Source organism: Achromobacter xylosoxidans, from assembly GCF_001457475.1.
Classification (GTDB): Bacteria; Pseudomonadota; Gammaproteobacteria; order Burkholderiales; family Burkholderiaceae_B; genus Achromobacter; species Achromobacter xylosoxidans.
Genome location: NZ_LN831029.1, coordinates 1,647,757 through 1,705,427, shown reverse-complemented (window position 1 = coordinate 1,705,427; position 57,671 = coordinate 1,647,757). Strand labels below are relative to the sequence as shown.

Genomic DNA, 57,671 nt, shown 5'->3' with positions numbered 1-57,671 from the left:
AAGTTCGTGAAGGATCCGCGCGACGTCGTGCGCGTCGGCCAGACGGTCAGCGTGAAGGTGCTGGAAGTGGACGTGGCGCGCAAGCGCGTGGCCCTGACCATGCGCCTGAACGACACCGCCGCCCCGGCGCGCCGAGGCGCTGATGCCCCCAAGGGCGGCGATCGTCCCGGACGCCGTCCCCAGGGCGACAATGGCCGCGGCAACGCCGGCGGCGCCGGCATGAACAGTGCCATGGCCGACGCATTCGCCAAGCTCAAGCGTTGAATCGCGCCTGGCCGGCTCCCCCTCCGGGAGCCGGCCAGGCGGCGTCGCAGCACCTTCCGACCGGCGCCCAGGCGCCGGTTGTCGTTCAACCTAGGACTTTCCCGCGGTTGCTACCTTTCCTTGCGTTCTCTCAAGCCGGATTCAACAAAAATAAGCGAAAATATCTAATTGTGTCCAAATAATAAAAGCCGGCGAAGTCGGGTCCGCACGGCCGTGGCACACCCATGATCAGGCGAGCTGCGGCGCAAGCGCCTATCGGGTAGAAGCACAAGAAAAATAGCGCCATACCTGAGAGACCGGAGATCCGCCCGCCATGCGCAATACCATTACGCTTGCCGCCAACGAAACGGCAACCATTACCGAAAAGGAAGCCAGCCTGAGCGGCGCCTACAACGAAGTCACCCTGGGCCAATACGCTCACCTGAAGGTGGACGGCGCCGAGGTCACCTTCAAGCACATCACGCTGGAACGCCTGGGCAGCCGCATCATCGAACTGACCAACGGCGCGCAATTGCATGTCGGCGCGCTCGGCTTTGCCAGCATGGGCGTAAGCATCATCTACCGTATCGGCGCCGGCTGTGTCCTGACCTTCGACGCCAGCCAGTGGGATCCGGAAGTCGTGGCCAACACCACCTTCGATTTCGCCAGCCAGGGCAGCGGAACGCTGAAGTACTTTCCGTTCATCAACCCGGAATGGCTTGATTGCCCGACGGTCACCGGCTATTCGGAAGGCGACATGCTCGAGATCGCCGGCCAGGGCAATGCGCAGCGCTTCCAGGTGCGCGACGGCCGCATCGTCTCCGCCGGCGCGCGTTAAGCGGTATCGGTTTCGGATTACAAACGACAAGGGCGGCGCAATCGCGCCGCCCTTGTCGTTGCGCTCGCGGCGTTATTCCTGCGCCATCGACAGCAACGCGTCGCGCGCTTTCGCCAACTGCGCCTGCGCATCACCGGCGGCGCCCGCGGGCGCCGCCGCCACGACCGCGCCGTCCAGTACCGCGGCCAGGCCATCGGCGGTGGCTTGCAACAGCGCTTCTGGCGATTCCGACTGCAGGCGTCGCATCAGCGCGCCGGCCTCCTTGGGGTCGGCAAAACGTTGCGACAGCAGCAGTTCCTCGCCATCCGCGGCCAGCAGGCGGAAGCGGAAGCCGCCGTCTTCATCGCGGAAGCTGACGAAGCGCGCGCCCTTGCCCTTTTCCTTCTTGGCCTGCGCCTGCTTGCCCGGCGCCTGCGCATTCAGGTTGCGCAGGCCCACGGCCTCGCGCAGCTCGCGCATCATCGGCACCGCCAGCTTGCGCGCCTTGGCGGCGCCCGCCTGCAACACGTCTTCGATGCGGCCGGGGTTGGCCATCAGGTCGAAGTAGCGCTCGCGCATGGGCGCCAGCAGGTTCTCCAGATGGTCGTAGAGCGCTTGCTTGGCCTCGCCCCAACCCAGGCCTTGCTCGAGCTGCTGGCGGAACGCCGTAGCCTGTTCATGCGTGGCGAAGGCGCGATAGATGGTGTACAGGTGCGAGCCTTCGGCGTCCTTGGGTTCGCCTGGTTCGCGCGAGTCGGTGACGATGCGCATGATCGAGGCGCGCAGGGCCTTGGCGCCGCCCTCGAACAACGGGATGGTGTTGTTGTAGCTCTTGGACATCTTGCGACCGTCCAGGCCCGGCAAGGTGGCCACGTCTTCTTCGATGGCAACCTCGGGCAGCGTGAAGTACTCGCGGCCGTACAGGTGGTTGAAGCGCTGGGCGATGTCGCGCGCCATTTCCAGGTGCTGGATCTGGTCGCGGCCCACCGGCACCTTGTTGGCGTTGAACATGACGATGTCCGCGGCCATCAGCACCGGATACGAGAACAGGCCCATGGTCACGCCATCGTCGGGGTCCACGCCCTTGGCCACGTTCTGGTCGACCGAGGCCTTGTAGGCATGCGCGCGGTTCATCAGGCCCTTGGCCGTGACGCAGGTCAGCAGCCAGCTCAGTTCGGGGATCTCGGGGATGTCCGACTGGCGATAGAAGGTCACGCGGTCCGGGTCGAGCCCCACCGCCAGCCAGGTGGCGGCGATCTCAAGCCGCGAGCGGGCCACGCGGGCCGGGTCGTCGCACTTGATCAGCGCGTGGTAGTCGGCCAGGAAGAAAAACGCGTCGACACCCGGTTGCGTGCTGGCCTGGACCGCCGGGCGGATCGCGCCAGCGTAGTTGCCGAGGTGAGGGGTTCCGGAGGTGGTGATGCCAGTGAGGACGCGGGTGTTCATGGACGATGAAGGCGTTTGCTTGGTGAAACGCCCAGTGTAACGTGCCGCGCGGGGCGCCTGAATGACCGGCGCCGCCCGGGCGCGACGCCGCCCCTGCGCGGCGGGTGCGCGCGCGGACGCGGACACCAGGCCGACGGTGCGCCTACAGGACGGCCAGCAAGGGCGCAGCCACCGCGCACAGCCCGCCGGCCGTCAACGCGGCGCGTGGCCGGAAGGTCAGGAACCAGATCAGCAGCAGGCCCGCGATGCTGAGGATGCCGATCCATTCGACGGTGCCGTAGCTCCAGCCCCAGACCGCGGCCGAGGCGCACAGGGACAGCGCCAGCGCCAGCCAGCCGAAGGTGCGCAGCGGCACGCGATGGCGGCGCGGCAAGGCGCGGTCGAACAGGTCTTCGTAGTGACGGTCCATGCCCAGGCACAGGGCGGAGAACCCCGCGTAGGCCAGGCAGAAGGCGGCGAGCGTCATGGCGTATCACCTCGGTTCATAGGCGGCTTCGGAAGGCGTGGCTTGCGCCATCGCGGACGCGACCGGCGCGCGCGGCCGGGCGACGGATTGGGCTTGCGTGTCGGGTTGGGGTCGGGCCTGGACTTGCGCCGGCGCCGCCGTCCGGGCCGCGGCCTTGCCGCCGGCCTTGGCCGGCGCCTTGCGCGCGCGGGCGGCCTTGCGCGCCATCCAGCCCAGCAGCAGCGCGCCCGCCAGGCAGGTCAGGTCGAAACCGGCCATCACCCAGTCACCGGTCGGCAGGGACACGCCCAGGTGGCGCGAGGTGGTCACGGCGTTGATCACCGGCACCAGCGCCAGCGACGCGGCGGCGGCCGAGAGCAGGTCCACCCATTTGCGCTTGTGGAACACAAAGGCGTACACCAGCGACAGGCCCCAGGCCGCGAAGAACGCCCGCACTTCCCATAGCGGACGGCCCGGCAGGTCGGCCGGCACCAGGCGGTTGGCCCAGAAGAACGCGGCGACCGCGATGAACAGGCCAGCGATGGTGCCGGCGTTCAAGCCATCGACCAGGCGCAGCGAGAAGGCCTCGCGCGCGCCGGGGCGCGCCTTCTGGCGCCGTTTGGCGATCCACAGCACCAGGCCGGAACCGACCATGCCGGTGCCCGCCAGACTGACCAGGAAATAGAACCAGCGCAACAGCGGTTCGGCAAACAGGCCCAGGTGCAGCCCGACGATCACGCCAGCGGTGCGCACGGTGGGACTGAGCTCGTCCTGCCCTTCCTGGAAGGCGCCGGTGACGCCATCAAAGCGCGCGTAGGGCGCGAGCCGGCCATAGGACACGCCATCGGCCGCATCGCGCGTCAAGGTGACGGTGGCGCCGGCGTCGCCGGGGTTGTTGACCGTGACGCGGCCGACCCGGCCCTGCCAACGCTGCTCGACCTGCTCCACCAGCGGCGCCAGCGCGACCAGCGGCGCAGGTTCGTTACGCGGTGGCGTGACCTTGAACCCGGGGAATACATCGTCGGAATACTGACGCGGGTTTTCGTAGACCGCCAGGATGCCTGCCGGCATCAGCATGGTCGCAAACAGCACCAGGCCGCTGAATGTGATCATCAGGTGGAATGGCAGCCCCAGCACCGACAACGCGTTGTGGCCGTCCATCCAGGCCCGCTGGCCGCCCTTCTTCGGGCGGAAAGTGAAGAAATCGGCAAAGATCTTCTTGTGGGTGATGATGCCGCTGATGATCGCCACCAGCATGAACATGCCGGCAATGCTGGCGAGCCAGCGCCCCCAAGGGAACGCCGTTTCGAGTTCGAAGTGGAAGCGGTAGAAGAAATCCCCGCCGCGCGTCTCGCGCCCTTGGACGGCCTGGCCGGTCCGCGGATCGAGCTTGACGCGCACGAAACCGCGCTCGCCCGGCTTGGGCTTGGGCACCTGGTACAGCAGCTGGATCAGTGGCTCGCGGTCGGTCGGCGGCGTGATGAACCAGCGCTTGGCGTCGGGCGCATGCTCGGTCAGGTAACGCTGCGCCATGGTCACGGATTCGAGCGTGGGCGCGGCCTGCGCCTGGATCTCCGGCTGCATCCAGCGGGTGATTTCGGGGCGGAAGAATGACAGCGTGCCGGTCAGGAACATGGCGAACAGCACCCAGCCGAAGATCAAGCCCGACCAGGTGTGCAGCCACGACATGGATTGGCGCAGGCCCTCTTCGCCTTGCGCTTTTCCGATACTGGGTTTCATGCGCCCCCCACCATGCGGCCGATCAGGAACAGGCCGCCGAACAGCGCCGCCGGCAACAGGATGCCGGCCCAGGCGCGCCAGGCGTTGCGGGTGGCGAACACCCAGATGACGCCACAGGTGTAGACCACGAAGGCCGACATCTGCGCCGTGACGACGGCGTCGGCGCGCTGCATGGGCAGCCAGACGGCCAGGCAGGCCGCGGCCGCCGAGGCCAGGCCGTAGCCGCCGAGGATGGCGGCCAGGGCCCGCGAGGCCACGGCCAGACGGTAGCGCATCATGCCTGCGCCGGCTGCGGGAGCTTTCACTTGGTCACGTTGAAGGTCAGGGTGGAAACGTAGCGGATCTTGGCGTAGGCCTTGCCGTCGGCCTCGCCGGCCTTGTCCTCGACGTGGGCGGCTTCCAGCACGTACTGGCCCGGCCACGGCGTGGTGATCTCGATGCGGCCGTTCTCGTCGCTGCGCAAGCGCTTTTCCCACTTGGGCGGGCCGAACACGGTGACTTCGGTCTTGGCCAGCGGCTTGCCCTTGAACTGCAGCACGAAGGTATTGCTGCCCGCCGCGGCCGGCACCAGTTCCAGGTCGAGCTTGCCCTGGGTATCTTCGCGGCCGGCCTTGGCGCCGTACTGCATCAGCGTGTCCTTGAACTGGATCGGCTGCGACAGGCGCACATCGCCCTTGCCGCTGGCGGCAAACTCGACGAAATCCGCCCCCTGGGCCGACGCCTTGAGCGCCTTGCCGTCGGCGCCGGTGACCACCGGCGCCACCAGGACCTTGCCCAGCAGGCCGTCGCGCTTTTCGCGCAGGTCGTCCGCCCATTCGCCGAAGTACGCCTTTGCCGGCCCCTGGTCGGCCCGCTCGAGCCAGACGAAGTGCGCCTGCGCCGCGCCGGCGCTGCCCAGCAGCGCCACGGCTGCCAAAGTCCTTGCGAATTTCATTGTCGATTTTCCTGTTGTGAATGCCGGCCTGGAACCGCCCCGCGACGGCCTCCTATCGGCAAGGATATGAATTATAACCATTCTCACTACCATACAAACCTCTGATGGAACGAGCGGGGCTCCGCCGCAGGCAGACCGACACCGCCTACCAGCGATAGCGCAGGCTCAGGTCGATCGATCTCTGATAGCCGTACCAGCACCAGGAAATACCGCTCAGGCACGAAGCGATGTACGTTCTATCGAACAGATTCTGCACGTTCAAGGCGACCTGCAAGCCCTTGAGCGAGGGAGTAGCCCGGCCCAGGTCATAGTCAAAGCGCAGGTCGAACAGCGTAGTCGCCGGCACCTTGAGCGTATTGGCCTCGTCAGCGTACGAGGTGCCCAGATAGCGCACGCCGCCGCCCACCCCGAGACCGGCCAGCGCGCCTTTCTGCAACAGATAGCGCGCCCACAGCGACGCCTGATGGGTCGGCGTGACCGTAGAGGATTTACCCTTCTGGTTGAAACCGCTGCTGTCGGGGTTGGCTTTCGAATAGATACTGTTCTCCAGCGAATATCCCGCCTGGAGCGTCAGTCCGCGCAACGGCTCGGTGTTCGCTTCGAACTCCAGGCCGCGGGTACGTATTTCACTGCTCTGAACCGAGCAAGCGCCCCGCCCGCACAGATGGGTCGGATCGAGATCGGTGGTCGGCATGTTCGCCAGCCGGATGTCGAACGCCGCCACTGACAGCATGGTATTGGCGCCCGCAGGCTGGTATTTGACGCCCACCTCGTACTGGTTGCCCCGCACGGGTTTGAAAGGCACATCGTTCCAACCAGCCATTCCGAGCGGTTCAAAAGACTCCGCATAGTTCAGGTAGGGCGCCAAGCCATTGTCAATGCGATATATCGCACCGACACGGCCGGTGAATGCCTGTGCCCGCAACGCCGAAGAAGAAATTCGACGGCCCGTGGCGACCGCGGCGCTTTGACTTTGATTCAATTCACGCGACCAATCGTAGCGACCGCTTAGCAACACCGAGAGTCGATTGAGCTTGACCTGATCCTGGAAGTACAAGCCGCTCTGGTATCGCGCCTGGACGGCATCTTTGGAAAATACCGGCACGGCGATATCCTGGCGGTTGTCCGGATGCAATACGTTCAGCAGCGGCGCGCTGCCGGAGCCCGAGCGGGTGTCTGTCCTGATGTGCTGATAATCCAAGCCTACCAACAGCGTGTGACTCAACGCCCCGGTCCTGAAGCGCGCTTGCAGATTGGTGTCGAGCGTGAGAGCGCCGACGCGCTCTTGCGACACGCTCGCGGTGCGACGCCTGTAGAGATAACTCGAATCGGTATACCCCCAGTCGCCCCCGAATGCGCTGGTGACACTGCGGGTAAAGTTGCGGGAGTCGGTCCAGCGCAAGCTCTGCGTGGCTTTCAAGGTATCGTTGAAGCGGTGATCAAACAGGTAGCCGAGCGAATAGCTTCTGCGGTCGCTTTTCTCGAAATTGGCGTCGCCATCATAGAAGTTGACGGGCAATCGGATGCCATCGGGCGCCGGCAACAGCGTGCGCATGGGCGACACGCTGCCGTTGGACCCCATCGCGGGGTCGTGCTGGAAATTGGTCAATAGCGTCAGCGATGTATCTTCCCCGGCCCAGGCGACGGCTGGCGACACATAGTAGCGGCGCTCGCGGGTATCCTTGACCTGGCCGTCGGAAATGTATCCCGAACCCACCAGCCGATATTGCCGTCTGCCATTCTGGTCGACCGGCCCGCCAAAATCGAAACTCGCGCGCCCGTAATCGTAATTGCCCCACTGCAATTCGATCTCGCGCCTGACCAGGACCGTCGGCCGTTTGCTGATCATGTTCACCAGCCCGCCCGGATCGCCTCGCCCATACATCACCGAGGCGGGCCCCTTCAAGACATCCACACGTTCCAGGCGCCAGGCGTCCACCTGCGGCCCGCCGTAAATCCGCAAGCCGTCCAGATAGGTCGACGACGAGAAGCTGCGCAGGTGCAGCGAATCCGTGCGCGTTCCAGTCGCGCCCCGCATTTCAGGCGCGACTCCGGGCGTGTAACGCAGGATCTGGTTCAACGTATGGGCGCCCTGTTCGGAGATCTGCCTGCGGGTGACGACGGAAACCGACTGAGGTATCTCGGTCAGCGGAGTGTCGGTCCTGGTGGCGCTAATGCTCGAACCTGCGACATATCCCGCCGTGGGCCCCGATCCGTCCAAGGTACTGCCGTGGACCTCTACAGGGCCCAGTGTCGGGAAGGCAGACGCTTGCACCAGCACCCAGCTGTTGTCACCGTGCGGCCGTGCCACCAATCCGCTGTCCGACAGCAATTGCACAAAGCCGGCTTCAACGGAATGCGTGCCCACCAGGCCAGCGGATCGCCGGCCGCGCACCTGAACCGGATCGAACGACAACACCACGCCAGCGCTGCGCGCAAACCGGGTCAGCACGTCTTCCAGCGAGCCGGGTGCGATCTGGTAGGAACGCAAGTCCGAGACCGCCTCGACGCGCTGTTGCGCCAAGACGTTGGCAGGCGTGGCCGTCAATGCTGTGCCGACCGCGGTGGCGGCGAATACAGCCACACGGCCAGCCGTGAACATGGCCCGGGAATGGAAAAGAGAGGAAACAGACACAAGAGCTCCTTTACGTAGGTCTCTCTGTCTTTCCGTACCACGATGAAAAACCTGCAGGGTCCTCTCGGCAATGTAGGACTCAGGCGCCGCGCGGGCCCACATGCAGCCAGAACTGCGTATGTCGCGTGACCACGACAGGCAATACCGGTTCCAGGGCCCGGAGCGCGCGTTCAGCGTCATCCAGCGGAAAAACGCCTGACAGCCGCAAGCCCGCCACAGCAGGATCAACCCGAATCAGCCCGCGCCGCTGCCGGCCCAGATACTCGGCGAAATCGTCCAGCCGCCAGTCCTTGGCCACCACCAGGCCATCTGCCCAGGCAAGATCGTCGGGATCCGTCCGCTGCCGTTCGACCTCGCCTCGCTCCCGGTAAATCAGACGTTCACCCGTATCGACCCGCAGCGATTCAAGCTCCCTCCATAGCACCACGCTGCCGTCGTACACACCGACCTGCGCGCCGCCGTGGCTCCGGCTTGCGTCGAAATGGGCGTTCTCGACCCGCAGCGTGCCGTAACCAGTATCGACCCGAAGCCCTCTGCATAAGGGACTGGACCGCATGAGCACCAGGATCTCGCCGCGCAGCAGCCGCACGTCATACATCCCGCTGCCACGGCGGACGCGCATAGCACTATCGCTGTTCAACGTGAGGTGCAGGCCATCCCCGACGGTCAATCTGCGCCGCTCCCCGAGGCTCGTACTCAGATCCGCAGCCAGGCGCTGCCAGGGCGCATACCGGTAGCCCGCCCATCCCGTCATGCAGGTGCTCGCCACGGCCAGCACGGCCCGCAGCGCAGCGCGACGGGTCGGACGACATGGATCGACCAGCGCGGCATGAGCCAGCCCGGCCGGTATGCGCCTCACATCCCGGCCGATCGATTCCATGCGTTCCCAGGCCTCGCGATGGGCAGGATCCCGTTCCACCCAGACACGCCAGGTCTCGCGCTCATGTGCAACGGCTACGCCCGACTGCAATCGGACCCACCAGGCGATAGCCTCACGCACAACCGGATCCGACGAGGGGATATGCATCTCCCTGCTAACCATAGAGCGCTGCATAGCAAGCCGACATGGCGCGCACCATGTATTGCTGCACGGAACTGGGAGAGACGCCCAGCCGCCGCGCGATTTCGGGATACGTCAGTCCGTCCAGTTGCGACAACAGGAAGGCAGAACGCGCCTTCGGCGGCAGGCTGTCGAGCAATCCGTCCAATTGCGTCAGGGCCTGCATCTGCTCGGCCTGAACCACGGGCGACGGCGCATAGGATTCGGGAATCGTGGCCAGATAGGCCTGATAGGCGTGTTCCAGCGCCGCGTGGCGTTGATGATCGATCACCAGCCCCTTGGCGATGACGGTCAACAAAGCCCGGGCATCGCCAACACGCACCGCCTTGCGGCGCTGGATGACACGAACAAACACATCCTGCGCGAGGTCTTCGGAATGATGCGCGCACCGCAGCTTGCGACGCAGCCAGCCAAGCAACCACGACCGATGTTCTCGATAAAGGCTCTCCGCCTGAGAGGTGGCGCCACCGTCACAATGACTTGAAGAAGAAAGAGGCGATGAAGACACGAGCGAGGATGCGGCATGAAACTTGTCACTTGCAGACCGTAGTCAACAACGACTTTCACCGGCATTAACTGTCGTGCGAATGCGCCGCCCTCTCTCCGGCGCTTGCGGCATAACTACAACGTTGCGGTCAGGCGGCGTTCCGACTCGAGGTATTCGCGCGACTGCATTTCCAGGATGCGCGATACCGTGCGATGGAACTCGTTGGCGAGCGCGCCCTCGGTGTAGATCTCTTCCGGCTCGCATTCGGCCGACATGATCAACTTGACGCGATGGTCGTAGAAGACGTCGATCAGCCAGGTGAAACGGCGCGCCTCGGAAGCCTGGCGCGGACCCATGCGCGGCACGCCGGACAGGATCACCGCATGGAAGCGGTTGGCCAGTTCCAGGTAGTCGTTCTGCGAACGCGGGCCGCCGCAAAGCGTGGCGAAGTCGAACCACACCACCGAACCGGCCAGCGCCAGCGCGCGGATTTCGCGATGCTCGATATGCAGCAGCGGCTCCTGCGGCGGCGTATCGGCCAGGCTGTCGAAGGCCTGCTGGAGCGCCTGCTGCGCATGCTCGTCCAGCGGCGTGTGGTAGCACTGCACCTGCTCCAGCGAGCGGCGGCGATAGTCGACGCCGGCATCCACGTTCATCACATCCATGCGCGCCTGGATCAGCTCGATCGCGGGCAGCACGCGGTCGCGGTGCAGGCCGTCGGGATACAGCGTGGACGGTTCGTAGTTGGACGTCATGACAAACGAGGTGCCGTATTCGAACAGCTTGAACAGCAGGCGGTGCAGGATCATCGCGTCCGCCACGTCCGACACGTGGAACTCGTCAAAGCAGATCAGGCGATAGCGCTTGGCGACGCGCTTGGCGACCTCGTCCAGCGGGTCCTGCATGCCCTTCACTTCTTCCAGTTCGCGATGCACGCCGCGCATGAACTCGTGGAAGTGCAGGCGCGTCTTGCGCACCACCGGCACGGTGGCGTAGAAGGCGTCCATCAGGAAGCTCTTGCCGCGCCCCACCCCGCCCCACAGATACACGCCACGCGGCACATCGGGGCGGTTCAGCAGCTTCTTCAGGGCGTTCGAGCGCATCGCCTTGAACTTGACCCACTCGTCGTAATAGCGCTGCAGCCGGTCGATCGCCTTCTTCTGGGCTTCGTCGGGCTTGTAGCCGCGTTCGGCCAGGGCGTGTTCGTAGTATTCGCGGACGTTCATGGAGATGGCACAGGCAAAAGAAAAAAAGGGCGGGTCCGAAAACCCGCCCCCTTTGGCAGAGCCGCAGCGTGGCGGATCAGAAGTTCAAGGCGCGCTTGTCGACGGCCAGGGCGGCTTCCTTCACGGCTTCCGACAGCGTCGGGTGCGCGTGGCAGATGCGGGCGATGTCTTCGGCGGCGCCGCGGAATTCCATGATGGTCACGGCTTCCGAGATCAGTTCCGAGGCCATCGGGCCCACGATGTGCACGCCCAGGACCTCGTCGGTCTTGGCGTCGGCGATCACCTTGGCAAAGCCGGTGGTGTCGCCCAGCGCGCGGGCGCGGCCGTTGGCCAGGAACGGGAAGCTGCCGGCCTTGTACTCGCGGCCTTCGGCCTTGAGCTGCTGCTCGGTCTTGCCGACCCAGGCGATTTCCGGCGAGGTGTAGATCACCCACGGCACGGTGTCGAAGTTGACGTGGCCGTGTTGGCCGGCGATGCGCTCGGCAACCGCCACGCCCTCTTCCTCGGCCTTGTGCGCCAGCATCGGCCCGCGCACCACGTCGCCCACCGCCCAGACGTTGGGCAGGTTGGTCTTGCAGTCGCCGTCCACGGCGATGAAGCCGCGCTCGTCGAGCTTCAGGCCCACGGCGTCGGCATTCAGGCCGCCGGTGTAGGGCACGCGGCCGATCGAGACGATCAGCTTGTCCACCACCAGCTTCTGCTCGGCGCCCTTGGCGTCGACGTAGGGCACGGTCACCGACTTGGCGGTCGCCTTGATCTCGCCGATCTTGACGCCCATCTGGATGTTCAGGCCTTGCTTGGTGAAGGCCTTGAGGGCTTCCTTGGCCACTTGCTGGTCGGCGGCGGCCAGGAACTCCGGCATCGCTTCCAGGATGGTGACTTCCGCGCCCAGGCGGCGCCACACGCTGCCCATTTCCAGGCCGATCACGCCGGCGCCGATCACGCCCAGCGTCTTCGGCACGGCGCCGATGTTCAGCGCGCCGTCGTTGGACAGCACGACCTTTTCATCGAACGGCAGGCCGGGCAGCTCGCGCGCCGACGAACCGGTGGCGACCACCACGTGCTTGGCAACCAGGTCTTCCTCGGCGGTGCCGGTGACCTTGATGGCCCAGCCGCCCTCGACCTGGCCGGCGAACGCGCCCTTGCCGTGGAAGAAGGTGACCTTGTTCTTCTTGAACAGGTACAGGATGCCGTCGTTGTTCTGCTTGACCACCGAGTTCTTGCGGCCGATCAGCGTGTCGAGCTTCAGGCTGACGCCCTTGACTTCGATGCCGTGCTCGGCGAAGTGGTGGTTGGCCTGCTCGAAGTGTTCGGACGATTGCAGCAGCGCCTTGGAGGGGATGCAGCCGACGTTGGTGCAGGTGCCGCCGGGAGCCGGGCCGCCTTGGCCATTCTGCCAGGCGTCGATGCAAGCCACCGACATGCCGAGCTGCGCGGCGCGGATGGCGGCGATGTAGCCGCCGGGGCCCGCGCCGATGACGACGACGTCGAATTGTTTGGACATAGTGTTCTCGCGAATGAGGAGGGAGTGAAACTCGCCCCGGCCCGCGCTGGCCGGCCCCTGGGGCCGGCCGGGCGCCGCCGACACGAGGGTCGCGCGGACGCCGGGCTCAGGGCGCCGAGATTACAGGTCCAGCAACAGGCGCTGCGGATCTTCCAGGGCGTCCTTCATGGCGACCAGGCCCAGCACGGCTTCGCGGCCGTCGATGATGCGGTGGTCGTAGGACAGGGCCAGGTAGTTCATCGGGCGGATGACGATCTGGCCGTTCTCCACCACGGCGCGTTCCTTGGTGGCGTGCACGCCCAGGATGGCCGATTGCGGCGGGTTGATGATCGGGGTCGACAGCATCGAGCCGAACACGCCACCGTTGGAGATCGAGAACGTGCCGCCGGTCATCTCTTCGATGCCCAGCTTGCCGTCGGCGGCGCGGCGGCCGAAGTCGGCGATGGTCTTTTCGATTTCAGCGATGGACAGCTGGTCGGCGTTGCGCAGGATCGGCACCACCAGGCCACGCGGGCTGCCGACAGCGATACCGATGTCGAAGTAGCCGTGGTAGATGATGTCCTTGCCGTCGATCGAGGCGTTGATCAGCGGGAACTTCTTGAGCGCGGCAACGGCGGCCTTGACGAAGAACGACATGAAGCCCAGCTTGATGCCGTGTTCCTTCTCGAACTTGTCCTTGTACTTGTTGCGCAGATCGATGACCGCTTGCATGTTCACTTCGTTGAACGTGGTCAGGATCGCGTTTTCCTGTTGCGACTGCAGCAGGCGCTCGGCAATGCGGGCGCGCAGGCGGCTCATCGGCACGCGCTGTTCCGGACGGCCGTCCAGCGACAGCGTGGTCGGGGCCGGAGCGGCCGGGGCCTTGGCCGGAGCGGCCTTGGCGGCGGGGGCGCTGGCGTTCAGGGCGTCGCCCTTGGTGACGCGGCCGTCACGGCCGGTGCCGGCCACGCTGGCGGCGTCCACGCCCTTTTCGGCGAGGATCTTGGCGGCGGCGGGCGAAGCCACGCCGGCGGCGGCGGTGGAGGCGGGAGCGGCCGGGGCAGCGGCGGCTTGCACGGCGGCCTTGGGCGCTTCGGCGGCGGGGGCGGTGGCCGGGGTGGCGGCGGCCTTGCCGGCGGTGTCGATACGGGCCAGGACTTCGCCCGAGGTCACGGTGCTGCCATCGCCCTTGACGATTTCAGCCAGCACGCCCGAGGCGGGGGCCGGCACTTCCAGCACGACCTTGTCGGTTTCGACTTCGATCAGGATTTCGTCCGCTTCGACGGCAGCGCCGGGCTGCTTCTTCCAGGTCAGCAGGGTCGCTTCGGAAACGGATTCGGAGAGTTGGGGGACGACGACGTCGGTGATAGCCATTTTGTTTATTCCGTAGAGTGTGTGTTCTGGACCGCGCGACACGGACAAAGTTCGAAACCAGGTTTCTGCACCTTGCCGCGCGCCGCGCGTGCATCGGGTTGGGTTACTTGGTCAGCATGGCCTTGAACTTGGGCGCGAAAGCCGCTTCGATCAGCGCCTTTTGCTGCTCCTGGTGCTTGGCCAGGTAGCCCACCGCCGGCGAAGCCGACGCGGCGCGACCGGCGTAGCCCAGCTTCTGGCCTTCGACCATGTTCTCGTACACGTGATGCTGAACGTAGAACCACGGGCCCTGGTTCTGCGGTTCGTCCTGGACCCAGATCACTTCGGTTGCCTTCGGGTACTTGCGCAGTTCGGCCTCGAACGACTTGTGCGCGAACGGGTACAGTTGCTCGACGCGGATGATGGCGACGTTGTCGGCGCCACGTTCACGGCGGGCATTGACCAGATCGTAGTAGACCTTGCCCGAGCAAGCCAGCACGCGCTTGACCTTGGCGGCGTCGATGGCCTCGTCGACCTCGCCGATCACCGGGCGGAAGCTGCCGCCGGCCAGTTCGGTCAGGGGCGAGCCGGCGTCCTTGTTGCGCAACAGCGACTTGGGCGTGAACAGCACCAGCGGCTTGCGGAACGGACGGATCATCTGGCGGCGCAGCACGTGGAAGATCTGCGAAGCCGAGGTCGGCTGGATCACCTGCATGTTGTTGTCGGCGCACAGCTGCAGGAAGCGCTCGATGCGGCCCGACGAGTGCTCGGGACCCTGGCCTTCGTAGCCATGCGGCAGCATCAGGGTCAGGCCCGACTGGCGGCCCCACTTGGCTTCGCCGGAGCTGATGAACTGGTCGATCACGACCTGGGCGCCGTTGACGAAGTCACCGAACTGGCCTTCCCAGATGGTCAGCGTGTTGGGTTCGGCGCTGGAGTAGCCGTATTCGAAGCCCAGCACGGCCTCTTCGGACAGCACCGAGTCGATCACGGTGAACGGGGCCTGGCCTTCCGAGACGTTCTGCAGCGGAATGTAGGTGCCGTCGTTCCAGCGTTCGCGGTTCTGGTCGTGCAGCACGGCGTGGCGGTGCGTGAACGTGCCGCGGCCCGAGTCCTGGCCGGTGATGCGGATGGCGTAGCCCGAGGACACCAGCGTGGCGAAGGCGAGGTGTTCGCCCATGCCCCAGTCCAGGTTCATCTCGCCCTTGGCCATGGTGCGGCGGTCGTTCAGCAGCTTGGCGACCAGCGGGTGCACCGTGAAGCCTTCCGGCACGGTGGTGATGCGTTCGCCGATGCGCTTGAGCTCGGCCAGCGGCACGGCGGTGTCGGCCTGGTCGGTCCACTTGGCGCCCAGGAACGGCGACCAGTCGATGGCGTACTTGCTCTTGTAGTCGGTCAGCACCGGTTCGATGGTGCGCTGGCCGTCTTCCATCAGCTGGCGGTAGTCCTTGACCAACTGGTCGGCTTCGCCTTCGGCCAGCACGCCCTGCGTGGTCAGCTTGTCGGCGTACAGCTTGCGCGTGCCGGGATGGTGGCCGATGCGCTTGTACATCAGGGGCTGCGTCAGCGACGGGGTGTCCTGCTCGTTGTGGCCCAGCTTGCGGAAGCAGACGATGTCGACGACGACGTCGTGGCGGAACTGCAGGCGGTAATCCAGGGCCAGCTTGGTGACGAACACGACGGCTTCGGGATCGTCGCCGTTGACGTGGAACACCGGCGCTTCGATCATCTTGGCCACGTCGGTGCAATACAGCGTCGAGCGCGAGTCGCGCGGATCCGACGTGGTGAAGCCGATCTGGTTGTTGATGACGATGTGCATCGTGCCGCCCGTGCCATAGCCGCGGGTCTGGGCCAGGTTCAGGGTTTCCATCACCACGCCCTGGCCGGCGAAGGCCGCGTCGCCGTGCACCAGCACCGGCAGCACCTGCTTGCCTTCGGCGTCGCCGCGGCGTTCCTGGCGGGCGCGCGCGCTGCCTTCGACCACGGGGTTGACGATTTCCAGGTGGGACGGGTTGAACGCCAGCGACAGGTGCACCGGACCGCCACGGGTCGACAGGTCGCTCGAGAAGCCGTTGTGGTACTTCACGTCGCCGTCGGTCAGGCCTTCGGCGTGCTTGCCTTCGAACTCGGCGAACAGGTCGCCGGGCATCTTGCCCATGATGTTCACGAGCAGGTTCAGGCGGCCGCGGTGGGCCATGCCGACCACGATTTCCTGGACGCCGTTTTCACCGGCGTGGTTCACCACTTCGTCCATCGAGGCGATGAAGCTTTCGCCGCCTTCCAGCGAGAAGCGCTTCTGGCCGACGTACTTGGTGTGCAGGAAACGCTCGAGGCCTTCGGATTCGGTCAGCTGCTGCAGGATGTGGCGCTTTTCCTCGGCCGTGTAGCTCGGCGCGCCCAGCGTGGTTTCCAGGCGTTCCTGGATCCAGCGCTTGGCGGCGGGGTCGGAGATGTGCGTGAATTCGGCACCGATGCTGCGGCAGTACGTGTCGCGCAGCGCCTTCAGGATGTCGCGCAGCGTCATGGTGCTGGCGGTCGTGAAGTAGGTGTTGGTGGCCGAGTAGGTCTGGTCCAGGTCGGCTTCGGTCAGGCCGTAGAAGGCCGGATCGAGTTCCGGGATCGGCGGACGTTCCTGGCGCTTGAGCGGATCCAGGTCGGCCCAGCGCGAACCGAGCGAACGGTAGGCGGCGATGAGCGATTGCACCGAGACTTGCTTGGAGGCGACGCTCAGGTCGGGTTCGGCGGCGCGTTGCACGAAGGCATTGGCCTTGGCGCGCTGGGCGAACGATTCGACGATGGGAGCGTGGGCCTGGTCGCGGGTGGATTCCTGGCCGTCGGTGGCGGGAGCGTGCTGCAGCTGGTCGAAGTATTCGCGCCAGTTGTCAGGTACCGAACCGGGGTTGTCGAGGTAGGCTTCGTAAAGCTCCTCAACGTAGGGGGCATTCCCCCCAAACAAGTAAGACGTGGATAGGGATTCTATTTCCGAAGACATAATCGCTTCACCTTTACGAGTGCTTCACTCGATTACGATGCAGGAAAACCTTCCGCGACACGGGCTTCCCGTTTAGCGGATAGCAGGGGCAGAAGGCGCGTACAAGCCTTGAAAGCCGTATGGATGAAAGTATAACCCTTTGAGTTTATGGGCGTCTTCTTGCGATTGCGTGACGCAAAAGCGCATGCGGAATGGCTTCATGCGGTGTTGGAATGTCCGCGCAACCCCTGCAATTACGCCGTCTACGCGCCAGCAAATTCCGCCAACGAAAAATGCCGCATTGCGGCATTTTTTTCGGCATCCGCGCCGGATGTTGCGCAATTGCCTCGTCAGAGCGGCAATTCGGTGGTCGACAGGATCTCCTTGAGCACGAAAAAAGTGCGGATCTGGCGCACGCCGGGCAGCTTGATGATCTCGCCCGCGTGCAGCTTGTTGAAGCGTTCCAGGTCGCGGATGCGCAGCATCAGGAAGTAGTCGAACTCACCGGCCACCAGATGGCATTCGAGGCAACCGCTGATGCCGCGCGCGGCCGCCTCGAAATCGGTGAAGGACTCGGGCGTGGAGCGGTCCAGCACCACTCCGACGATGACCAGCGTGGCCATCTCGACCTCGGCCGGTTCCAGCAACGCCACCGTCTTGCGGATGATGCCCTCGGCGCGCAGTTTTTCCACCCGCCGCAGGCAGGCCGCGGGGCTGAGATGGACGCGCGCGCTCAGGTCCAGGTTCGTGATCTGGGCGTCCTGCTGCAGCAGGCGCAGGATCTGGCGGTCGATGCGATCCAGCCCGGCGATGGCGGCCATTTAATATGTCCCTATAAAATTTAATTTGGTATTTATTTTTTATTCATAAATATTAGATCGAAAAATAAATTTCTTGGAAAATTTAAACCGGACAAATTCAAAAAATACGCAATTGACCAACAATCCGACCGGTTCCTATGATTTTTCCATCCGCGGCGCCGTCCGCCCGGACCGACACTCCCAGGAGCCAGCATGGATCTGCAACGCTTTCCCCGCCATCGCCTGACCTTCGGCGACACTCCCATCGAGAAGCTCGAGCGCCTGTCCGCCCACCTCGGCGGCAAGGTCGAGATCTACGCCAAGCGCGAGGACTGCAATAGCGGTCTGGCGTTCGGCGGCAACAAGCTGCGCAAGCTGGAATACCTGATTCCGCAGGCGCTGGAACAGGGTTGCGATACCCTCGTGACCATCGGCGGCATCCAGTCCAACCACACCCGCATGGTGGCGGCCGTGGCCGCCAAGCTCGGGCTGGCCTGCGTGCTGGTGCAGGAAAACTGGGTGGACTATTCCGACGCGGTCTACGACCGGGTCGGCAACATCATGATGAGCCGCCTGATGGGCGCCGACGTGCGCCTGGTGGACCAAGGCTTCGACATCGGCTTCCGCCGCAGCTGGGAAGAGGCGCTGGAAGACGTGCGCAAGCGCGGCGGCAAGCCCTATGCCATTCCCGCCGGCGCCTCCGATCATGAACTGGGCGGGCTGGGCTACGTGGGCTTCGCCGAGGAAGTGCGGCGGCAGGAGGCCGAGCTGGGTTTCAAGTTCGACTACATCGTGGTCTGCGCCGTCACCGGCAGCACGCAGGCCGGCATGGTGGTGGGCTTTGCCGCCGACGGCCGCGCCAACCGCGTCATCGGCATCGACGCCTCGGCCACGCCCGACCAGACCCGCGCCCAGATCCTGCGCATCGCGCGCCGCACCGCGGACCTGGTGGGCTTGCAGCGCCCCATCACCGACAGCGACGTGGTGCTGGATACGCGCTACGCCTACCCGGCCTACGGCCTGCCGTCGGCCGAGACCAACGAAGCCATCCGCCTGTGCGCGCGGCTCGAAGGGATGATGACCGACCCGGTCTACGAGGGCAAATCGATGCAGGGCATGATGGACATCGTGCGGCGCGGGGAAATCCCGGCCGGCTCGCGGGTGCTGTACGCGCATCTCGGGGGGGTGCCGGCGATCAACGCCTACAGCTTTCTCTACCGCAACGGCTGACGGCGGCTACGGCGCCAGCGGCTGGCCTTGCGGCGATCTGCGCTGAACGTCCGTTTTTCGATGTCCCCGAACAACCCGCCGGCAGCGCATGCCGGCGGGTTGTTCGCTTCATGGCGGCCGGCCTTGCGTGCCGTATTAGGGTCATCACTAATGATGTACATAAATTGTATACAGACAATGCGGTTTACCTTATCGTGTCGAACACGATGTCCACGCTTGCCCAGCCATGAGCACCTACGACGCCACTGACTCCTATCCGCGCGACCTGATCGGCTACGGCCGCAACCCGCCGCATGCGCAATGGCCCGGCAACGCCCGCATCGCGGTGCAGTTCGTGCTCAATTACGAGGAAGGCGGCGAGAACTGCGTCTTGCACGGCGACGCCGGCTCCGAACAGTTCCTGTCCGAGATGTTCAACCCGGCCAGCTACCCGGAACGCCACCTGAGCATGGAAGGCATCTACGAGTATGGCTCGCGCGTGGGCGTCTGGCGCATCCTGCGCGAATTCGAAAAGCGCGGCCTGCCGCTGACGGTGTTCGCCGTCGGCATGGCGCTGCAACGCCACCCCGAGCTGGCCGCGGCGCTGGTCGAACTGAACCACGAGATCGCCTGCCACGGCTGGCGCTGGGTGCACTACCAGAACGTGGACGAAGCCACCGAACGCGAGCACATGCGCCTGGGCATGGACGCCATCGCGCAACTAACCGGCGCGCGCCCGCTCGGCTGGTACACCGGCCGCGACAGTCCGCGCACCCGCCGCCTGGTGGCGGACTACGGCGGCTTCGAGTACGACAGCGACTACTACGGCGACGACCTGCCGTTCTGGATGCGGGTGCAAAAGAGCGACGGCAGCGTGGCGCCGCAGTTGATCGTGCCCTATACGCTGGACTGCAACGACATGCGCTTCGCGCTGCCGCAGGGCTATTCGCACGCCGATCCGTTCTTCCAGTACTTGAAGGACAGCTTCGACGCGCTCTACGCCGAAGGCGACGAAGCGCCCAAGATGCTCAGCATCGGCATGCATTGCCGCCTGCTGGGCCGGCCGGGCCGCATCGTCGCCCTGCAACGCTTCCTGGACCACATCGCGCGCCACGACCGCGTCTGGGTCTGCCGGCGGCTGGACATCGCCCGGCACTGGCAGGCGTGCCATCCCTATCAACCCGCTCCCTGAACGGCGCAACCATGGCCCACACCCTCGCCCAATTCAACGACGCCACGCCGCAAGGCGCGGCCGCCATGCTGGCCGACCTGTATCCGCACGCGCCCTGGGCCGCGGAGCAGGCGGTGCGCGCGCGACCGATGCACAGCGTGGCCCAGTTGCAGCTGGCGCTGCAACGCGCGGTGGACGACGCCGATGCCGCCACGCAACTGGCGCTGCTGCGCGCCAAGCCTGCGCCCGATGCGGGAACCGACGCCGCCGCGCTGATCGCCGACCATGCCGCGCGTTTCGGCTTTCCCTTCGTGCTTTCCCGATACAGCCCGCGCGGCGCCAGCCTGCAAGGCACCCAGTTGGTCCAGGCGCTGGAGCGCCGCCGGCACAACGCGCCGGATGACGAACGCCGCGAGGCCCTGCGCCAGTTGCACCGCGACGCTGAAGTGCGGCTGTATGAACGCTTCGGCGTCGAACCGGAGCTGGGCAACGACATCTGGGACTGGCAGGAAAAGCTCAGCGCGCACAGCGACCCGGGCTACGCCGAGAACGGCCAGCTCACCGTCACCTACCTCACCGACGCGCACCGCGCCTGCGCGCAGCGCATCTCGCACTGGATGCGCGACTGCGGCTTCGACGAAGTCGGCATCGACGCGGTCGGCAACGTGGTCGGCCGCTATCACGCGGCCCGCGCCGATGCGCCCATCCTGATGAGCGGCAGCCATTACGACACGGTGCGCAATGCCGGCAAATACGACGGCCGTCTCGGCATCTTCGTGCCGATGGCCTGCGTGCGCGCGCTGCAGCGCCAGGGCCGGCGCCTGCCCTACGCCATCGAAGTGATCGCCTTTTCCGAAGAAGAAGGCCAGCGCTATCCGGCCACCTTCCTCGGTTCCGGCGCGCTGATCGGCGACTTCCAGCCGCGCTGGCTCGAACAACGGGACGCCGACGGCATCAGCATGCGCGAGGCCATGGCGCGCGCGGGACTGTGCGTCGATGACATTCCCAAGCTCAAGCGCGACCCGGCCCGTTACCTGGGCTTCGTCGAAGTGCACATCGAACAGGGTCCCGTGCTGAACGAAATGGGCCTGCCGCTGGGCGTGGTCACCTCCATCAACGGCTGCGTGCGCTACCGCGTGCGGATCCACGGCACCGCCTGCCACGCCGGCACCACGCCGATGGATCGACGCCGCGACGCCGCCGTGGCCGCGGCCGAACTGATCGTGTTCGTCGAAGGCCGCGCCGCGCGCGACGGCGACTCGGTCGGCACCGTCGGCATGCTGGAAGTGCCCAACGGCTCGATCAACGTGGTGCCCGGCGAATGCCGCTTCAGCCTCGACCTGCGCGCCCCCAGCGACCCGCAGCGCGATGCGCTGGCCAGCGACGTGCTGGCCGAACTGGAAGCGATCTGCCTGCGCCGCGGCCTGCGCTACACGCTCGAGGAAACCATGCGCGCCGCCGCCGCGCCCAGCGCGCCGGCCTGGCAGCAGCGCTGGGAACGCGCGGTGCAAGCGCTGGGCGTGCCGGTGCATTGCATGCCCAGCGGCGCCGGCCACGACGCCATGAAGCTGCACGAGATCATGCCGCAGGCCATGCTGTTCGTGCGCGGCCAGAACGCCGGCATCAGCCACAACCCGCTCGAATCCACCACCAACCACGACATGCAGCTGGCCGCACAGGCGATGCAGCGGCTGCTCGACGATCTCGCCAACGACGCAACGAGCTGAACCATGACCGATTACGCCCGACTCGACGCCTGGGTGGACGCCCACTTCGACGAAGAAGTGCGCTTCCTGCAGGAACTGGTGCGCGTGCCGACCGACACGCCGCCGGGCAACAACGCCCCGCACGCCGTCCGCACCGCCGAACTGCTGCAGGGCTTCGGCCTGGCGGCCGAGTCCCATCCCGTGCCGGCCGATGAAGTGCGCGCCTACGGCATGGAGTCCATCACCAACCTGATCGTACGGCGCGAATATGGCGCCGGCGGCCGCCGCGTCGCGCTCAACGCCCACGGCGACGTGGTGCCGCCCGGCGACGGCTGGGAGCACGATCCGTACGGCGCCCAGATCGAGGACGGCTGCCTCTACGGCCGCGCCGCCGCGGTCAGCAAGAGCGACTTCGCCAGCTTCACCTTCGCGCTGCGGGCGCTGGAAGCCGTGGCCCGTCCGAGCCAGGGCGCGGTTGAACTGCACTTCACCTACGACGAGGAATTCGGCGGCCTGCTCGGTCCCGGCTGGCTGCTGCGCCAGGGCCTGACGAAACCCGACCTGCTGATCGCGGCCGGCTTCAGCTATGAGGTCGTGACGGCGCACAACGGCTGCCTGCAGATGGAAGTGACGGTGCACGGCAAGATGGCGCACGCCGCCATCCCCGCCACCGGCGTGGACGCGCTGCAAGGCGCGGTGGCCATCATGAACGCGCTCTACGCGCAGAACGCGCGCTACCGCGAGATCACTTCGCGGGTCGAAGGCATCAGCCATCCCTACCTGAACATCGGCCGCATCGAGGGCGGCACCAACACCAACGTGGTGCCCGGCAAGGTCGTGTTCAAGCTCGACCGCCGCATGATTCCGGAGGAGAACGCGGCCGAGGTGGAGGCCGACATCCGCCGCATCATCGGAGAGGCCGCGGCCGCCACGCCCGGCATCCGCGTCGAGATCAAGCGCCTGCTGCTGGCCAACGCCATGCGGCCGCTGCCCGGCAACCAGCCGCTGGTCGACGCCATCCGCAGGCACGGCCAGGAGCTGTTCGGCGAATCGATCCCCGCCATGGGCACGCCGCTCTATACCGACGTGCGCCTGTATGCCGAAGCCGGCATTCCCGGCGTGATCTACGGCGCCGGGCCGCGCACCGTGCTGGAGTCGCACGCCAAGCGCAACGACGAACGCGTGGTGCTGGAAGACCTGCGCCGCGCCACCAAGGTCATCGCCCGCACGCTGGCCGACCTGCTCCAGCCGGCATGAAAAAAGGGCATGACGCGCGCGTCATGCCCTTTCTGTCCTTGCCTGGCGCGGCGCCTGGCCTATGGCTGCGCCAGGCGCATCACCCGGCGCCAGAACAGCACCGCCACCAGCGCGAACACCGCCAATCCCAGGAACGAGGCGGTGCGCGCGAATTCCTCGCCCGCGATCGCCAGCGGCGCGTCGGTGCCGGAGGCGCCGATGATCGCCGCCATCACCACCCCCACCAGGCTCTCGCCCACGATCAGGCCCGAGGCGATCAGCACGCCGCGCCGGTTGGCGGCGTCGGCGAACGATACATAGTCCTTGCCGGCGGCCGCGGCGCGGCGGCGCAGCGCGCGCTCCAGCAGCCAGGCCAGCAGCGCGCCCACCACGATCGGCGCCGCCACGGTCGGCGGCAGGTAGATGCCGATGCCCACCGCCAGCACCGGGATGCGGGCCACCTTGCAGGTGCGCTTGAGGATCTCGTCCACCACGATCAGGCCGACGCCCACCGCCATGCCGATCAGGATCATGGTCCAGTTCAGCTGGTGCGTGAAGATGCCACGCGCGATCGCCAGCATCAGCGTGGCCTGCGGCGCCGACAGCGCCTGGGACGGGTCCATGCCTTCGCGCGGCATCGCATCGGCGAAGCCGTAGGCGTTGTACAGCAGGTCCAGCACCGGCGAGATCACCGCCGCGCCAAGGACGCAACCGATCAATAGCGCCACTTGCTGGCGCCACGGGGTCGCGCCCACCAGCCAGCCGGTCTTCAGGTCCTGCAGATTGTCATTGGAGATCGAGGCCACCGCCACCACCGCCGACGTGCTGAAGATCGCCAGCGCGATGGTCATCTGCACGCCATTCTGCACCGCCAGCAGTTCACCGCCCAGGACCAGCAGCAACAGCGACACCAGCACGATGGCAACGATGCCCACGCCCGAGATCGGGCTGGTCGAGGTGCCCACCAGGCCGGCCATGTAGCCGCAGGCCGCCGCCACCAGGAAGCCGAATACGAAGGCGAACAACACCGCGTAGGCCACCAGCTTCCAGACCGCCGCGGCCGACAGCGGCGCGTCCGCCAGGAACACCTGGAACGTGATCACCAGCACCGCCACCAGCACCAGCGTGACGACCGAGATCCAGCCCGCGGACAGGTCGCGCTCGGTGCGCGGCGCCTTGCCGGCGCGCGCCGCGCCCGCGCGGGTCAACGCCGAGAAGGAGGCCTTGACGCCACGCGCCATCGGCATGAACAGCGTCGCCAGCGTCCAGATGGCGCCCACGCCGATCACGCCGGCGCCGATGAAGCGCACCTGCGACGACCACAATCCGGTGGCGAACTTCGCCAGCGACATGTCCGCGGGGATCTCGGCCATCGAGGTCAGGATCGGCACCGCGATGCCCCACGAAATCACCAGGCCGGTCAGCATGGCCAGGCCGGCCACGATGCCGATCAGGTAGCCGGCGCCCAGCAGCGCCAGCGAAAACCCCATCGGCAGCCGGAACACCGCGCCACCCAGCGCGAACCAGCCGCTGACGCCGTCGCCCAGCACCCGCAGGCCGCTGGCCGCGAAGCTGACCGCTGCCGCCACCACGCCGCCGCTGACGATGTCGCCCATGCCGGTGGCGGCCGGCCCGGCCGGCGCCCGCCCGGCATCCGCTGCCACGTCCTGGGCGCGCTCGGCGCTGCCGACCCGCAGGATCTCCGCCGCCGCCACGCCTTCCGGGTACGGCAGGTCGCTCTGCACCACCATCACGTGGCGCAGCGGAATCGTGAACATCACGCCCAGCATGCCGCCAGCGGCGCAGATGCCCAGGGTCTGCCAGAACGGAAAGCCCTGCCAGTGGCCCATCATGACCAGGGCGGGCAGGATGAAGATGATGGCAGACAGCGTGCCGGCCGCCGAGGCCTGCGTCTGCACCATGTTGTTCTCGAGGATGTTGGCGTCCTTGAACAGGCGCAACACCGACATGGAAATCACCGCCGCCGGGATCGCCGACGAGAAGGTCAGGCCGACCTTGAGCCCCAGGAACACGTTGGAGGCGGTAAAGATGATGGTGATCACTGCGCCCAGCAGCACGCCGCGGAACGTCAGTTCCGGTAGCGTGACCTCTGCCGGGACGCTGGTGGGTTGAGTCATTGAAGTCTCCCTTTACTGGCCGGGACGCGATCCCGCCTGTGGGGCGGGACGGCCCCGGCTATCAGGGCGTTGCCGCCCTGTCTGGTTGCCGGTTTGTTTTTTATGAAGGGCGAATTCTAGCGCCTTGGCGTCCAGCAGGTGGTCACCACCGGTAAGCGGCCCTGGGCGGCAGATCCTGCCGCCCATCCCCAGCCTGGCAAACGATTATGCTGAAAACCTGCTTTTCACGGCGGCATTTTGATCACCCATGCCCCGTGGACAGGACTAGCATGGCGCTACAAGGAGACAAAACCATCATGTGCGACGCCAGCCATTCCTCCGCCGGACCAGACCCCCGGCATGACGCCGATCCGGCCGAAACCGCCGAGTGGCGCGACGGTCTGCAGTCCCTGGTCGAGGCCTCGGGCGCCGAGCGGGCCGGCTATGTGCTGGATAACCTGCTGGGGCATGCCGCCACGCTGGGACTGCGCGCCAACAGCCAGACGCGCACCGCCTACCTGAACACCATTCCCGCCGACCAGGAACCGCCCTTTCCCGGCAACCTGGCGGTCGAGGAACGCATCGCCCGCATCAACCGCTGGAACGCGCTGGCCATGGTGGTGCGCGCCAACCAGGCCCATGGCGAGCTGGGTGGCCACATCGCCAGCTACGCCTCGGCCGCCGACCTGTTCGAGGTCGGCTTCAACCACTTCTTCCGCGCCGCCGGCGCCGACGGTCCGGGCGACCTGGTCTACATGCAACCGCACTCGGCGCCCGGCGTCTACGCCCGAGCCTACCTCGAAGGATTCCTCAGCGAGGACGACCTGGCCCACTTCCGCCAGGAAATCACCGCCACCTCGCGCGGCCTGCGCGGGCTGTCGTCGTACCCGCACCCGTGGTTGATGCCGGACTTCTGGCAGTTCCCGACCGGCTCGATGGGCATCGGCCCCATCAACGCCATCTACCAGGCGCGCTTCATGCGCTACCTGGAACACCGTTCGCTGGTGCCGGGGGGCGACCGCAAGGTCTGGGGCATCTTCGGCGACGGCGAGATGGACGAGCCCGAATCCATCGCCGCGCTGACCCTGGCCGCGCGCGAAAAGCTCGACAACCTGGTGTTCGTGGTCAACTGCAACCTGCAGCGCCTGGACGGCCCGGTGCGCGGCAACGGCCGCATCATCGACGAACTCGAAACCCTGTACGCCGGCGCCGGCTGGAACGTCATCAAGCTGGTCTGGGGCAGCGACTGGGACGCCCTGCTGCGCCGGGACGGCAACGGCGCCCTGGCGCGCGCCTTCGCCAACACGGTGGACGGCCAGTTCCAGACCTTCGCCGCCAACGACGGCGCCTTCAACCGCGCCCACTTCTTCAACCAGAATCCCGAACTGGCGGCGCTGGTGGCCGACTGGACCGACGAAGCCATCGACCGGTTGCATCGCGGCGGCCACGACATGGTCAAGATCCACGCCGCGTATCACCGCGCCGCGCATCACCGCGGCCAGCCCACCGTGATCCTGGCGCAGACCAAAAAGGGCTTCGGCATGGGCGCGGCCGGCCAGGGCAAGATGACCACCCACCAGCAGAAGAAGCTGGACGACGAGGCGCTGCTGGCGTTCCGCGACCGCTTCGCCCTGCCGATCTCCGACGCCGACTGCCTGGCGCTCAAGTTCTACCGTCCCGCCGAAGACAGCGCCGAGCTGCGCCACCTGCAGGCGCGCCGCGCCGCGCTGGGCGGCCACATTCCGCGCCGCCGGACGCAGGCGCCGCGCCTGTCGCCGCCCGCGGCCGAGCAGTGGGCCCGCTTCGCGCTCAACGCCGACGGCAAGGAAATGTCGTCCACCATGGCCATCGTGCGCATGCTGACGGCGCTGTTGAAGGACCCGCAGGTCGGCCCGCGCATCGTGCCCATCGTGGCCGACGAAGCGCGCACCTTCGGCATGGCCAACCTGTTCCGCCAGATCGGCATCTATTCGGCGCAAGGCCAGCTGTACGAACCCGAGGACATCGGCTCGGTGCTGTACTACCGCGAGGCGCGCGACGGCCAGATCCTGGAAGAAGGCATCACCGAGGCGGGCGCGATCTCGTCGTGGACGGCGGCCGGCACCAGCTACTCGGTCAACGGCCTGCCGATGCTGCCTTTCTATATCTATTACTCGATGTTCGGTTTCCAGCGCATCGGCGACCTGATCTGGGCCGCGGCCGACCAGCGCACGCGCGGCTTCCTCATCGGCGCCACCTCCGGCCGCACCACGCTGGGCGGCGAAGGCTTGCAGCACCAGGACGGCTCCAGCCACATCATGGCCGCGGCCGTGCCCAACTGCCGCGCCTACGATCCGGCCTACGCCTATGAAGTCGCGGTGATCGTCGAATACGGCATGCGCCGCATGCTGGACGAACAGCGCGACGAATTCTTCTACCTGACCGTCACCAACGAAAACCTGGCGCAGCCCGACCTGCCGCGGGACGGCGCGGCGGCCGAGGGCATTCTGCGCGGCATGTACCGCCTGCGCCCGGCCCGCCAGCAGGCGGCCGTGCGCCTGCTGGGCGCCGGCCCCATGCTGCGCGAAGCGGAAATGGCCGCCGAGCGCCTGCATGCGGAATACGGCGTGGATGCCGAGGTCTGGAGCGTGACCAGCTTCTCCGAACTGGCGCGCGACGGCCGCGAGGCCGAACGCGCCCGCGCGCTCGGCCTGCCTGCCGCGCCGGACGCGGACTGGGTGCGCGCCTGCCTGGGCGGCAGCGACGCGCCGGTGGTGGCCGCGACCGACTACGTGCGCGCCGTGCCCGAGCAGATCCGCGCCTGGGTGCCCGCGCCCTACCGCACGCTGGGCACCGACGGCTTCGGCCGCAGCGACACCCGCGCCCGCCTGCGTGACTTCTTCGAAGTCAGCGCCGACTGGATCGTGCTGCATGCGCTGGACAGCCTGGGCCGACAGGAGCAAGCCAACGCATTGCGCCTCAAACTGGGCGCGGCCGATCGCGCCACGCCGCCCTGGGCGCAATAACACCCTGAAAGCAAAGGAGAAAAGCCCCGAACCGGGGCTTTTCTCCTTTTTCACCGGCGTCATCACGAAGCGCGCCGCCTTGATCAAAATCGGACGATCGCTGCGGTGCAGCAACCAATTCGCGCCGCTTTCTGTTGAAATACGGGTGTTCCCTAAGCATTTCCCAAAGAATACGGCGGGCCGCGAGCCCGCTTTTTGCTTTCCGCTTTTTACCTACAGTTAGCGCCGAAAAGGCTGTATCCCATGGACGAAACCCTCACCAAGCTGGCGTTGGATTACCACGCCTATCCCACCCCCGGCAAAATCTCGGTCACCCCGACCAAGCCCCTCGCCAACCAGGACGACCTGTCGCTGGCGTACTCGCCCGGCGTGGCCGCCGCCTGCATGGCCATCTTCGACCAGGGCGACGACGCCGCGTCCAAGTACACCTCGCGCGGCAACCTGGTGGGCGTGATCACCAACGGCACGGCCGTGCTGGGCCTGGGCAACATCGGCCCGCTGGCCGCCAAGCCGGTCATGGAAGGCAAGGGCTGCCTGTTCAAGAAGTTCGCCGGCATCGACGTGTTCGACATCGAACTGGCCGAGAACGACCCCGACAAGCTGGTCGACATCATCGCCGCGCTCGAGCCCACACTCGGCGGCGTCAACCTCGAGGACATCAAGGCGCCCGAGTGCTTCTACATCGAGAAGAAGCTGCGCGAACGCATGAAGATCCCCGTCTTCCACGACGACCAGCACGGCACCGCCATCATCTCGTCGGCCGCCATCCTGAACGGCCTGAAGGTCGTGGGCAAGGACATCGGCACGGTCAAGCTGGCCTGCTCGGGTGCCGGCGCCGCCGCCATCGCCTGCCTGGACCTGCTGGTGCACCTGGGCGTCAAGCGCGAGAACATCTACGTGGTGGATTCGCGCGGCGTGATCTGGGAAGGCCGCGATGAAAACATGGAAGCCAACAAGAAGCGCTACGCGCAGAAGACCGACGCGCGCACGCTGGCCGACGTGGTCAACGGCGCCGACGTGTTCCTGGGCTGCTCGACCGCCGGCGTGCTGACCGCCGACATGGTCAAGACCATGGCCGATCGTCCGCTGATCCTGGCGCTGGCCAACCCGGAACCGGAAATCCGCCCGGAAGTCGCCAAGGCCGCCCGCCCGGACTGCATCATCGCCACCGGCCGTTCGGACTACCCGAACCAGGTCAACAACGTGCTGTGCTTCCCCTTCATCTTCCGCGGCGCCATGGATGCCGGCGCCTCGCGCATCACCGAGGAAATGAAGCTGGCGTGCGTCAAGGCCATCGCCGAGCTGGCCCAGGCCGAGCAGAACGATGAAGTGGCCCGCGCCTACGCCGGCCAGGAACTGTCGTTCGGCCCCGACTACATCATCCCCAAGCCGTTCGACCCGCGCCTGATCGTGCAGATCGCCCCGGCCGTGGCCCAGGCTGCCGCCGACTCCGGCGTGGCGGCCCGTCCGATCGAGGACATCGAGGCCTACCGCCAGAAGCTGATGGGCTTCGTCTACCACTCGGGCCAGCTGATGCGCCCGCTGTTCGCCCAGGCCAAGAAGGCGCCCAAGCGCGTCATCTACGCCGACGGCGAAGACGAGCGCGTGCTGCGCGCGGTGCAGACCGTGGCCGATGAAAAGCTGGCGTTCCCGATCCTGATCGGCCGCCCGTCGGTGATCGAGATGCGCATCAAGAAGTTCGGCCTGCGCCTGATCGCCGGCCAGCACTTCGAGATCGTCGATCCCGAGGACGACAGCCGCTTCAACGAAACCTGGAGCGCGTACTACCAGCTCAAGGGCCGCGAAGGCGTGACCCCGGCCATCGCCAAGGCGATGATCCGCAAGCACAACACGCTGATCGGCGCGATGCTGCTGCGCCGCGGCGATGCCGACGCGCTGCTGTGCGGCGTGGCCAGCAAGTACGACAACCAGCTCAAGTACATCGACGAGATCATCGGCAAGAAGGAAGGCCAGACCTACGCCGCCCTGAACGTGCTGATGCTGCCCGACCAGACGCTGTTCGTCACCGACACCCACGTCAACGAGAACCCGTCGGCCGAGGAAGTCGCCAACATCACCATCCAGGCCGCCGACGAGATGCTGCGTTTCGGCGTGGTGCCCAAGATCGCCCTGCTGTCGCATTCGAACTTCGGCAGCCGCGTCACGGAGTCGTCGCGCAAGATGGCCGCCGCGCGCCAGCTGGTGCAGGACCGCGCGCCCGACCTGGAAGTGGACGGCGAAATGCACGCCGACGCCGCCCTGTCGGAAAAGATCCGCGTGCTGGCCTACCCGGACAGCACCCTGAAGGGCCGCGCCAACCTGCTGGTCATGCCGACGCTGGACACCGGCAACATCACGTACAACATGCTGAAGATGACCGGCAGCAATGGCGTCGCGATGGGTCCGATCCTGCTGGGCGCCGCGCGCCCGGTGCACATCCTGACGACCAGCGCCACCGTGCGCCGCATCGTCAACATGACCGCGCTGGCCGTGGTCGATGCGCAGCAGGAAGCCGCCGAAGCCGCCAAGAAGCGCCGTTGATCGCATTGCGCTGATCGGCACGCAAGGGACGCCCCGCGGGGCGTCCTTTTTTTCTGTCCTGCTTGATGCCACGATAGTGCGCGGCGACGGGCCAATGGTAAAAACGGAGCAGAGACTCCCCTCGCCCCTTCCCTACCGGAGCCCGACCCTATGCTGCTCGACGCCTTCCTGGCCTGGTTTCATTTCCTGGCCATCTTCGTGCTGGTGGTGGTGCTGACCGCCGAAGCGGTGCTGCTGCGCCCCGACCTGACGCCAGCCACGCTCAAGCGCCTGGTGATCTACGACCGGCTGTACCTGCTCAGCGCGATCCTGGTGCTGGCCACCGGCGTGCTGCGCCTGATGCTGGGCATCAAGGGCGCCGCCTTCTACATGGGCAACCCCTGGTTCCACGCCAAGATCACGCTGTTCGTCATCATCGGCCTCTGTTCGATCCCGCCCACACTGGCCTTCCTGCGCTGGGCCAAACAGGCGCGCCAGCAGCCCGCCTTCGTGCCCGACGCCGCGCAGATCAAGCGCGCCCGCCGCTGGGTGATGATCGAATCGCACCTGTTCATCTTCCTGCCGCTGTTCGCCGTGTTGATGGCGCGCGGCATCGGCGCGTAAGGCGCGCACCACCAGCGAGGCACACGGTCCGCGCGCCTCAGGGACAGCGCGCGCGGGTCGGCTGCGGCATGTCGTCACCGACCGTGATGGTGGCGAAGTGAAACACCCCCACCGTGTCGTTCTTGACCACGTCCACGACCTCGCCCGCCAGCGTCTGCATCACCGACATGCCCTCGGGCACGTCGGCCAGGCCCTCGCGCCTGGCGACCTGGCCATTCCACGGACTCAACACCAGCACGCCCGGATAGGGTTCACGCTCATCGCCGCGGCCGCGCCGCACCGTCTTGACCTGCGTACCCGCGGCGTAGCTCACGCCGCCCAGGCGCGTCGGGCAGGCCAGCTCCGCATCGCTCACGCGCAGCAGCCGCCGCTCGCCATCCAGATAGAGGCGCGGCTCGCTCAACGGCAGCCCGAACACCTTGACCGCGACCGGGTCCTTGACCTCGATGCGCCATTGATCCGCATCGCGCGAGCCATCGGTGTAGACGGTGCCGGTCGAACCATAGACGATGGACCCGGGCGCGAGATCCAGTTCCTCGACCCGGTTGCCGGGCCCCAGCACGCACTTGTTCAACGCCACCATCGCGCCATCTTTCGCCACGTCGAATTCAATGTCCTGGGTAGCGTCGCACTGCCAGCCCAACACCGCCTGGCTGCCCGCGCCGCGCAGCAGGACGCTACGCGGATGACGCCCGCGCAGCGCGTAGGTCTCGCTGTCGTATTCGCTGTCCAGGTAGCGCTGCGCGCGCGAGGCCTGCACGCCGTACATGGCCACGGGCTGCGCAAATTCGGCTTCGACGTAGGTTTCCAGCTGGCCCTCATCCTGCAGCTTCAGGCGCGTGCCGGCGGGCATGACAATGCCCGCCACCGTCGTCGGCGCCTCCAGCGTGACGTTGCGGGCAGCCTCGCGGCGGTCGCTTTCACGCTCGATCTGCCAGATCGCGGTCTGCACCCAGCCATAGAAGGCAAACGGCACCGCCAGCACCACGAACACCAGGCTGGAAGTCTTCCAGTACCTGCGGACGGTGCGCCGCGCCCCCTTGCTGGCAATCAGCACCAGCGCCCAGCCAAGCAGCACCAGGCCGGCGAGGAATCCCAGGGAAAGGAAGATGTAGAAGCCCGCGGAGGGCAGCGCTATCGGAATCATGGCCAGGATGATAAACGCCAAAGCGCCACGCCGCGAATGCCCGATCGCCAGGCAACAAAAAACCGCCCGAAGGCGGTTTTTTGTTCACGCGGGAAAGCGTATCAACGCTTGTCCATCGGGGGCACGTCGCGCGTGACCGAACCGGTGAACAGCTGGCGCGGACGGCCGATCTTGTAATCGGGATCCGACAGCATTTCGTTCCACTGGGCGATCCAGCCCACCGTGCGGGCCAGCGCGAAGATGGCCGTGAACAGCGAGGTCGGGATGCCGATGGCGCGCTGGACGATACCCGAGTAGAAGTCCACGTTCGGGTACAGCTTGCGCTGCACGAAGTACGGATCCGACAGGGCGATGCGTTCCAGTTCCATGGCCAGCTTGAACAGCGGGTCGTTTTCCAGGCCCAGGGCCGAGAGCACTTCCTTGCACGTTTCCTGCATCAGCTTGGCGCGCGGGTCGTAGTTCTTGTAGACGCGGTGGCCAAAGCCCATCAGGCGCACGCCCGAGTTCTTGTCCTTGACCTTCTCCATGAACTCGCCGACCTTGGCGATGCCGCCGTTGGCTTGCAGCTCTTCGAGCATCTGCAGGCAAGCTTCGTTGGCGCCGCCGTGAGCCGGGCCCCACAGGCAAGCCACGCCGGCCGAGATGGCGGCGAACGGGTTGGTGCCCGACGAACCGCACAGGCGGACCGTGGAGGTCGAGGCGTTCTGCTCGTGGTCGGCGTGCAGGATGAAGATGCGGTCGAGCGCGCGCTCGACGACTTCGTTGACCTTGTACTCTTCGCACGGCGTGGCGAACATCATGCGCAGGAAGTTGCCCGTGTAGGACAGGTCGTTCTGCGGGTAGATGAACGGTTGGCCTTGCGAGTACTTGTACGCCATCGCGACCAGCGTCGGCATCTTGGCGATCAGGCGGATGGCCGAGATGTGACGATGCTGCGGGTTCGTGATGTCGGTCGAGTCATGGTAGAACGCCGACAGCGCGCCCACCAGGCCCGTCAGGACGGCCATCGGGTGGGCGTCGCGACGGAAGCCGCGCAGGAAGAAGTGCAGCTGTTCGTTGACCATCGTGTGATGGGTCACTTGCGAATCGAAGTCGGCCTTCTGTTCCTGGTTCGGCAGTTCGCCGTTCAGGATCAGGTAGCAGATGTCCATGAAATCGCAATTGACGGCCAGCTGTTCGATCGGGTAGCCGCGGTACAGCAGCTCGCCCTTGTCGCCGTCGATGTAGGTGATGCCCGATTCGCAAGCCGCGGTCGACATGAAACCGGGGTCGAACGTGAACATGCCCGTCTGGCCGTACAGCTTGCGGATGTCGATCACATCCGGACCGACCGTGCCCTTGTAGACAGGGAACTCAATGGGTGCGCTGCCGTCCGAGAAGGACAGAGTGGCTTTTTTGTCAGACAGGTTCATGTTTTTTCCTCTCAATTAATCAGAGCGACCGCATCTGGCCGATGATGCCGCGGAGCCGGGGCGTGTCCAGTGCGCCCTCGAGCTCCTTGCGGGCCAGCAGCAGGTCGAGAAGATCGTTGTCTCCCAACTCGAAGAGCTGCGTCAATGCCGTCACGTCATCGTCGGTAAGCTCGGCCTCGTGGGCGTCGAGATACCGGGTGATGATCAAGTCGTTTTCGAGCAGACCCCGGCGCGCCCGCCAACGCAGACGCGCCCGTTCCAGTTCAGTAAGCCTGCTCATCATTACACCTTAAATACACCAAACTACTAGACCGTGCGACGGACCATCAGTTCCTTGATCTTGCCAATGGCCTTGGTCGGGTTCAGTCCCTTGGGACAGACGTCGACGCAGTTCATGATGGTGTGGCAACGGAACAGGCGGTACGGGTCTTCCAGGTTGTCCAGACGGCTGCCGGTGGCTTCGTCGCGGCTGTCGGCGATGAAGCGGTAGGCTTGCAGCAGGCCGGCCGGGCCGACGAACTTGTCCGGATTCCACCAGAACGACGGGCAGGAAGTGGAACAGCACGCGCACAGGATGCACTCGTACAGGCCATCCAGCTCTTCGCGCGCCTCGGGCGACTGCAGGCGCTCTTTCTCGGGCGGCGGCGTGTCGTTGATGAGGTACGGGCGGATCGAGTGGTACTGGTTGAAGAAGTGCGTCATGTCCACGATCAGGTCGCGGATCACGGGCAGGCCCGGCAGCGGGCGCAGCACGATCGGTTCTTTCAGCTCGCGCAGGTTGGTCGTGCAGGCCAGGCCGTTCTTGCCGTTGATGTTCATGGCGTCCGAACCGCACACGCCTTCACGGCACGAGCGGCGCAGGGCCAGGCTGTCGTCGACGTCGTTCTTGATGCGCACCAGCGCATCAAGCAGCATCTTGTCGGTGGGCTGGAGTTCGACTTCCAGCTTCTGCATGTAGGGGCGCTCGTCCTTGTCCGGATCGTAGCGGTAGATTTCGAACTTGACGATTCTCTTGGTGCTCATAGTAGGCTCTATCCGGACTTAGAAGGTACGCGCCTTGGGCGGGAAGGACTCGACCGTCAGCGGCTTCATCTGCACGGGCTTGTAATCCAGGCGGCTGCCTTCGGAGTACCACAGCGTGTGCTTGAGCCAGTTCTCGTCGTCACGGGTCGGGTGGTCGTCCAGCGCGTGGGCGCCGCGGCTTTCGGTGCGGTTGGCGGCCGACTTGATGGTGGCGCGGGCCACTTCGGTCATGTTGGCCAGTTCCAGCGCCTCGACGCGCGCGGTGTTGAACACCTTGGACTTGTCCTTGAAGTAGATGTTGTCGGCCTGCTTGGCCAGGTCTTCGATCTGGGTCACGCCTTCGTTCAGCAGGTCCAGCGTGCGGAACACGCCGCAGTGGCGCTGCATCGAGAAGCGGATCGCGTTGCCGATGTCCTGGGTCTTCTCGCCCGAGGTGCGCGACTCCAGCTTGTTGATGCGATCCATCGAGAATTCGACGGCCTGCTGCGGCACGGGCTGGTGCGCGTGCTGGCGTTCCGGATGCGAATTGACGATGTGGTTGCCGGTGGCGCGGCCGAAGACGATCAGGTCCAGCAGCGAGTTGGTGCCCAGGCGGTTGGCGCCGTGCACCGACACCGCGGCGCATTCGCCGATGGCGTACAGGCCGTTGACGATCTTGTTCTCGCCGTTTTCGCGCGTCAGCACCTGGCCGTGGTAGTTGGCCGGGATGCCGCCCATCTGGTAATGGATGGTCGGGACGACGGGGATCGGTTCCTTGATCGGGTCGACGTTGCCGAACTTGATGGCGATTTCGCGGATGGAGGGCAGGCGCTTGTTGATGACGTCGGCGCCGAGGTGGTCGAGCTTGAGCACCACGTAGCTGCCGTCCGGACCGCAGCCGCGGCCTTCCTTGATTTCCTGGTCCATCGAGCGCGACACGAAGTCACGCGGCGCCAGGTCCTTCAGCGTGGGCGCGTAGCGCTCCATGAAGCGTTCGCCGTCCTTGTTCAGCAGGATGCCGCCTTCGCCGCGCACGCCTTCGGTGATCAGCACGCCGGCGCCGGCCACGCCGGTCGGGTGGAATTGCCAGAATTCCATGTCCTGCAGCGGGATGCCCGCGCGGGCGGCCATGCCCAGGCCGTCACCGGTGTTGATGAAGGCGTTGGTGGAAGCGGCCCAGATGCGGCCGGCGCCGCCGGTGGCCAGCACCGTGGTCTTGGCTTCCAGGATGTAGATCTCGCCGGTTTCCATTTCGAGCGCGGTCACGCCCACGACGTCGCCGGCTTCGTTGCGCAGCAGGTCCAGCGCCATCCATTCGACGAAGAACTGGGTGCGGGCGGCAACGTTGCGCTGGTACAGGGTGTGCAGCAGCGCGTGGCCGGTACGGTCGGCAGCGGCACAGGCGCGCTGGACCGGCTTTTCACCGAAGTTGGCGGTGTGGCCGCCGAACGGACGCTGGTAGATGGTGCCGTCGGGGTTGCGGTCGAACGGCATGCCGAAGTGCTCGAGTTCGTACACGGCATTGGGAGCTTCGCGGCACATGAACTCGATGGCGTCCTGGTCGCCCAGCCAGTCCGAACCCTTGACGGTGTCGTACATGTGCCAGTACCAGTTGTCTTCGCTCATGTTGCCCAGCGAGGCGCTCACGCCGCCTTGCGCGGCCACGGTGTGCGAGCGCGTGGGGAACACTTTGGACAGCACCGCAACGGACAGGCCCGCTTGGGACAGTTGCAGCGAACAACGCATGCCGGCTCCGCCGGCGCCCACGACCACCACATCAAACTGGCGGCGCGGCAAGGATTTCATGACAGAGACCACGGCTTAGATGCTCCAGAGGATTTGCGCGAAGTAAACGACCGAACCGATCAACCAGAGGATCGTCAGCACTTGCAGCAGCAGGCGCAGGCCCACCGGCTTGACGTAGTCCATCCAGATGTCGCGCACGCCAATCCAGGCATGCCAGGCCAACGCAACGAATGCGAGGGTCGCCAGGATCTGGCCGACCGGAAGAACGCCCACGTAGAACGTGAACAGCGCGTGCCACGATTCATACGTGAAGGCAGGCATCAACAGGATGCCGATGAGCAGCACCAGCGTATACACGGCCATGATGACGGCGGTGATGCGCTGGATGATGAAATCCATGACGCCATAGTGGGCGCCGACGACCAGGCGCTTGGGTCCGTAGTTTTTAGCGGCGGCCATTTACAGCACTCCGAACAGTTTGAGGGCGAACACCAGGGTCAGCGCCAGGCTGACACCGAAAACCACGCCGGCGCTTTTCTTGGCCGACAGCTTGTCGATGCCCAGGTGCAGGTCCAGCAGCAGGTAGCGGATGCCCGCACAGAAGTGATGCAGGTAGCCCCAGATCAGGACCAGGAGGACGAGCTTGACGATCGGATTGCCGGCATACGCGGCGACGGCCGCGAAGGTCTGCGGCGAGGCCACGCTGGCCGCGAACAGCGGCAGAATGACCAAGGGCAGACAGAGGAACAGCAATATGCCGCTGATGCGGTGCAGGATGGACAGCTTGCCGGCCAGGGGCAGGCGATAGGAGAACGCAACTTGGGCAAGCCCAATATTGCGAAACTGCGGACGTGGCTTGGCAGCGGTGTCGGACATGACGGCCTCGGTGTTTCGGAACTAGGGAATCGTGACGGCGGCAATGCCGTGGCCCTTGCGGGCAAACACGGTATTTTCGCCCAGAGATCGGGTTGGTATCAAATCGTAGGTAAAAAGCTCATCAATTCAGACTATTGCGGTAGTGGTATCGATCGGTCAAGTACAAGCCCCGCCGGATTTCCATGGGGCGGTCACCGTACGTGTACGACACACGATCCACCTGCAACAACGGCGTGCCGGCGGCAACATTAAGCAGCGTACAGACTTCGGCCGGCGCGGCCACCGCGCGCAGCTTTTCGTCCGCGCGCACCATGCTGACGCCGAACTCGGATTCAAACAGGCCATAGAGCGGCGCCTTGTTCGCGCTCAACAGCTCGAAGGTGAGGCCGCGGAAGATGGATCCCGGCAGCCAGATGTCGTCCAGCACGGTGGGTGTCTGCCCCATGGACAGCAGGCGGCGGATCATGACGACGGTTTCGCCGGCGCGCAGGTCGAGCGCGCGCGCGATCTCGGCCGGCGCCCGCAAGCGCCGGCATTCGAGGATGCGGCTTTCGGCGCGGCCGGCCTCGCCCTCTTCGTCGGGGGCCAGGCGCAGGAAGCGGTAGCGCACGCGGGCTTCATGGTGGGTGGCGACGAAGGTGCCCTTGCCCTGGCGGCGCAGCAGCAAGTGTTCGGCGGCCAACTCATCGACCGCCTTGCGCACCGTGCCCTGGCTCACCTGGAAGCGGGCGGCCAGATCGATTTCGCTGGGGATGAGTTCGCCGGGCTTCCATTCGCCGCGGTCCAGGCTCTGGACGAGCAGGCCCTTGATCTGGCGGTACAACGGACTGAAAGCGGCCCCCTCGCCCGCTGGACGGGCGGCGCGAGTACGTAGGGGAGTTTCGGGCCGGGGGTCTGCCATGGATCGTCTTGGAAGTGTCATGTTCATCCGGAGAATGGAAAGGCAGCGCAAACGATGCGGTTTCCATTCGCATGCGCTGCTGCGGTGCCGGTGTTCTGGCCTGATACAGGCGCGCAGCCGGCGGTGCTGCGGCGCATTCGAACAAACGCTCTATTGTGGCATATCGGGGGCAACGCTGTCCAACGTCTTATGTCTTATATAAGATATAAGATCAATTGACGCACCCGTAAATTAGTTCTAGGATTTCCGTCTGTCCGGCAACCTGGCCGCCCCTCGCGCGCAGGCCGTTTGCGCCGCTCAACGGATTACACTGATTGGCGAGATTTCTTTCTCGCCACACCATTACGGAGAACGTCCATGTCTAAGCCTGCCTTGCGTGTCGCCGTCACCGGCGCCGCCGGCCAAATCGGTTACGCACTGCTGTTCCGCATCGCCTCCGGCGAAATGCTGGGCAAAGATCAGCCCGTCATTCTGCAACTGCTTGAAATCCCCGACGAAAAAGCGCAAAAGGCCCTGAAGGGCGTCATCATGGAACTGGATGACTGCGCCTTCCCGCTGCTGCAGGAAGTCACCGCCCACAGCGATCCGCGCACGGCGTTCAAGGACGCGGACGTGGCCCTGCTGGTCGGCGCCCGCCCGCGCGGCCCCGGCATGGAACGCAAGGACCTGCTGTCGGTCAACGCCCAGATCTTCACGGCCCAGGGCAAGGCCCTGAACGACGTCGCCAGCCGCAACGTCAAGGTCCTGGTGGTCGGCAATCCGGCCAACACCAACGCCTACATCGCCATGAAGTCGGCGCCGGACCTGCCCGCCAAGAACTTCACCGCCATGCTGCGCCTGGACCACAACCGCGCCCTGTCGCAACTGGCCGCCAAGTCGGGCAAGGCCGTGGCCGACATCGAGAAGCTGGTCGTGTGGGGCAACCACTCGCCCACCATGTACCCCGACTACCGCTTCGCCACCGTCGGCGGCGAATCGCTGTCCAAGCTGATCAACGACGACGCCTGGAACCGCGACACCTTCATCCCCACCGTGGGCAAGCGCGGCGCCGCCATCATCGAGGCCCGCGGCCTGTCGTCGGCCGCCTCGGCCGCCAACGCCGCCATCGACCACGTGCGTGACTGGGTCCTGGGCAGCAACGGCAAGTGGGTCACCATGGGCATTCCGTCGGATGGCTCCTACGGCATCCCCGAAGGCATCATCTACGGCGTGCCGGTCACGACCGAAAACGGCGAATACAAGCGCGTCGAAGGCCTGGAAATCGACGCCTTCTCGCGTGAGCGCCTGGACTTCACGCTGAAAGAGCTGCTGGAAGAGCGCGACGGCGTCAAGGACCTGCTGAAGTAAGCAGTCCGCAAGCAGAATTGGGCCCGTTGACGCGGGCCCAATTCGCAAGCGCGGCGCATTCGCGCAATGCGCCGCGCGGCACGTACACCTGTCTCTTTGCCGCCGCGCAAGGAATTGTCGCGAAGGGGACAGATTTACGCGCCGCGACCGCGGTAAGGTCATGGCAAGGTGCCGGATCCCGATCCGGCCCGCCGCGGACCCGCAAGACCTGACATCCCAGCCGGGGCAACGTCACGACACCCGGCCCCTATAACGGAGACCACCCATGTCCAGACCCGAATCCGCCGGCGCCCTGTTCCGCCGCGCGCTCGCCGAAGAAAACCCGTTGCAGATCATTGGCGCCATCAACGCCAACCACGCCCTGCTGGCCAAGCGCGCCGGCTACCGCGCCATCTACCTGTCGGGCGGCGGCGTTGCCGCGGGTTCGCTGGGCCTGCCCGACCTGGGCATCAACACCATGGACGACGTGCTGACGGACGTGCGCCGCATCACCGACGTCTGCGACGTGCCGCTGCTGGTCGACATCGACACCGGCTTCGGCCCGTCGGCGTTCAACATCGCCCGCACCGTCAAGAGCCTGATCAAGTTCGGCGCCGCCGCCTGCCACATCGAAGACCAGGTCGGCGCCAAGCGCTGCGGCCACCGTCCGGGCAAGGAAATCGTCAGCACCGAGGAAATGGCCGATCGCGTCAAGGCCGCGGCCGACGCCCGCACCGACAGCGACTTCTACCTGATCGCGCGCACCGACGCCATCGCCTCGCACGGCGTGGACGCCGCCATCGAGCGCGCCCTGGCCTGCGTCGAAGCCGGCGCCGACGCCATCTTCGCCGAAGCCGCCTACGACCTGCCGACCTACGACCGCTTCGTCAAGGCGGTCAAGGTGCCGGTGCTGGCCAACATCACCGAATTCGGCAAGACGCCGCTGTTCTCGGTGGAAGAACTCAAGAGCGTGGGCGTGGGCATGGTGCTCTACCCGCTGTCGGCCTTCCGCGCCATGAACAAGGCCGCCGAGGCCGTCTACACCGCCATCCGCCGCGACGGCCACCAGAAGAACGTGGTCGACCTGATGCAGACGCGCGAAGAACTGTACGACCGCATCGGCTACCACGAATTCGAATCGCGCCTGGACGCCCTGTTCCAGAAGGGCAAGGCCTGAGCGCGCCACCGCATCCGGCGCCGCGGCGATCCCGCGGCGCCCCAGCTTCCCCCATTGCATCGACCACCGCGAAAGGAAAGGAGTAGAGACATGAGCACGGCTCCCAAGAAGCAGGCTGCCAAAACGGATACCACCCCGGCCGCCAAGCCGGAAGAAAAGGCCGGCTTCAAGCCCAAGAAATCGGTCGCGCTGTCCGGCGTGGTCGCCGGCAACACCGCGCTGTGTACCGTCGGCCGCAGCGGCAACGACCTGCACTACCGCGGCTACGACATCCTGGACATCGCCCATACCAGCGAGTTCGAGGAAATCGCCCACCTGCTGGTGCACGGCAAGCTGCCCAACAAGGCCGAACTGAAGGCCTACAAGGAAAAGCTGCGTTCGCTGCGCGGCCTGCCGGTGCAGCTGCAGGACGCGCTCGAGGCGCTGCCCGCCGCCAGCCACCCGATGGACGTGATGCGCACGGCCGTCTCGGTGCTGGGCTGCGTGCTGCCCGAAAAGGACGACCACAACCTGCCCGGCGCGCGCGACATCGCCGACCGCCTGATGGCCAACCTGGGTTCGGCCCTGCTGTACTGGTACCACTACAGCCACAACGGCCGCGTGATCGACGTGCAGACCGACGATGACAGCATCGGCGGCCACTTCCTGCACCTGCTGCACGGCGAGAAGCCGAGCGACGAATGGGTCAAGGCGATGCACATCTCGCTGAACCTGTACGCCGAGCATGAATTCAACGCCTCCACCTTCACCGCCCGCGTCATCGCCGGCACCGGCTCGGACATGTTCTCGGCCATCACCGGCGCCATCGGCGCGCTGCGCGGCCCCAAGCACGGCGGCGCCAACGAGGTCGCCTTCGACGTGCAGAAGCGCTACGAGACGCCGGACGAAGCCGAGGCCGACATCCGCCGCCGCGTCGAGGCCAAGGAAGTCATCATCGGCTTCGGCCATCCGGTCTACACCGTGTCCGACCCGCGCAACAAGGTCATCAAGGAAGTGGCCAAGAAGCTCTCCAAGAAGGCCGGCAGCACCAAGATGTTCGACATCGCCGAACGCCTCGAGACGGTCATGTGGGACATCAAGAAGATGTTCCCCAACCTGGACTGGTTCTCGGCCGTCAGCTACCACATGATGGGCGTGCCCACCGCCATGTTCACCCCGCTGTTCGTGATCGCGCGCACCGCGGGCTGGTCGGCCCACATCATCGAGCAGCGCGTGGACAACAAGATCATCCGCCCGACCGCCAACTACGTCGGTCCGGAAGATCAGAAGTTCGTGCCGATCGACAAGCGCAAGTAAGACGACGACATGGGCCTGCCGACGCCATACCCCGCGCCGCGCGGGCCCAGTGCCGCCTGTAAACACTCAGGAGAGGTACCAAATGTCTGCCCCGATCTCCAACGTCCGTCCCGAGCCCGACCAGGTCCTGGTCGATATCGCCGACTACGTACTGAACTATGAAATCCAGAGCGGCCTGGCCTACGAGACCGCTCGCAACTGCCTGATCGACACCCTCGGCTGCGGCCTGGAAGCGCTGGAATATCCGGCGTGCCGCAAGCTGCTGGGCCCCGTCGTCCCCGGCACCGTCGTCCCGCACGGCGCCAAGGTGCCCGGCACCCAATTCCAGCTGGACCCCGTGCAGGCCGCGTTCAACATCGGCGCGATGATCCGCTGGCTCGACTTCAACGACACCTGGCTGGCCGCCGAATGGGGCCACCCGTCCGACAACCTGGGCGGCATCCTGGCCACCGCCGACTGGCTGTCGCGCACCGCCGTCGCCGCCGGCAAGCCGCCCCTGACGATGCGCGCCGTGCTGACCGGCATGATCAAGGCGCACGAGATCCAGGGCTGCATCGCGCTCGAGAATTCCTTCAACAAGGTCGGCCTGGACCACGTGGTGCTGGTCAAGGTCGCGTCCACCGCCGTGGTGGCGCAGATGCTGGGCCTCACCCGCGACGAAGTCATCAACGCCGTCTCGCTGGCCTGGGTCGACGGCCAGAGCCTGCGCACCTACCGCCACGCCCCCAACACCGGCAGCCGCAAGAGCTGGGCCGCCGGCGACGCCACCAGCCGCGCCGTGCGCCTGGCGCTGATCGCCCGCACCGGCGAGATGGGCTACCCCTCGGTGCTGTCCGCCAAGACCTGGGGCTTCTACGACGTGCTGTTCAAGGGCCAGCCGTTCCGGTTCCAGCGCCCCTACGGCAGCTACGTCATGGAAAACGTGCTGTTCAAGATCTCGTTCCCGGCCGAGTTTCACTCGCAGACGGCGGTCGAATGCGCCATGCAGATCCATGACCGCCTCAAGTCCCTGGGCAAGTCCGCCGAGGACATCGCCAGCATCACCATCCGCACCCACGAGGCGTGCATCCGCATCATCGACAAGAAGGGCCCGCTGAACAACCCCGCCGACCGCGACCACTGCATCCAGTACATGGTCGCCGTCCCGCTCCTGTTCGGCCGCCTCACCGCCGCCGACTACGAGGACGACGTCGCCGCCGACCCGCGCATCGACGCCCTGCGCGACAAGATCACCTGCGTCGAGGATCCGGCCTACACCCGCGACTACCACGACCCCGACAAACGCTCCATCGCCAACGCGCTCACCGTCAGGTTCACCGACGGCACCCAGCTCGACGAGGTCGTCTGCGAATACCCCATCGGCCACAAGCGCCGCCGCGCCGACGGCATCCCCCTGCTGGAAGCGAAATTCCGCACCAACCTCGCCCGCATCTTCCCCGCCCGCCAACAGGCCCGCATCCTGGAAGCGTCGCTGGACCAGAAGAAACTGGAAACGATGCCAGTCCACGAGTACGTCGATCTGTATGTGATCTGAGGCGACACGCGCGGATCTGATCCGAAGCGACAAGCGCAGATCTGAAGCGACAAGCTGCACGCCCCACGGCCCCATCACGGCAAAACCGTCCGGGGCCGCTCTTCTCCCTTCCTCGCGGCTGCGCGCCAAGCAAGCACCTGTCCACCACCGCGCAGCCCCCCCGTCCCGACGCAAACCACCGCGTAAGTCAAAACCGGCCGCCCGCGCGGCCGGTTTTGACGGGCCCCGCAAACCTCCCCAGAACCCCACCGGTCTGGCAGCGCCTCATTTCTCGAAACCCGTAGCCCGTCGCGGCGGCGGTTTGGGGGGCGGGCAACCTCGATGCGCCCGACGGAAACCGAAGGCAGCCGCCGAACGGCGGCCACGAGGTTGAGGCAGGGGCAGTCCGGAGCGAACGCTCCGGACCGCAATCGTGGGCGCCCGCCCCCCCAAACCGCCGCCGCGACGGGCGACCTACGAAGAACCCCCAGCCCTCAGCAATTACAATCCCCCTTCCCCAAGAAAACAAAGACCGCCCCCACCATGTCCATGCTCTGGGTAAAAACCTTCCACATCGTCTTCATCGCCTCCTGGTTCGCCGGCCTGTTCTACCTGCCCCGCATCTTCGTGAACCTGGCCCAGCAATCGGATTCGGCCGTCCAGGTCACCCTGCTCGGCATGGCGCGCCGCCTCTACCGCTTCACCACCATCCTGGCGGTTGTCGCGGTGGCGCTCGGCATGTGGCTGTACCTGGGCTACGGCATCGGCGTCGGCCCCGGCAACGGCTGGATGCACGCCAAGCTCTTTTTCGTCCTGCTCGTCATCGGCTACCATCACGCCTGTGGCGTCATGCTGCGTAAATTCGAACAGGGCAAGAACACCCGTTCGCACAAGTTCTATCGCTGGTTCAACGAAGTTCCCGTCTTGCTGCTCTTGGTGGTGGTGGCGCTGGTCGTCGTCAAACCCTTCTGATTCCCCCTACCCTTTGCACATTCGCCAGGATTCGTATGTCCGCTGATGACCAGGACCGCCCGCGCAAGACGCTGACGATCAAGAAAACCGCGCGCGACGCGCACGCCGAAGCCGCGCCCAAACGCGTGCGCAGCGGCGCCCGCGCCCGCCTGGTCGCCCAGAACGAGCGCGCCAAGGACAACATCGAGCGCCAGAAGGACCCCGAGGGCTACCAGCAGCGCCAGGCCGCGGCCCGCGCCGCGCGCCGATCGGCCGACGGCGACCGGGGCGACGGCCCGCGCCGTGGTGACGGCGCGCGTGGCGACAATCCGCGCCGCGGTGATGGTTCCCGCGGCGACAGCCCGCGCCGTGGCGATGGGCCGCGTGGCGACCGCGCCCGCCGTGGCGATGACCCGCGCCGCGACGCCCCGTCGGCGCCGCGCTCGGGCCGCACGCCGCAGCGCGCGCCGCGCATGGACGACCAGTACATCGCCCCTGCCACGCCCGCCGGCCGCTTCTACGATCCCTTCGAGGACGACGGCCCCGCGCCCGAGTTCGCGCCGGAACCCGACTACGACGACGATGCGTCGATCAACGCCGGCCCGGCCCGGGACGCCGACGCGCCGCGCGACCGCGCGCCCTCCGTCGAGATCCGCGAGCGCCGCCCGCGCGAACCGCGCCAGGCCGAGCGTTTCAAGGTCTTCGCCCCCTGCCCCCAGGGCCTGGAGGAAGCCCTGACCGCCGAAATGCAGGCCCTGGGCTACGACGACGCCGAAGCCGGCCGCGCCGGCTGTTCCTTCACCGCCGATTGGGCGGGTGTGCAACGCGCCAACCTGTATTCGCGCCTGGCCACCCGCATCCTGGTGCAGGTCGCCCACGCCGAGATCTCGCACGAAGACGACATCCTCGACCTGGCCCGCGATACGCCCTGGGAGCGCTGGTTCGGCGCCGAACAGACGCTGCGCGTGGATACCTCGGCGATCAAGAGCCCCGTGCAGAGCCTGCAGTACTGCAATCTGCGCGCCAAGGACGGCATCTGCGACCGCCTGCGCGAACTGGAAGGCGAACGCCCCAGCATCGACACGGTCCGCCCCGACGCGCGCGTGCACCTGTTCCTGACCGGCCACACCGCCACGCTGTACCTGGACACCTCGGGTGAATCGCTGTTCAAGCGCGGCTGGCGCCTGGACAAGGGCGACGCGCCGCTGCGCGAGAACCTGGCCGCGGGCATGCTGGCGCTGGCCGGCTGGGACCCGGCCGCGCCGCTGCTGGATCCGTTCTGCGGCTCCGGCACCATCCTGATCGAGGCCGCCTGGATCGCGCTGGGCGTGCCCCCCGGCATCTCGCGCCCGTTCGGCTTCGAACGCCTGCGCGGCCACGATGCCTACCGCTGGCGCGACCTGAAGGACGATGCGCGCTCGCGCATCCTGCCGCAGCTGGACGCGCCTCTGGTCGGTTACGACCTGGATCCACAGGCGGTCGAATTCGCCCGCAACAACGCCGAGCGCGCCTGGCTCACCGCCGACACCATCCGGTTCGAGGTGGGCGACGCCCGCGAAGTGCAGGCGCCCGCCGACCATGGCTGGATCGTCACCAACCCGCCCTACGGCGAACGCATGGCGACCGAGCAGGACGCCGACCTGTGGCGCGACTGGGCCACCTGCCTGAAGCGCAATTTCGCCGGCTGGCAGCTGCACATCATCACCAGCGACCTGACCCTGCCCAACCAGATGCGCCTCAAGCCCAAGCGCCGTGTGCCGCTGCACAACGGCGCCCTGGACTGCCGCCTGTTCGGCTTCGAACTGGTCGCCGCCGGCTACCGCGACGCCTGACGCGCCGCCTCCGCGCCCGGGGCATTCCATTCCCCGGGCGTCCGGCCTCCTGCCCCCATGCCACTGCGCGCGCGTTGTAAAAGCGCCGCAACATCGCGCCCGTATCTTTGCTTATGCTGCCCCGCAGCGCCGATTTGGGGCATCATCAGCACCAGGATGTTGCCGATACGCACCAGGCACTTGCACAGCTTCAGGGTTAACCCTATAATTCGGGTTATCCCTAGTAGCTAAACAACAGTGCAAGCCCGTGGAGGCTATTGTGATCAACCCGAACAACACCATCCGCCTGACCGACGAACTCGAGCGTCAACTGATGCTCCAGGCTATTGAAGAACAGTTCCGCCCGCACCCGATGCGTGCGTTGGCCGCCGGCCTGCGTAAGCTGGCCCACGGTATCCGTGCCCTGGCTGGCAAGACGAGCGCCAAGAACGCGCACTCGGCCGCCTGAAGCAGGATTGCAGGCCTGATGGCCTGAACGATTTCCCCTTGGGGGCTGCATAGCCCCTTTTATAGACCCGCCCTTACCGGCGGGTTTTTTTTATGGCCGGAGCCGGGAAACCGTCAACCCACCGGGTGGCCGCTTTGTCGGATAATACCGGCCCATGACCGACGCCTCCCTCGACCAGACCCCCAACCGGCTGCGCCGGTTCGCCTGCATGATGTACGAAGCCGTGCTGCTGTTCGGCGTGGTCTTCCTGGCGGGATACCTCATGGATACCCTGACCCAGAGCAAGAACGCGCTGGAACTGCGGCCCGCCCGCCAGGCCTGGCTGTTCGTGGCCATTGGCGCCTATTTCGTGCTGTGCTGGCGCCGCCGCGGCCAGACGCTGCCGATGAAGACATGGAACATCCGGCTGGTCGATCGCGATGGCAACCCGCCGTCCACCGCCCGCCTGATCCTGCGCTACGTGCTGGCGTGGCCGCTGGTGCTGGCGGGCGCCGCCGTGGTGTGGGCCGCCGCCAGCGCCACCGGCTGGCCCTCGATGGACATGTTCATCGTGGCCGCGCCGTTCACGATCTTCATCTGGTCCTGGTTCGATCCGGACGGCCAGTTCCTGCACGACCGCCTGCTCGGCACCCGCCTGCGCAACGCGCCGCAGCGCAAGAAGACCCGTTGAGCGACAGGAATCGGACGCCTGAACGGGCGCTGAACATACCTGCTTACAACTGGCAAAATCGTGCGGCGAATTAGGCGTTGGCTTTCAGAAAGTTGAAAGTCGCGTGCAAAGACAATGGGGCCCCTTTCACAGACGCTCCAATAATTATCATGCGCGCTTTCCTTTCCCGCCTGTCCCTGGCCGCCGCCAGTGCCTTGTTGTTCCTGCCCTTCGGCGCCTCGGCCCAGAATGCCGCCGCGCAGCAGGAAATCGAGGCCGCCATGAAGGCAGCCTACGCCGCCGCCCAGGAAGGCCCGGCCGACGTCAAGCTGGGCGACCAGGCCGTGGTGCACCTGCCTGAATCGATGTTCTTCGTGCCGCGCATCCAGGCCGACCGCCTGATGGCGGCCGACGGCAACGGCAAGGATCCCTCGCTGCTGGGCGTGGTCATGCCCAAGAGCGACGATGACGACTGGGTCATCACCGTCAATTTCGACAAGGCCGGCTACATCAAGGACGACGACGCCAAGAACTGGAACGTCAGCGAACTGCTGGACAGCCTGCGCGATGGCACCGAAGAGTCAAACGTCGAGCGCAAGAAGCGCGGCTTCCCCGAGCTGGTGATGGACGGCTGGGTCGAGGCGCCCAAGTACGACAGCAGCACGCAGCGCCTGGTCTGGTCGGTGGCCGTCAAGCACAAGGGCGAAACCGCCAACGACAATCCCACCGTCAACTACAACACCTACGCGCTGGGCCGCGACGGCTACATCACGCTGGACCTGATCACGCAGAAGAACCTGGTGCCGAAGGACAAGACCGCGGTGCTGACCCTGCTGGACAACCTGAAGTACGTCGAAGGCAAGCGCTACGCCGACTTCAACTCGTCCACCGACAAGGTCGCCGAATACGGCCTGGCCGCGCTGGTCGCGGGCGTGGCCGCCAAGAAGCTGGGCCTGTTCGCCGTGATCGCCGCGTTCCTGGCCAAGTTCGCCAAGGTCGGCATCCTGGCGGCCGCCGCGCTGGGCGGCGGCCTGTGGAAGCGCTTTCGCGGCAAGAAGGCGGAACAACAGCAGCCCTGAGCCATGAAGCTGCTCCTGTTGCTGTTCTCGGGTATCAAGTACCTGAAGTTCGGCAAGCTGCTGGCGACCGGCGGCACCATGCTGCTGTCGGTCGCGGTCTATGCCTTCGTGTTCGGCTGGCGCTACGCGGCAGGCTTCGTGCTGTTGCTGCTGGTGCATGAACTGGGCCATTACATCGCGGCGCGCCAGCGCGGCCTGGATGTCGGCGCACCCGTGTTCATTCCATTCGTGGGCGCCTGGATACAGCTGAAGGAGATGCCGCACGATGCCGATACCGAGGCCTACGTGGGCCTGGGCGGCCCGCTGGCGGGCACGGTGGCCTCGCTGGCCTGCTATTTCGCGGCGCGCAGCACCGGCAGCGACCTGCTGCTGGCGCTGTCCTACGCGGGCTTCTTCATCAACCTCTTCAACCTGATCCCGCTTTCGCCGTTCGACGGCGGCCGCATCACCGCGGTGCTGTCGCCGCGCATCTGGCTGGTGGGCGTGCCGGTGCTGGTGGCGCTGTTTTTCTGGCGCCCCAGCCCGATCCTGATCCTGGTGGCCGTGCTGGCGTTTCCCAACGTCATCCGGGCGTTCAAATACGACCCCGCCCTGCCCGAGAACCAGGCCTATTACGGCACGACGCTGGAAAGCAAGCTGACCTACACCTGCGCCTACCTGGGGCTGGTCTGCGTGCTGGCCATCATGGCCCACGACGTGCACGACATGCTGAGCCATCTACGCGCCTGAAGCGGGTTCATCTGACAGCGCCCGGCGCCCGCCGGGCGCGGCCGTCACAACAGCGTCACTTTTTTTTCATGTCACGGTCATCGCGGGGTGGTTTCATTCCCAGGCATGACGACAGCCCCCATGGACAGCACCGTGAACGAAATCCGCCCCACGCACTGGCGCGCTCTCTGGATTTCCGATATTCACCTGGGCACCGCCGGGTGCAAGGCGGAGTTCCTGCTGGATTTCCTCGAGCACAACGATTCCGACACCCTCTACCTGGTCGGCGACATCGTCGACGGCTGGCAGCTGCGCAAGCACTGGCATTGGCCGCGGGCCCACAACGACGTGATCCAGCGCATCCTGCGCAAGGCCCGCAACGGCACCCGGGTGGTGTTCATCCCCGGCAACCATGACGAATTCGCGCGCGAGTTCGCCGGCTACGCGTTCGGCGACATCGAGATCCTGGACGAAGACGTGCACGTGACCGCCAAGGGCATGCGCCTGCTGGTGCTGCACGGCGACCAGTTCGATGGCGTGATCCAGCACAGCCGCTGGCTGGCGCACCTGGGCGACGGCCTCTACCAACTGGCGCTGTGGATCAACCACCATTTCAACCGCCTGCGCCACCGCCTGGGGCTGCACTACTGGTCGCTGTCGCAGTACCTCAAGCACAAGGTCAAGAACGCCGTGTCCTTCATCACCGACTTCGAGGAGGCGCTGGCCGGCGAGGCCCGCCGCCGCGGCCTGGACGGGGTGGTCTGCGGCCATATCCACAAGGCCGAGCTGCGCGACGTGGGCGGCATCCTGTACTGCAACGACGGCGACTGGGTGGAAAGCCTGTCGGCCCTGGCCGAGACCCATGACGGCCAGCTGCAACTGCTGGACTGGGCCGCGATCCAGGCCGAACGCCAGGCCGACCCGGCGCAGCGCAAGCCGCGCTCGCTGTCGTTGCCGGCGCTGCCGTCGGCGCTGCGCCGCCAGGGCAAGCACCCGTGATAACCCTTATACGTCCCCGTTACGCAACGGGGATATTGCAGTTCACGGCCCTCTAGGTCATGCTTGCAATTGGGGCAACGGGCAAAAACTGACCCGTTCACGCTGCAACATGCTCACAACATAGGGCCATGAACGACCAATATCAGGTGCTCTACCAAACATTCCGCTGGCTGGTTCCCACCCAGTTCAACATTGCGGAAGCGTGCTGCCACCGCTGGGCATCCAGTAGTCCGGATGCGCGGCGCATCGCCATCTACTACGAAGATGAAGCCGGCAACCGCGAGGTCTGGACCTATGCGCGGCTGGCCGAGGCCGCCAATCAGCTGGCCAATGGCCTGGTGAAGATGGGCGTGGGCCGCGGCGACCGCGTCGGTGTGGTTTTGGGACAACGCCCTGAGACCGTGGTCGCGCACATGGCGATCTACAGCGTGGGCGCGGTGGTGTTGCCGTTGTCGGCCCTGTTCGGTCCCGAAGCCCTGCAAAGCCGCCTGTGCGATTCGGAGACCCGCGTCGCCATCGTCGACCACGCCTCCAGCGCCAACCTGCTGGCCGTCAGCGACAACTGCCCCAACCTGCAACAGATCATCGGCATCGGCTTCGCCGACGAGCGCGTGCTGCCCTGGCGCAGCCTGCTGGCGCGCCAACCCAGTGAATTCAAGCCGGTGCCGACGCGCTCGTCGGATCCGGCCATCCTGCTCTATACCTCCGGCACCACCGGCGCGCCCAAGGGCGCCCTGCTGCCGCACAGCGCGCTGATCGGCAACCTGCCCGGCTTCGTGGCCTCGCAGGACTGGTTTCCGCGGCCCGCCGACGTGTTCTGGTCGCCGGCCGACTGGGCCTGGACCGGCGGCATGATGGATGCGCTGCTGCCCACGCTGTATTTCGGCCATCCCATCGTCGGCACCCGCGGCCGCTTCTCGGTCGAGCGGGCGTTCGAGCTGATGGAGCGCTATCAGATCACCAACACCTTCCTGTTCCCGACCGCGCTCAAGATGATGATGAAAGCGGTGCCCGAACCCCGCAATCGCTATCAGCTGGCCCTGCGCTCGATCATGAGCGCCGGCGAAAGCGTCGGCGAGACCGTCTTCGAGTGGTGCCAGTCCGCCCTGGGCGTGACGCCCAACGAAATGTTCGGCCAGACCGAAATGAACTACGTGGTCGGCAACAGCCAGAAGCGCTGGCCGGCCAAGCCGGGCAGCATGGGCCGGCCCTACCCGGGCCATCGGGTCGCGGTGCTGGACGACGCCGGTCAGCCGGTGGCGGCCGGAGAAACCGGCGAAATCGCCGTCAATCGCTACGATATCCACGGTTATCCCGACCCGGTCCTGTTCCTGGGCTACTGGCGCAACGAAGCCGCCACCCAGGCCAAGTTCAAGGGCGACTGGTGCCTGACGGGCGACCTGGCGCGGATCGACGCAGACGGCTACCTCTGGTACGCCGGCCGCGCCGACGACGTGTTCAAGTCATCCGGCTACCGCATCGGCCCGGGTGAAATCGAAAGCTGCCTGATCGGCCACCCCGCGGTGGCCAATGCCGCCGTGGTGCCCAAACCGGACGCCGAGCGCGGCGCGGTGGTCAAGGCCTACGTGGTGCTGACACCCGAATTCGCCCAGCGCGACCGCAACGACATCATCGAAAACCTGCAGGAACACGTGCGCGAACGCCTGGCGCCCTACGAATACCCGAAGGAAATCGAGTTCGTCGAAGAGCTGCCCATGACCACCACCGGTAAAATCCAGCGTCGCATCCTGCGCCAGCGCGAAGAAGAACGCGCGCGGGCGTCCAGGCCCCAATGACGCGGGCGGGTCCGCCAGGGACCCGCCGTATCCGGAGACAGGGCATGCCCATTTACCAGCTCGACGACCTCATTCCCCGCATCGATCCCGCCGCCTACGTGGCCGACAGCGCCGACATCATCGGCAACGTCACGCTGGAAGCCGGCGTCAGCATCTGGTCGCACGTCTCGATCCGGGGCGACAACGACGCCATCCTGATCCGCCAGGGCACCAATATCCAGGAAGGCAGCGTGCTGCACGTGGATACCGGCTGTCCCATGACCATCGGCCCCAACGTCACCGTGGGCCACCAGGCCATGCTGCACGGCTGCACCATCCACGAAGGCGCGCTGGTGGGCATGCAGGCGATCGTGCTGAACAATGCCGTGATCGGCCGCAATTGCCTGATCGGCGCGGGCGCCATCATCCCTGAAGACCGGGTGATTCCGGACAATTCCCTGGTCATCGGCATCGGCAAGATCGTGCGCGAGCTGTCCGACGAGGAAATCGCCAATCTGCACAAGAACACCGCCCACTACGTGGCGCGCGGCCAACACTACAAGACGGCCTTGAAGCGGCTGGCCTGACATTGCCGCCGGGAACGCCCCGGCAAGGGCCTACACCCCTGTCGCCGGCAGGGGGAATCGGCCGTCCGATCGGCTAACATTCCCCCATGACCGATCAGCTCAAGAAATACCTCCTCGAAGACCGCAGCGTCCGCGTCCAAGCGGTGCGCCTCACGGATACCTGGAAGGCCGTCCAGGCCAACCACGACTACCCGCCCGCCATCACCCACTTGCTGGGCGAACTGGTGGCGGCCTCCACCCTGCTGGCCGCCAACATCAAGTTCGACGGCTCGCTGGTACTGCAGATCCAGGGCGACGGCCCGATCGCGCTGCTGGTGGTGGAATGCCGTTCCGACCTCAGCCTGCGCGCCACCGTGAAAGTGCGCGAAGGCCATGACGTGCCGGCCGACGGCGACATGCAGAGCCTGCTCAACCCCGGCGGCAATGGCCGCTTCATCGTGGTGCTGGATCCGCAGCACAAGGTGCCCGGACAGCAGGCCTACCAGGGCATTGTGCCGCTGGAAGGCGATACCGTCGCCGAGGCCCTGCAGCACTATATGAAGGCCTCCGAGCAGCTGGACACCCGCTTGTGGCTGGCCGCGGACGGCGAACACGCCGCCGGCATGCTGATCCAGCGCCTGCCCTACCACGGCGGCGCGGATGCGCCGGCCCTGACCGAGCAGGCCGCCGCCGAGACCTGGGACCGCGCCTCGGCGCTGGCCGCCACGCTCAAGCGCGAGGAACTGCTGGCCACCGATATCGACACCCTGATCCACCGCCTGTATTGGGAAGAGACGCTGGTGGCGTTCGACCCGCAGCCGGTGCGCTGGCACTGTCCCTGCACCCGCGAGCGCGTGGCCAACATGCTGCGCTCGCTGGGCGAGGACGAGGTCAAGGACATCCTGGCCGAACGCGGCCAGGTCGACGTGTCCTGCGATTTCTGCGGCAAACCGTATGCCTTCGACGCGGTCGACTGCGCCGCCCTGTTCACCTCCAGCCCGCCCACCGCGGACGGTACGCCGCCGACGGTGCACTGACGTCCCCGGCAGCCCCCTCGGCTTGCACGAATCGACAGGCGGTCATGCCCGCGCCACACTGGCCGGCCATGACCGCCTTTTTCTTGCCCCGCCGTTCCTTGCCTTCGTCCTTTGCGCCGGGCGCTGCAAGGCCTCGTGTGCCGCAACGCGGCGCCGCCGCGCTCGAATTCACCCTGGTCATGGCCGTGCTCCTGTCCGTGGCGGCGCTGGTGGCCGACGCGGCGCGCTGGCAGGTGACACGCCAGGTCGCCCATCTGGCCTTGATGGAAGCCGCCCGCGCGGGCAGCACCGGCCACGCCGATCCCACCCGCATCCGCGACGCCTTCCTGAGGGCGCTGCGGCCACTGCATGCCGGCCCGCAGGGCGAGACCGCCGGGCGCCGGCTGGCCCACAGCCAGGAACGTATCGCCGCGCGGATGGACACGGTGCCGTGGCGCATCGAAATCCTGCAGCCCGATATCTTCCGCGCCAACACACTCAGGCTGCGGCTGACCTACCTGTACCAGCCATTGCTACCGCCGCTACGGACACTGCTGGCGGGCCTGGCGGAAAACGACGGCAGCTACGCCGCCGCCGCGCGCGCGCGAGGCCTGGCGCCCATCAGCATCGAACTCGAAATGGAAATGCACAGCAAGCCGGTGGACTGGCTTGCCGGTCCGCCGTATCCGGCGGGCGTGGTGCAGGGGGTATGCCGCAGCCTGCGCTGCCCGTGAATGGGCAGCTTTTGGATGCGATCAGTGCCGGGAGGAGGAGCCGGCGTTGCCGCCGGAGGCCCCCGTAGCCGGCCGCGCGGCGGGCCTGGGCGGCGTGGCGGGCGCGCTGGCGCGGGTGGGAGTGGCTGGCCGCGCCGCGGCATCGGTCGCCAATGAAGCGCCGCCCGCGGGCGGCTGGGTGTTCTGGGGCAGGATATGCACGAAGACTTCGCCTTCGCGCATCATGCCCAGTTCGCCCCGGGCCCGTTCCTCGATGGCGCCGGAACCGTTGTCCAGGTCGCGGACTTCGGCTTCCAGCGCGGCGTTGCGCGCGCGCAGGCCTTCGTTGGTCTCGCGCTGCGCCGCCACCTGGCGTTGCAGGTCCCAGACCTTGAACCAGCCGCCCTTCCCCAGCCAAAGCGGGTATTGGATCAGCCCTACCAGCACGAACAGCACCAGGAACAACAGGCGCATACGCGGGAACCCTCAGCAGTCGTGGCGCTAACAGGGCCGCGGCGCGTGCCGCGGCCCGCTTACGTTAACGCAAGTTGTAGAAGGCTTCCAGACCGGGGTACGACGCCACTTCGGCCAGTTCTTCCTCGATGCGCAGCAGCTGGTTGTACTTGGCCATGCGGTCCGAACGCGACAGCGAACCGGTCTTGATCTGCATGGCATTGGTGGCCACGGCGATGTCGGCGATGGTCGAGTCCTCGGTTTCGCCCGAACGGTGCGAAACGACGGCGGTGTAGCCGGCGCGCTTGGCCATTTCGATGGCGGCGAAGGTCTCGGTCAGGGTGCCGATCTGGTTGATCTTGATGAGGATCGAGTTGGCCACGCCCTTCTGGATGCCTTCGCGCAGGATCTTGGTGTTGGTGACGAACAGGTCGTCGCCCACCAGCTGCACCTTCTTGCCGAGCTGGTCGGTCAGCAGCTTCCAGCCTTCCCAGTCGTTTTCGGCCATGCCGTCCTCGATCGAGATGATCGGGTACTTGTCGCACCAGGTGGCCAGCAGGTTGGTGAATTCCTGCGAGGACAGCGAGATGCCGCCTTCGCCGGCCAGGGTGTACTTGCCGTCGCGGTAGAACTCGGAGCTGGCGCAGTCCAGGCCCAGGGCGATCTGCGTGCCCGGCTCGTAGCCGGCTTCGGTGATGGCCTTCAGGATCAGCTGGATCGCGGCTTCGTGGCTGGCCACGTTGGGGGCGAAACCGCCCTCGTCGCCCACCGCGGTGGACATGCCCTGGCCGTGGATCAGCTTCTTGAGCATGTGGAAGACTTCGGCGCCCCAGCGCAGGGCCTCGCGGAAGCTGCCCGCGCCCACCGGCAGGATCATCAGTTCCTGCAGGTCGAGGGTGTTGTTGGCGTGCGCGCCGCCGTTGATGACGTTCATCATCGGCACCGGCATGCTCATGGGGCCGCTGCCGCCGAAATAGCGGTACAGCGACAGGCCGGACTCGTCGGCGGCGGCGCGGGCCACGGCCATCGAGGCGGCCAGGATGGCGTTGGCGCCCAGGCGTTCCTTGGACTCGGTGCCGTCCAGCTCGATCAGGGTGCGATCGACGAAGGTCTGCTCCTGGGCGTCCAGGCCCATCAGCGCTTCCGAGATTTCGGTATTGAGGTTCTCGACGGCGCGCAGCACGCCCTTGCCGAGATAGCGGCCCTTGTCGCCGTCGCGCAGCTCGATGGCTTCGCGGGCGCCGGTGGACGCGCCCGACGGCACGGCCGCGCGGCCCATGGCGCCGGACTCCAGCAACACGTCACATTCGACGGTCGGGTTGCCGCGCGAATCCAGGATCTCGCGGCCGATGATATCGACAATTGCACTCATGACTTTACATTCCCTGAACGATAAACATATTCATCACGGCCGCGCCTTCGCGGGCATTGCGGGCGCGTCGGTACTGCCAGGAGTCGTAGAAGGCCTGGGCCGCGGCCATGGACGGAAACTCCATGACGACGGTGCGGCCGGGCTCACGCCCCTCGAGGTGCCGGGATTCGCCGCCGCGCACCAGGATCTTGGCATCGTACGCGCGCATGGCGAGCGTGGACAGACGCTTGTAATCCTCGTACTGCGCGGGCTTGGTCACTGTGACGTCGGCGATGAGATAGGCACTCATGGGGTTCCTTCAGGGCAGTTGCGTTGATGGGGTCGCGGCGCGGGACCGCATGACACAGGCAGTGTCGCGCAACACGGTCGCGCCGTGCCTGTCCGATGCTAAGTGGTTGTATCCGAAAGCAGCGCAGCGGCGCGGGGCCGCGGCGCATTGTCCGCCAGGAGCGACGGCGGGAACAAGGCCGGCGGCCCGGGCGGCGCAGATGCGCGGCTCGGTGCCGCCGGCCTGCATTACGCCCCCTGGCCGCGGCGAGCCTTCTGCTCGATGGCGGCGCGGATGTAGCTGGAGAACAGCGGGTGGCCGTCGCGCGGGGTCGACGTGAACTCCGGGTGGAACTGGACGCCGACGAACCAGGGATGGTCGGGCAGTTCCATGATTTCCGGCAGGTTCTCGGTCGGGGTGCGCGCGCTGATCACCATGCCGGCCTCTTCCAGGCGCGGCACGTAGACGTTGTTGACTTCGTAGCGGTGGCGATGGCGTTCGTTGACTTCGTCGCCGTAGATCGACTGGGCGCGGGTGCCCGGCTTGATCGGCACGCGTTGCGCGCCCTTGCGCATGGTGCCGCCCAGGTCGGACGAGTTGTCGCGCTTCTCGACCTTGCCTTCGCGGTCCATCCATTCGGTGATCAGGGCCACCACGGGATGCGGCGCCGACGGATCGAACTCGGTGCTGTTGGCGCCGCCCAGGCCGGCCACGTGGCGCGCGAACTCGATCACGGCCAGCTGCATGCCCAGGCAGATGCCCAGGTACGGCACGCCGTTTTCACGGGCGTAGCGGATCGCGGCGATCTTGCCTTCGGTGCCGCGCTTGCCGAAGCCGCCCGGCACCAGGATGGCGTCCAGGTGCTTGAGCTGGTCGGTGCCGCGGGTTTCGATGTCTTCGGAATCGATGTACTCGATGTTGATCTTCGAGCGCGTGTGGATGCCGGCGTGCACCAGGGCTTCGGTCAGCGACTTGTACGACTCGGTCAGGTCGACGTACTTGCCGACCATGCCGATGGTGAGCTGGTGCTCGGGGTGTTCGAGCGCATCGACCAGGTTGTCCCACATGGACAGGTCGGCCGGCGGCGGGGTCAGGCCCAGCGCTTCGCAGACGATGTTGTCCACGCCCTGCTTGTGCAGCATGGCCGGGATCTTGTAGATCGAGTCGGCGTCCCACACCGAGATGACGGCATCCAGGGGGACGTTGGAGAACATCGAG

At 66.2% G+C, this 57,671-nt stretch carries 50 protein-coding genes (2 of these 50 only partly in view); 24 read left to right on the top strand and 26 right to left on the bottom strand.

Annotation, left to right across the window (positions count from 1 at the left end; all coding sequences use genetic code 11):
- On the top strand, positions 1-264 hold the 3' portion of the coding sequence (tex, locus tag AT699_RS07720; protein ID WP_024068156.1) for an RNA-binding transcriptional accessory protein Tex. It extends 2,112 nt beyond the left edge of the window; 264 of the gene's 2,376 nt are visible here — the last part of the coding sequence; its start codon lies off the left edge, out of view; it ends in the stop codon at positions 262-264.
- A 313-nt stretch (positions 265-577) separates the two neighbouring features.
- On the top strand, positions 578-1,081 hold the full coding sequence (locus AT699_RS07715; RefSeq protein WP_024068155.1) for a hypothetical protein: 504 nt from the start codon (positions 578-580) through the stop codon (positions 1,079-1,081).
- Positions 1,082-1,153: 72 nt separating this feature from the next.
- Here AT699_RS07715 and AT699_RS07710 read toward each other — a convergent pair whose 3' ends face one another.
- From AT699_RS07710 to AT699_RS07650, 13 genes are all read right to left on the bottom strand, one after another.
- Positions 1,154-2,506: a tryptophan--tRNA ligase gene (locus AT699_RS07710; protein WP_024068154.1), complete on the bottom strand. Its 1,353-nt coding sequence runs from the start codon at positions 2,504-2,506 to the stop codon at positions 1,154-1,156.
- Between the two features lie 142 nt (positions 2,507-2,648).
- Complete coding sequence (locus AT699_RS07705) at positions 2,649-2,972, bottom strand: DUF3325 domain-containing protein (protein ID WP_020924626.1); 324 nt, start codon at positions 2,970-2,972, stop codon at positions 2,649-2,651.
- 6 nt (positions 2,973-2,978) lie between these two features.
- The gene (locus tag AT699_RS07700; RefSeq protein WP_024068153.1) at positions 2,979-4,691 is read right to left on the bottom strand and encodes a PepSY-associated TM helix domain-containing protein; all 1,713 of its coding nucleotides are present in this window, start codon (positions 4,689-4,691) and stop codon (positions 2,979-2,981) included.
- A complete protein-coding gene (locus AT699_RS07695) occupies positions 4,688-4,969 on the bottom strand; it encodes a DUF3649 domain-containing protein (RefSeq protein WP_006389389.1) in 282 nt (93 codons plus the stop codon). Before AT699_RS07695 ends, AT699_RS07700 begins: the two co-directional genes overlap by 4 nt.
- Positions 4,970-4,992: 23 nt before the next feature.
- Positions 4,993-5,625 carry a DUF4198 domain-containing protein gene (locus AT699_RS07690; protein ID WP_024068152.1) on the bottom strand — a complete coding sequence of 211 codons (633 nt, stop codon included), beginning with the start codon at positions 5,623-5,625 and terminating at the stop codon, positions 4,993-4,995.
- A gap of 145 nt (positions 5,626-5,770) precedes the next feature.
- On the bottom strand, positions 5,771-8,227 hold the full coding sequence (locus AT699_RS07685; RefSeq protein WP_070783315.1) for a TonB-dependent siderophore receptor: 2,457 nt from the start codon (positions 8,225-8,227) through the stop codon (positions 5,771-5,773).
- A 112-nt stretch (positions 8,228-8,339) separates the two neighbouring features.
- The gene (locus tag AT699_RS07680; RefSeq protein ID WP_058207573.1) at positions 8,340-9,287 is read right to left on the bottom strand and encodes a FecR domain-containing protein; all 948 of its coding nucleotides are present in this window, start codon (positions 9,285-9,287) and stop codon (positions 8,340-8,342) included.
- Positions 9,288-9,294: 7 nt separating this feature from the next.
- The gene (locus AT699_RS07675) at positions 9,295-9,828 is read right to left on the bottom strand and encodes a sigma-70 family RNA polymerase sigma factor (protein WP_058207263.1); all 534 of its coding nucleotides are present in this window, start codon (positions 9,826-9,828) and stop codon (positions 9,295-9,297) included.
- A 113-nt stretch (positions 9,829-9,941) separates the two neighbouring features.
- Positions 9,942-11,033, bottom strand: coding sequence for a cell division protein ZapE (gene zapE, locus AT699_RS07670; protein ID WP_024068148.1), 1,092 nt, complete (start codon positions 11,031-11,033; stop codon positions 9,942-9,944).
- 76 nt (positions 11,034-11,109) lie between these two features.
- Positions 11,110-12,537 carry a dihydrolipoyl dehydrogenase gene (gene lpdA, locus AT699_RS07665; protein ID WP_006389383.1) on the bottom strand — a complete coding sequence of 476 codons (1,428 nt, stop codon included), beginning with the start codon at positions 12,535-12,537 and terminating at the stop codon, positions 11,110-11,112.
- 120 nt (positions 12,538-12,657) lie between these two features.
- Positions 12,658-13,890 carry a 2-oxoglutarate dehydrogenase complex dihydrolipoyllysine-residue succinyltransferase gene (odhB, locus tag AT699_RS07660; RefSeq protein ID WP_024068147.1) on the bottom strand — a complete coding sequence of 411 codons (1,233 nt, stop codon included), beginning with the start codon at positions 13,888-13,890 and terminating at the stop codon, positions 12,658-12,660.
- Positions 13,891-13,993: 103 nt separating this feature from the next.
- Positions 13,994-16,861, bottom strand: coding sequence for a 2-oxoglutarate dehydrogenase E1 component (locus AT699_RS07655; protein WP_006389380.1), 2,868 nt, complete (start codon positions 16,859-16,861; stop codon positions 13,994-13,996).
- A 329-nt stretch (positions 16,862-17,190) separates the two neighbouring features.
- Positions 17,191-17,661: an Lrp/AsnC family transcriptional regulator gene (locus tag AT699_RS07650; RefSeq protein WP_020924635.1), complete on the bottom strand. Its 471-nt coding sequence runs from the start codon at positions 17,659-17,661 to the stop codon at positions 17,191-17,193.
- A 192-nt stretch (positions 17,662-17,853) separates the two neighbouring features.
- Here AT699_RS07650 and AT699_RS07645 point away from each other — a divergent pair, with 192 nt between their 5' ends.
- The 4 genes from AT699_RS07645 to AT699_RS07630 all read left to right on the top strand — a co-directional run bounded on the left by AT699_RS07645 (position 17,854) and on the right by AT699_RS07630 (position 22,983).
- On the top strand, positions 17,854-18,870 hold the full coding sequence (locus tag AT699_RS07645; protein WP_006389378.1) for a 1-aminocyclopropane-1-carboxylate deaminase: 1,017 nt from the start codon (positions 17,854-17,856) through the stop codon (positions 18,868-18,870).
- Between the two features lie 226 nt (positions 18,871-19,096).
- On the top strand, positions 19,097-20,041 hold the full coding sequence (gene puuE / locus AT699_RS07640) for an allantoinase PuuE (RefSeq protein WP_024068146.1): 945 nt from the start codon (positions 19,097-19,099) through the stop codon (positions 20,039-20,041).
- A gap of 11 nt (positions 20,042-20,052) precedes the next feature.
- Positions 20,053-21,747, top strand: coding sequence for a hydantoinase/carbamoylase family amidase (locus AT699_RS07635; protein ID WP_024068145.1), 1,695 nt, complete (start codon positions 20,053-20,055; stop codon positions 21,745-21,747).
- 3 nt (positions 21,748-21,750) lie between these two features.
- The gene (locus AT699_RS07630; protein WP_024068144.1) at positions 21,751-22,983 is read left to right on the top strand and encodes a M20 family metallopeptidase; all 1,233 of its coding nucleotides are present in this window, start codon (positions 21,751-21,753) and stop codon (positions 22,981-22,983) included.
- Positions 22,984-23,042: 59 nt separating this feature from the next.
- Here the strand turns inward: AT699_RS07630 and AT699_RS07625 are convergent, their stop codons facing one another.
- A complete protein-coding gene (locus AT699_RS07625) occupies positions 23,043-25,100 on the bottom strand; it encodes an OPT family oligopeptide transporter (protein WP_024068143.1) in 2,058 nt (685 codons plus the stop codon).
- Positions 25,101-25,396: 296 nt separating this feature from the next.
- Here AT699_RS07625 and mdeB point away from each other — a divergent pair, with 296 nt between their 5' ends.
- From mdeB to AT699_RS07610, 3 genes are all read left to right on the top strand, one after another.
- Complete coding sequence (gene mdeB, locus AT699_RS07620) at positions 25,397-28,084, top strand: alpha-ketoglutarate dehydrogenase (protein WP_054484640.1); 2,688 nt, start codon at positions 25,397-25,399, stop codon at positions 28,082-28,084.
- A gap of 243 nt (positions 28,085-28,327) precedes the next feature.
- Entirely contained in the window at positions 28,328-30,625 is a 2,298-nt protein-coding gene (locus AT699_RS07615; RefSeq protein WP_006389370.1) for an NADP-dependent malic enzyme, read from the top strand.
- Positions 30,626-30,775: 150 nt separating this feature from the next.
- Positions 30,776-31,228 (top strand): DUF2214 family protein, encoded by a 453-nt coding sequence (locus AT699_RS07610; protein WP_006389369.1) that lies wholly within the window; start codon positions 30,776-30,778, stop codon positions 31,226-31,228.
- Positions 31,229-31,265: 37 nt separating this feature from the next.
- On the opposite strand, the gene AT699_RS07605 is transcribed toward AT699_RS07610, so the two are convergent.
- The 8 genes from AT699_RS07605 to AT699_RS07570 all read right to left on the bottom strand — a co-directional run bounded on the left by AT699_RS07605 (position 31,266) and on the right by AT699_RS07570 (position 38,312).
- Positions 31,266-32,396 (bottom strand): hypothetical protein, encoded by a 1,131-nt coding sequence (locus AT699_RS07605; RefSeq protein WP_024068141.1) that lies wholly within the window; start codon positions 32,394-32,396, stop codon positions 31,266-31,268.
- Positions 32,397-32,476: 80 nt separating this feature from the next.
- Positions 32,477-33,787, bottom strand: coding sequence for a citrate synthase (locus tag AT699_RS07600; RefSeq protein WP_006389367.1), 1,311 nt, complete (start codon positions 33,785-33,787; stop codon positions 32,477-32,479).
- Positions 33,788-33,806: 19 nt separating this feature from the next.
- Positions 33,807-34,067, bottom strand: coding sequence for a succinate dehydrogenase assembly factor 2 (locus AT699_RS07595; RefSeq protein WP_026384752.1), 261 nt, complete (start codon positions 34,065-34,067; stop codon positions 33,807-33,809).
- A gap of 26 nt (positions 34,068-34,093) precedes the next feature.
- Entirely contained in the window at positions 34,094-34,810 is a 717-nt protein-coding gene (locus AT699_RS07590) for a succinate dehydrogenase iron-sulfur subunit (protein ID WP_024068140.1), read from the bottom strand.
- A gap of 18 nt (positions 34,811-34,828) precedes the next feature.
- Positions 34,829-36,595, bottom strand: coding sequence for a succinate dehydrogenase flavoprotein subunit (gene sdhA, locus AT699_RS07585; protein ID WP_194957103.1), 1,767 nt, complete (start codon positions 36,593-36,595; stop codon positions 34,829-34,831).
- Between the two features lie 15 nt (positions 36,596-36,610).
- Positions 36,611-36,994, bottom strand: a complete 384-nt coding sequence (sdhD, locus tag AT699_RS07580; protein WP_006389363.1) for a succinate dehydrogenase, hydrophobic membrane anchor protein — start codon at positions 36,992-36,994, stop codon at positions 36,611-36,613.
- Positions 36,995-37,411 carry a succinate dehydrogenase, cytochrome b556 subunit gene (gene sdhC / locus AT699_RS07575; RefSeq protein WP_006389362.1) on the bottom strand — a complete coding sequence of 139 codons (417 nt, stop codon included), beginning with the start codon at positions 37,409-37,411 and terminating at the stop codon, positions 36,995-36,997.
- A gap of 121 nt (positions 37,412-37,532) precedes the next feature.
- A complete protein-coding gene (locus tag AT699_RS07570; RefSeq protein ID WP_058207262.1) occupies positions 37,533-38,312 on the bottom strand; it encodes a GntR family transcriptional regulator in 780 nt (259 codons plus the stop codon).
- A 357-nt stretch (positions 38,313-38,669) separates the two neighbouring features.
- Here AT699_RS07570 and AT699_RS07565 point away from each other — a divergent pair, with 357 nt between their 5' ends.
- The 15 genes from AT699_RS07565 to AT699_RS07495 all read left to right on the top strand — a co-directional run bounded on the left by AT699_RS07565 (position 38,670) and on the right by AT699_RS07495 (position 54,381).
- The gene (locus AT699_RS07565; protein WP_006389360.1) at positions 38,670-39,659 is read left to right on the top strand and encodes a malate dehydrogenase; all 990 of its coding nucleotides are present in this window, start codon (positions 38,670-38,672) and stop codon (positions 39,657-39,659) included.
- Positions 39,660-39,924: 265 nt separating this feature from the next.
- Positions 39,925-40,815, top strand: a complete 891-nt coding sequence (gene prpB / locus AT699_RS07560) for a methylisocitrate lyase (RefSeq protein WP_006389359.1) — start codon at positions 39,925-39,927, stop codon at positions 40,813-40,815.
- A 90-nt stretch (positions 40,816-40,905) separates the two neighbouring features.
- Positions 40,906-42,111 carry a bifunctional 2-methylcitrate synthase/citrate synthase gene (prpC, locus tag AT699_RS07555; RefSeq protein ID WP_020924646.1) on the top strand — a complete coding sequence of 402 codons (1,206 nt, stop codon included), beginning with the start codon at positions 40,906-40,908 and terminating at the stop codon, positions 42,109-42,111.
- Positions 42,112-42,193: 82 nt separating this feature from the next.
- Entirely contained in the window at positions 42,194-43,645 is a 1,452-nt protein-coding gene (locus AT699_RS07550) for a bifunctional 2-methylcitrate dehydratase/aconitate hydratase (RefSeq protein WP_024068138.1), read from the top strand.
- 522 nt (positions 43,646-44,167) lie between these two features.
- Positions 44,168-44,596 carry a CopD family protein gene (locus AT699_RS07545; RefSeq protein WP_006384749.1) on the top strand — a complete coding sequence of 143 codons (429 nt, stop codon included), beginning with the start codon at positions 44,168-44,170 and terminating at the stop codon, positions 44,594-44,596.
- Between the two features lie 35 nt (positions 44,597-44,631).
- The gene (locus tag AT699_RS07540; RefSeq protein WP_024068137.1) at positions 44,632-46,407 is read left to right on the top strand and encodes a THUMP domain-containing class I SAM-dependent RNA methyltransferase; all 1,776 of its coding nucleotides are present in this window, start codon (positions 44,632-44,634) and stop codon (positions 46,405-46,407) included.
- 259 nt (positions 46,408-46,666) lie between these two features.
- Positions 46,667-46,855 (top strand): hypothetical protein, encoded by a 189-nt coding sequence (locus AT699_RS07535; RefSeq protein ID WP_006389355.1) that lies wholly within the window; start codon positions 46,667-46,669, stop codon positions 46,853-46,855.
- A gap of 154 nt (positions 46,856-47,009) precedes the next feature.
- Positions 47,010-47,525: an RDD family protein gene (locus AT699_RS07530; RefSeq protein ID WP_006389354.1), complete on the top strand. Its 516-nt coding sequence runs from the start codon at positions 47,010-47,012 to the stop codon at positions 47,523-47,525.
- A gap of 149 nt (positions 47,526-47,674) precedes the next feature.
- Positions 47,675-48,583 (top strand): DUF2167 domain-containing protein, encoded by a 909-nt coding sequence (locus tag AT699_RS07525; RefSeq protein WP_024068136.1) that lies wholly within the window; start codon positions 47,675-47,677, stop codon positions 48,581-48,583.
- A 3-nt stretch (positions 48,584-48,586) separates the two neighbouring features.
- On the top strand, positions 48,587-49,312 hold the full coding sequence (locus tag AT699_RS07520) for a site-2 protease family protein (protein ID WP_006389352.1): 726 nt from the start codon (positions 48,587-48,589) through the stop codon (positions 49,310-49,312).
- 105 nt (positions 49,313-49,417) lie between these two features.
- Positions 49,418-50,290: a UDP-2,3-diacylglucosamine diphosphatase gene (locus AT699_RS07515; RefSeq protein ID WP_085941830.1), complete on the top strand. Its 873-nt coding sequence runs from the start codon at positions 49,418-49,420 to the stop codon at positions 50,288-50,290.
- 128 nt (positions 50,291-50,418) lie between these two features.
- On the top strand, positions 50,419-52,086 hold the full coding sequence (locus AT699_RS07510) for an acyl-CoA synthetase (protein WP_024068135.1): 1,668 nt from the start codon (positions 50,419-50,421) through the stop codon (positions 52,084-52,086).
- A 44-nt stretch (positions 52,087-52,130) separates the two neighbouring features.
- Positions 52,131-52,652, top strand: a complete 522-nt coding sequence (locus AT699_RS07505; protein ID WP_006389349.1) for a gamma carbonic anhydrase family protein — start codon at positions 52,131-52,133, stop codon at positions 52,650-52,652.
- 86 nt (positions 52,653-52,738) lie between these two features.
- Positions 52,739-53,668 (top strand): Hsp33 family molecular chaperone HslO, encoded by a 930-nt coding sequence (gene hslO, locus AT699_RS07500; RefSeq protein ID WP_020924651.1) that lies wholly within the window; start codon positions 52,739-52,741, stop codon positions 53,666-53,668.
- Between the two features lie 137 nt (positions 53,669-53,805).
- On the top strand, positions 53,806-54,381 hold the full coding sequence (locus AT699_RS07495) for a TadE/TadG family type IV pilus assembly protein (RefSeq protein ID WP_024068134.1): 576 nt from the start codon (positions 53,806-53,808) through the stop codon (positions 54,379-54,381).
- 21 nt (positions 54,382-54,402) lie between these two features.
- Here AT699_RS07495 and ftsB read toward each other — a convergent pair whose 3' ends face one another.
- The 4 genes from ftsB to AT699_RS07475 form a co-directional block, all read right to left on the bottom strand.
- The gene (ftsB, locus tag AT699_RS07490) at positions 54,403-54,834 is read right to left on the bottom strand and encodes a cell division protein FtsB (RefSeq protein ID WP_024068133.1); all 432 of its coding nucleotides are present in this window, start codon (positions 54,832-54,834) and stop codon (positions 54,403-54,405) included.
- A 64-nt stretch (positions 54,835-54,898) separates the two neighbouring features.
- On the bottom strand, positions 54,899-56,185 hold the full coding sequence (gene eno / locus AT699_RS07485; RefSeq protein WP_006389345.1) for a phosphopyruvate hydratase: 1,287 nt from the start codon (positions 56,183-56,185) through the stop codon (positions 54,899-54,901).
- 4 nt (positions 56,186-56,189) lie between these two features.
- Positions 56,190-56,474 carry a DUF1330 domain-containing protein gene (locus AT699_RS07480; protein WP_006389344.1) on the bottom strand — a complete coding sequence of 95 codons (285 nt, stop codon included), beginning with the start codon at positions 56,472-56,474 and terminating at the stop codon, positions 56,190-56,192.
- A gap of 227 nt (positions 56,475-56,701) precedes the next feature.
- Positions 56,702-57,671, bottom strand: the 3' portion of a protein-coding gene (locus tag AT699_RS07475; protein ID WP_006389343.1) for a CTP synthase. Its footprint extends 683 nt past the window's final position; 970 of the gene's 1,653 nt are visible here — the last part of the coding sequence; its start codon lies off the right edge, out of view; it ends in the stop codon at positions 56,702-56,704.

Excerpts from the sequence above, each read along its gene's own strand:
- AT699_RS07590 (WP_024068140.1), bottom strand. The coding sequence starts at position 34,810 with ATGAGCACCAAGAGAATCGTCAAGTTCGAAATCTACCGCTACGATCCG.
- AT699_RS07615 (WP_006389370.1), top strand. The coding sequence starts at position 28,328 with ATGGACGAAACCCTCACCAAGCTGGCGTTGGATTACCACGCCTATCCC.
- hslO (WP_020924651.1), top strand. The coding sequence starts at position 52,739 with ATGACCGATCAGCTCAAGAAATACCTCCTCGAAGACCGCAGCGTCCGC.
- AT699_RS07680 (WP_058207573.1), bottom strand. The coding sequence starts at position 9,287 with ATGCATATCCCCTCGTCGGATCCGGTTGTGCGTGAGGCTATCGCCTGG.
- AT699_RS07565 (WP_006389360.1), top strand. The coding sequence starts at position 38,670 with ATGTCTAAGCCTGCCTTGCGTGTCGCCGTCACCGGCGCCGCCGGCCAA.
- lpdA (WP_006389383.1), bottom strand. The coding sequence starts at position 12,537 with ATGTCCAAACAATTCGACGTCGTCGTCATCGGCGCGGGCCCCGGCGGC.
- AT699_RS07515 (WP_085941830.1), top strand. The coding sequence starts at position 49,418 with ATGACGACAGCCCCCATGGACAGCACCGTGAACGAAATCCGCCCCACG.
- mdeB (WP_054484640.1), top strand. The coding sequence starts at position 25,397 with ATGTGCGACGCCAGCCATTCCTCCGCCGGACCAGACCCCCGGCATGAC.
- AT699_RS07525 (WP_024068136.1), top strand. The coding sequence starts at position 47,675 with ATGCGCGCTTTCCTTTCCCGCCTGTCCCTGGCCGCCGCCAGTGCCTTG.
- AT699_RS07610 (WP_006389369.1), top strand. The coding sequence starts at position 30,776 with ATGCTGCTCGACGCCTTCCTGGCCTGGTTTCATTTCCTGGCCATCTTC.
- AT699_RS07700 (WP_024068153.1), bottom strand. The coding sequence starts at position 4,691 with ATGAAACCCAGTATCGGAAAAGCGCAAGGCGAAGAGGGCCTGCGCCAA.
- AT699_RS07630 (WP_024068144.1), top strand. The coding sequence starts at position 21,751 with ATGACCGATTACGCCCGACTCGACGCCTGGGTGGACGCCCACTTCGAC.
- AT699_RS07550 (WP_024068138.1), top strand. The coding sequence starts at position 42,194 with ATGTCTGCCCCGATCTCCAACGTCCGTCCCGAGCCCGACCAGGTCCTG.
- AT699_RS07520 (WP_006389352.1), top strand. The coding sequence starts at position 48,587 with ATGAAGCTGCTCCTGTTGCTGTTCTCGGGTATCAAGTACCTGAAGTTC.
- AT699_RS07530 (WP_006389354.1), top strand. The coding sequence starts at position 47,010 with ATGACCGACGCCTCCCTCGACCAGACCCCCAACCGGCTGCGCCGGTTC.
- AT699_RS07545 (WP_006384749.1), top strand. The coding sequence starts at position 44,168 with ATGTCCATGCTCTGGGTAAAAACCTTCCACATCGTCTTCATCGCCTCC.
- AT699_RS07635 (WP_024068145.1), top strand. The coding sequence starts at position 20,053 with ATGGCCCACACCCTCGCCCAATTCAACGACGCCACGCCGCAAGGCGCG.
- sdhC (WP_006389362.1), bottom strand. The coding sequence starts at position 37,411 with ATGTCCGACACCGCTGCCAAGCCACGTCCGCAGTTTCGCAATATTGGG.
- sdhD (WP_006389363.1), bottom strand. The coding sequence starts at position 36,994 with ATGGCCGCCGCTAAAAACTACGGACCCAAGCGCCTGGTCGTCGGCGCC.
- AT699_RS07625 (WP_024068143.1), bottom strand. The coding sequence starts at position 25,100 with ATGACTCAACCCACCAGCGTCCCGGCAGAGGTCACGCTACCGGAACTG.
- AT699_RS07690 (WP_024068152.1), bottom strand. The coding sequence starts at position 5,625 with ATGAAATTCGCAAGGACTTTGGCAGCCGTGGCGCTGCTGGGCAGCGCC.
- AT699_RS07650 (WP_020924635.1), bottom strand. The coding sequence starts at position 17,661 with ATGGCCGCCATCGCCGGGCTGGATCGCATCGACCGCCAGATCCTGCGC.
- AT699_RS07600 (WP_006389367.1), bottom strand. The coding sequence starts at position 33,787 with ATGAACCTGTCTGACAAAAAAGCCACTCTGTCCTTCTCGGACGGCAGC.
- AT699_RS07715 (WP_024068155.1), top strand. The coding sequence starts at position 578 with ATGCGCAATACCATTACGCTTGCCGCCAACGAAACGGCAACCATTACC.
- AT699_RS07505 (WP_006389349.1), top strand. The coding sequence starts at position 52,131 with ATGCCCATTTACCAGCTCGACGACCTCATTCCCCGCATCGATCCCGCC.
- AT699_RS07510 (WP_024068135.1), top strand. The coding sequence starts at position 50,419 with ATGAACGACCAATATCAGGTGCTCTACCAAACATTCCGCTGGCTGGTT.
- AT699_RS07480 (WP_006389344.1), bottom strand. The coding sequence starts at position 56,474 with ATGAGTGCCTATCTCATCGCCGACGTCACAGTGACCAAGCCCGCGCAG.
- AT699_RS07710 (WP_024068154.1), bottom strand. The coding sequence starts at position 2,506 with ATGAACACCCGCGTCCTCACTGGCATCACCACCTCCGGAACCCCTCAC.
- AT699_RS07645 (WP_006389378.1), top strand. The coding sequence starts at position 17,854 with ATGGATCTGCAACGCTTTCCCCGCCATCGCCTGACCTTCGGCGACACT.
- AT699_RS07685 (WP_070783315.1), bottom strand. The coding sequence starts at position 8,227 with ATGTTCACGGCTGGCCGTGTGGCTGTATTCGCCGCCACCGCGGTCGGC.
- zapE (WP_024068148.1), bottom strand. The coding sequence starts at position 11,033 with ATGAACGTCCGCGAATACTACGAACACGCCCTGGCCGAACGCGGCTAC.
- prpC (WP_020924646.1), top strand. The coding sequence starts at position 40,906 with ATGAGCACGGCTCCCAAGAAGCAGGCTGCCAAAACGGATACCACCCCG.
- odhB (WP_024068147.1), bottom strand. The coding sequence starts at position 13,890 with ATGGCTATCACCGACGTCGTCGTCCCCCAACTCTCCGAATCCGTTTCC.
- sdhA (WP_194957103.1), bottom strand. The coding sequence starts at position 36,595 with ATGAAATCCTTGCCGCGCCGCCAGTTTGATGTGGTGGTCGTGGGCGCC.
- AT699_RS07655 (WP_006389380.1), bottom strand. The coding sequence starts at position 16,861 with ATGTCTTCGGAAATAGAATCCCTATCCACGTCTTACTTGTTTGGGGGG.
- prpB (WP_006389359.1), top strand. The coding sequence starts at position 39,925 with ATGTCCAGACCCGAATCCGCCGGCGCCCTGTTCCGCCGCGCGCTCGCC.
- AT699_RS07595 (WP_026384752.1), bottom strand. The coding sequence starts at position 34,067 with ATGAGCAGGCTTACTGAACTGGAACGGGCGCGTCTGCGTTGGCGGGCG.
- AT699_RS07540 (WP_024068137.1), top strand. The coding sequence starts at position 44,632 with ATGTCCGCTGATGACCAGGACCGCCCGCGCAAGACGCTGACGATCAAG.
- puuE (WP_024068146.1), top strand. The coding sequence starts at position 19,097 with ATGAGCACCTACGACGCCACTGACTCCTATCCGCGCGACCTGATCGGC.
- AT699_RS07570 (WP_058207262.1), bottom strand. The coding sequence starts at position 38,312 with ATGGCAGACCCCCGGCCCGAAACTCCCCTACGTACTCGCGCCGCCCGT.
- ftsB (WP_024068133.1), bottom strand. The coding sequence starts at position 54,834 with ATGCGCCTGTTGTTCCTGGTGCTGTTCGTGCTGGTAGGGCTGATCCAA.
- eno (WP_006389345.1), bottom strand. The coding sequence starts at position 56,185 with ATGAGTGCAATTGTCGATATCATCGGCCGCGAGATCCTGGATTCGCGC.
- AT699_RS07705 (WP_020924626.1), bottom strand. The coding sequence starts at position 2,972 with ATGACGCTCGCCGCCTTCTGCCTGGCCTACGCGGGGTTCTCCGCCCTG.
- AT699_RS07695 (WP_006389389.1), bottom strand. The coding sequence starts at position 4,969 with ATGATGCGCTACCGTCTGGCCGTGGCCTCGCGGGCCCTGGCCGCCATC.